At 38.5% G+C, this 57671-nt stretch carries 54 protein-coding genes and 1 pseudogene (2 of these 55 running past the window's edge); 11 read left to right on the top strand and 44 right to left on the bottom strand.

Annotated elements, in window-relative coordinates; all coding sequences use genetic code 11:
- The 4 genes from J7E67_RS04110 to J7E67_RS04095 all read right to left on the bottom strand — a co-directional run.
- Positions 1-1657, bottom strand: partial view of a sigma-54 interaction domain-containing protein gene (locus J7E67_RS04110; RefSeq protein WP_214711530.1) — the 5' portion only. The gene continues 38 nt to the left of window position 1, outside the view; 1657 of the gene's 1695 nt are visible here — the first part of the coding sequence; it begins with the start codon at positions 1655-1657; the stop codon falls past the left edge of the window.
- A gap of 262 nt (positions 1658-1919) precedes the next feature.
- The gene (putP, locus tag J7E67_RS04105; RefSeq protein ID WP_285291915.1) at positions 1920-3398 is read right to left on the bottom strand and encodes a sodium/proline symporter PutP; all 1479 of its coding nucleotides are present in this window, start codon (positions 3396-3398) and stop codon (positions 1920-1922) included.
- A gap of 108 nt (positions 3399-3506) precedes the next feature.
- Positions 3507-5075: an L-glutamate gamma-semialdehyde dehydrogenase gene (gene pruA, locus J7E67_RS04100; protein WP_214711534.1), complete on the bottom strand. Its 1569-nt coding sequence runs from the start codon at positions 5073-5075 to the stop codon at positions 3507-3509.
- A gap of 30 nt (positions 5076-5105) precedes the next feature.
- Entirely contained in the window at positions 5106-6020 is a 915-nt protein-coding gene (locus J7E67_RS04095) for a proline dehydrogenase family protein (RefSeq protein ID WP_214711536.1), read from the bottom strand.
- Between the two features lie 531 nt (positions 6021-6551).
- Here J7E67_RS04095 and J7E67_RS04090 point away from each other — a divergent pair.
- A complete protein-coding gene (locus J7E67_RS04090; protein WP_214711538.1) occupies positions 6552-7622 on the top strand; it encodes an SDR family oxidoreductase in 1071 nt (356 codons plus the stop codon).
- 32 nt (positions 7623-7654) lie between these two features.
- Here the strand turns inward: J7E67_RS04090 and J7E67_RS04085 are convergent, their stop codons facing one another.
- The gene (locus J7E67_RS04085; protein ID WP_214711540.1) at positions 7655-8035 is read right to left on the bottom strand and encodes a winged helix-turn-helix transcriptional regulator; all 381 of its coding nucleotides are present in this window, start codon (positions 8033-8035) and stop codon (positions 7655-7657) included.
- Between the two features lie 260 nt (positions 8036-8295).
- Between J7E67_RS04085 and J7E67_RS04080 the strand changes: the two genes are divergently transcribed.
- Entirely contained in the window at positions 8296-8442 is a 147-nt protein-coding gene (locus tag J7E67_RS04080) for a BH0509 family protein (protein WP_214711542.1), read from the top strand.
- A 148-nt stretch (positions 8443-8590) separates the two neighbouring features.
- Entirely contained in the window at positions 8591-8806 is a 216-nt protein-coding gene (locus J7E67_RS32235; protein ID WP_214711544.1) for an IS3 family transposase, read from the top strand.
- A 99-nt stretch (positions 8807-8905) separates the two neighbouring features.
- Here J7E67_RS32235 and J7E67_RS04070 read toward each other — a convergent pair.
- Positions 8906-9121, bottom strand: a pseudogene (locus J7E67_RS04070) (fructose-bisphosphatase class III); the annotation flags it as partial.
- Positions 9122-9301: 180 nt separating this feature from the next.
- Between J7E67_RS04070 and J7E67_RS04065 the strand changes: the two are divergent.
- Positions 9302-9862, top strand: a complete 561-nt coding sequence (locus tag J7E67_RS04065; protein ID WP_214711546.1) for an HPP family protein — start codon at positions 9302-9304, stop codon at positions 9860-9862.
- A gap of 1001 nt (positions 9863-10863) precedes the next feature.
- A complete protein-coding gene (locus tag J7E67_RS32505) occupies positions 10864-11082 on the top strand; it encodes a YczF family membrane protein (RefSeq protein WP_483861466.1) in 219 nt (72 codons plus the stop codon).
- On the opposite strand, the gene J7E67_RS04060 is transcribed toward J7E67_RS32505, so the two are convergent.
- Genes J7E67_RS04060 through J7E67_RS04050 form a run of 3 tightly spaced genes read right to left on the bottom strand, consistent with a single transcriptional unit; the run spans position 11079 to position 15026 of the window.
- Positions 11079-12185 carry a GerAB/ArcD/ProY family transporter gene (locus J7E67_RS04060; RefSeq protein ID WP_214711548.1) on the bottom strand — a complete coding sequence of 369 codons (1107 nt, stop codon included), beginning with the start codon at positions 12183-12185 and terminating at the stop codon, positions 11079-11081. The genes J7E67_RS32505 and J7E67_RS04060 overlap by 4 nt on opposite strands.
- Before the next feature lie 28 nt (positions 12186-12213).
- Complete coding sequence (locus J7E67_RS04055) at positions 12214-13422, bottom strand: Ger(x)C family spore germination protein (protein ID WP_214731051.1); 1209 nt, start codon at positions 13420-13422, stop codon at positions 12214-12216.
- Between the two features lie 17 nt (positions 13423-13439).
- Positions 13440-15026 (bottom strand): spore germination protein, encoded by a 1587-nt coding sequence (locus J7E67_RS04050; protein ID WP_251026553.1) that lies wholly within the window; start codon positions 15024-15026, stop codon positions 13440-13442.
- A gap of 429 nt (positions 15027-15455) precedes the next feature.
- Between J7E67_RS04050 and J7E67_RS04045 the strand changes: the two genes are divergently transcribed.
- From J7E67_RS04045 to J7E67_RS04035, 3 genes are all read left to right on the top strand, one after another.
- Entirely contained in the window at positions 15456-15920 is a 465-nt protein-coding gene (locus J7E67_RS04045; RefSeq protein WP_214711553.1) for a low molecular weight protein-tyrosine-phosphatase, read from the top strand.
- Positions 15921-16080: 160 nt separating this feature from the next.
- A complete protein-coding gene (locus tag J7E67_RS04040; protein WP_214711556.1) occupies positions 16081-16509 on the top strand; it encodes a hypothetical protein in 429 nt (142 codons plus the stop codon).
- A gap of 29 nt (positions 16510-16538) precedes the next feature.
- Positions 16539-17414: a nuclease-related domain-containing protein gene (locus J7E67_RS04035; RefSeq protein WP_214711558.1), complete on the top strand. Its 876-nt coding sequence runs from the start codon at positions 16539-16541 to the stop codon at positions 17412-17414.
- Positions 17415-17560: 146 nt separating this feature from the next.
- On the opposite strand, the gene J7E67_RS04030 is transcribed toward J7E67_RS04035, so the two are convergent.
- Positions 17561-17740 carry a hypothetical protein gene (locus J7E67_RS04030; protein ID WP_214711560.1) on the bottom strand — a complete coding sequence of 60 codons (180 nt, stop codon included), beginning with the start codon at positions 17738-17740 and terminating at the stop codon, positions 17561-17563.
- A 324-nt stretch (positions 17741-18064) separates the two neighbouring features.
- On the bottom strand, positions 18065-18724 hold the full coding sequence (locus J7E67_RS04025) for a hypothetical protein (protein WP_214711562.1): 660 nt from the start codon (positions 18722-18724) through the stop codon (positions 18065-18067).
- 781 nt (positions 18725-19505) lie between these two features.
- On the opposite strand from J7E67_RS04025, the gene J7E67_RS04020 reads away from it, so the two are divergent.
- A complete protein-coding gene (locus J7E67_RS04020; protein WP_214711564.1) occupies positions 19506-19679 on the top strand; it encodes a hypothetical protein in 174 nt (57 codons plus the stop codon).
- Positions 19680-19806: 127 nt separating this feature from the next.
- Here the strand turns inward: J7E67_RS04020 and J7E67_RS04015 are convergent, their stop codons facing one another.
- Positions 19807-21093: a Bcr/CflA family multidrug efflux MFS transporter gene (locus J7E67_RS04015; RefSeq protein ID WP_214711567.1), complete on the bottom strand. Its 1287-nt coding sequence runs from the start codon at positions 21091-21093 to the stop codon at positions 19807-19809.
- Positions 21094-21271: 178 nt separating this feature from the next.
- Positions 21272-21646 carry a FixH family protein gene (locus J7E67_RS04010; protein ID WP_214731050.1) on the bottom strand — a complete coding sequence of 125 codons (375 nt, stop codon included), beginning with the start codon at positions 21644-21646 and terminating at the stop codon, positions 21272-21274.
- Between the two features lie 127 nt (positions 21647-21773).
- Between J7E67_RS04010 and J7E67_RS04005 the strand changes: the two genes are divergently transcribed.
- Positions 21774-21998: a hypothetical protein gene (locus tag J7E67_RS04005; protein ID WP_214711574.1), complete on the top strand. Its 225-nt coding sequence runs from the start codon at positions 21774-21776 to the stop codon at positions 21996-21998.
- A gap of 172 nt (positions 21999-22170) precedes the next feature.
- On the opposite strand, the gene J7E67_RS04000 is transcribed toward J7E67_RS04005, so the two are convergent.
- From J7E67_RS04000 to J7E67_RS03895, 22 genes are all read right to left on the bottom strand, one after another.
- The gene (locus tag J7E67_RS04000) at positions 22171-23187 is read right to left on the bottom strand and encodes an SDR family oxidoreductase (RefSeq protein ID WP_214711577.1); all 1017 of its coding nucleotides are present in this window, start codon (positions 23185-23187) and stop codon (positions 22171-22173) included.
- A 131-nt stretch (positions 23188-23318) separates the two neighbouring features.
- Positions 23319-23564, bottom strand: a complete 246-nt coding sequence (locus tag J7E67_RS03995; RefSeq protein ID WP_214711579.1) for a hypothetical protein — start codon at positions 23562-23564, stop codon at positions 23319-23321.
- Between the two features lie 206 nt (positions 23565-23770).
- The gene (locus tag J7E67_RS03990; RefSeq protein ID WP_214731049.1) at positions 23771-24346 is read right to left on the bottom strand and encodes a Gfo/Idh/MocA family protein; all 576 of its coding nucleotides are present in this window, start codon (positions 24344-24346) and stop codon (positions 23771-23773) included.
- A gap of 399 nt (positions 24347-24745) precedes the next feature.
- Positions 24746-25585, bottom strand: coding sequence for a formate/nitrite transporter family protein (locus J7E67_RS03985; RefSeq protein WP_214711583.1), 840 nt, complete (start codon positions 25583-25585; stop codon positions 24746-24748).
- 57 nt (positions 25586-25642) lie between these two features.
- The gene (nirD, locus tag J7E67_RS03980; protein WP_214711585.1) at positions 25643-25975 is read right to left on the bottom strand and encodes a nitrite reductase small subunit NirD; all 333 of its coding nucleotides are present in this window, start codon (positions 25973-25975) and stop codon (positions 25643-25645) included.
- A 36-nt stretch (positions 25976-26011) separates the two neighbouring features.
- A complete protein-coding gene (gene nirB, locus J7E67_RS03975) occupies positions 26012-28426 on the bottom strand; it encodes a nitrite reductase large subunit NirB (RefSeq protein WP_214711587.1) in 2415 nt (804 codons plus the stop codon).
- An 899-nt stretch (positions 28427-29325) separates the two neighbouring features.
- Positions 29326-30810, bottom strand: coding sequence for a glutamate synthase subunit beta (locus J7E67_RS03970; RefSeq protein ID WP_214711589.1), 1485 nt, complete (start codon positions 30808-30810; stop codon positions 29326-29328).
- 3 nt (positions 30811-30813) lie between these two features.
- The gene (gltB, locus tag J7E67_RS03965) at positions 30814-35403 is read right to left on the bottom strand and encodes a glutamate synthase large subunit (RefSeq protein ID WP_214711591.1); all 4590 of its coding nucleotides are present in this window, start codon (positions 35401-35403) and stop codon (positions 30814-30816) included.
- 467 nt (positions 35404-35870) lie between these two features.
- Positions 35871-36551, bottom strand: coding sequence for a FusB/FusC family EF-G-binding protein (locus tag J7E67_RS03960; protein ID WP_214731048.1), 681 nt, complete (start codon positions 36549-36551; stop codon positions 35871-35873).
- A 99-nt stretch (positions 36552-36650) separates the two neighbouring features.
- Positions 36651-36920 (bottom strand): CD3324 family protein, encoded by a 270-nt coding sequence (locus tag J7E67_RS03955; protein WP_214711595.1) that lies wholly within the window; start codon positions 36918-36920, stop codon positions 36651-36653.
- Between the two features lie 308 nt (positions 36921-37228).
- Positions 37229-38008, bottom strand: a complete 780-nt coding sequence (locus tag J7E67_RS03950; protein ID WP_214711597.1) for a fumarylacetoacetate hydrolase family protein — start codon at positions 38006-38008, stop codon at positions 37229-37231.
- A 236-nt stretch (positions 38009-38244) separates the two neighbouring features.
- On the bottom strand, positions 38245-38580 hold the full coding sequence (locus tag J7E67_RS03945; protein WP_214711600.1) for a DUF1904 family protein: 336 nt from the start codon (positions 38578-38580) through the stop codon (positions 38245-38247).
- Between the two features lie 57 nt (positions 38581-38637).
- Entirely contained in the window at positions 38638-39723 is a 1086-nt protein-coding gene (locus J7E67_RS03940; protein ID WP_214711602.1) for an NAD(P)/FAD-dependent oxidoreductase, read from the bottom strand.
- Positions 39724-40062, bottom strand: a complete 339-nt coding sequence (locus J7E67_RS03935) for a (2Fe-2S)-binding protein (protein WP_308161344.1) — start codon at positions 40060-40062, stop codon at positions 39724-39726.
- A gap of 25 nt (positions 40063-40087) precedes the next feature.
- The gene (locus J7E67_RS03930; protein WP_214711606.1) at positions 40088-41176 is read right to left on the bottom strand and encodes an NAD(P)/FAD-dependent oxidoreductase; all 1089 of its coding nucleotides are present in this window, start codon (positions 41174-41176) and stop codon (positions 40088-40090) included.
- Positions 41166-41489, bottom strand: a complete 324-nt coding sequence (locus J7E67_RS03925) for a (2Fe-2S)-binding protein (RefSeq protein ID WP_168243807.1) — start codon at positions 41487-41489, stop codon at positions 41166-41168. Before J7E67_RS03925 ends, J7E67_RS03930 begins: the two co-directional genes overlap by 11 nt.
- Positions 41490-41501: 12 nt before the next feature.
- The gene (locus tag J7E67_RS03920; RefSeq protein ID WP_214731047.1) at positions 41502-42305 is read right to left on the bottom strand and encodes an ABC transporter permease; all 804 of its coding nucleotides are present in this window, start codon (positions 42303-42305) and stop codon (positions 41502-41504) included.
- Positions 42302-43222, bottom strand: coding sequence for an ABC transporter permease (locus J7E67_RS03915; RefSeq protein ID WP_214731046.1), 921 nt, complete (start codon positions 43220-43222; stop codon positions 42302-42304). The genes J7E67_RS03920 and J7E67_RS03915 overlap by 4 nt, the downstream gene beginning before the upstream one ends.
- A 14-nt stretch (positions 43223-43236) precedes the next feature.
- A complete protein-coding gene (locus tag J7E67_RS03910) occupies positions 43237-44295 on the bottom strand; it encodes an ABC transporter ATP-binding protein (protein ID WP_214711610.1) in 1059 nt (352 codons plus the stop codon).
- A gap of 15 nt (positions 44296-44310) precedes the next feature.
- Entirely contained in the window at positions 44311-45396 is a 1086-nt protein-coding gene (locus J7E67_RS03905; protein ID WP_251026552.1) for an ABC transporter substrate-binding protein, read from the bottom strand.
- Between the two features lie 187 nt (positions 45397-45583).
- Positions 45584-46300, bottom strand: a complete 717-nt coding sequence (locus J7E67_RS03900) for a GntR family transcriptional regulator (protein ID WP_214711614.1) — start codon at positions 46298-46300, stop codon at positions 45584-45586.
- Between the two features lie 332 nt (positions 46301-46632).
- Positions 46633-46902 carry a hypothetical protein gene (locus tag J7E67_RS03895; protein WP_214711616.1) on the bottom strand — a complete coding sequence of 90 codons (270 nt, stop codon included), beginning with the start codon at positions 46900-46902 and terminating at the stop codon, positions 46633-46635.
- A 418-nt stretch (positions 46903-47320) separates the two neighbouring features.
- On the opposite strand from J7E67_RS03895, the gene J7E67_RS03890 reads away from it, so the two are divergent.
- Complete coding sequence (locus tag J7E67_RS03890; protein WP_214731045.1) at positions 47321-47962, top strand: TetR/AcrR family transcriptional regulator; 642 nt, start codon at positions 47321-47323, stop codon at positions 47960-47962.
- Positions 47963-48076: 114 nt separating this feature from the next.
- On the opposite strand, the gene solA (J7E67_RS03885) is transcribed toward J7E67_RS03890, so the two are convergent.
- The 9 genes from solA (J7E67_RS03885) to J7E67_RS03845 form a co-directional block, all read right to left on the bottom strand.
- Entirely contained in the window at positions 48077-49261 is a 1185-nt protein-coding gene (gene solA, locus J7E67_RS03885) for an N-methyl-L-tryptophan oxidase (protein WP_285291914.1), read from the bottom strand.
- A 1-nt stretch (position 49262) separates the two neighbouring features.
- Positions 49263-50399: an N-methyl-L-tryptophan oxidase gene (gene solA, locus J7E67_RS03880; protein WP_214711622.1), complete on the bottom strand. Its 1137-nt coding sequence runs from the start codon at positions 50397-50399 to the stop codon at positions 49263-49265.
- Positions 50396-51754, bottom strand: coding sequence for an MFS transporter (locus tag J7E67_RS03875; RefSeq protein WP_214731042.1), 1359 nt, complete (start codon positions 51752-51754; stop codon positions 50396-50398). Before J7E67_RS03875 ends, solA (J7E67_RS03880) begins: the two co-directional genes overlap by 4 nt.
- A 582-nt stretch (positions 51755-52336) precedes the next feature.
- On the bottom strand, positions 52337-52708 hold the full coding sequence (locus tag J7E67_RS03870) for a hydrolase (protein WP_214711626.1): 372 nt from the start codon (positions 52706-52708) through the stop codon (positions 52337-52339).
- Between the two features lie 279 nt (positions 52709-52987).
- Positions 52988-53779 (bottom strand): hypothetical protein, encoded by a 792-nt coding sequence (locus J7E67_RS03865; protein ID WP_214711627.1) that lies wholly within the window; start codon positions 53777-53779, stop codon positions 52988-52990.
- 93 nt (positions 53780-53872) lie between these two features.
- Positions 53873-54652: a hypothetical protein gene (locus J7E67_RS03860; RefSeq protein ID WP_214711628.1), complete on the bottom strand. Its 780-nt coding sequence runs from the start codon at positions 54650-54652 to the stop codon at positions 53873-53875.
- A 229-nt stretch (positions 54653-54881) separates the two neighbouring features.
- The gene (locus tag J7E67_RS03855; RefSeq protein WP_214731040.1) at positions 54882-55424 is read right to left on the bottom strand and encodes a DUF6241 domain-containing protein; all 543 of its coding nucleotides are present in this window, start codon (positions 55422-55424) and stop codon (positions 54882-54884) included.
- A 289-nt stretch (positions 55425-55713) separates the two neighbouring features.
- Entirely contained in the window at positions 55714-56136 is a 423-nt protein-coding gene (locus J7E67_RS03850; RefSeq protein ID WP_214711630.1) for a DUF6884 domain-containing protein, read from the bottom strand.
- A gap of 70 nt (positions 56137-56206) precedes the next feature.
- On the bottom strand, positions 56207-57671 hold the 3' portion of the coding sequence (locus J7E67_RS03845; RefSeq protein ID WP_214731038.1) for a restriction endonuclease-like protein. Its footprint extends 1022 nt past the window's final position; 1465 of the gene's 2487 nt are visible here — the last part of the coding sequence; its start codon lies off the right edge, out of view; the stop codon is at positions 56207-56209.

Genomic DNA, 57671 nt, shown 5'->3' with positions numbered 1-57671 from the left:
TCCCTCTTGAAATCCCTAAAAGGTTGGCCGCTGCACTTTTATTTCCATACGTTTTTCGTAATGCTTCCTCAATCTCTAACACTTCAGAATTTATTACAACATCTTCCTGTTGATCGCTTTCCACTATTGGGCTGTTAGTTTGTTTCGCAATCAACTTAGTCTTAATATTTTCAGGCAAATGTTCATCTGTAATAACTGATTTATCATTAAGGAGAACCAACCGTTCAATCGTATTTCTAAGCTCACGGATGTTTCCTGGCCAATCATAGTTCACTAACTGGTTCATCGTTTCAGAAGAGATCTCCGGGACAGGCTTTTTATACTTAGAACTGAATTCTTGAATATAATTCTGGGCATGGGCAACGATATCCTCTTTTCTGGTTCTTAATGGCGGGATATCGATGGTAATAACGGATAAATGAAAATAAAGCTGCTCGTTAAAATTTCCTTGTTTCACGAGAACCTCAATCGATTCTGAAGTGGAAGAAATAATTCGTGTTGGTGAGGTAATTTTCTCTACCCCACCCACCCGGTAAAAACTATGATCGACCATATAATTTAATAGTTTCCCTTGGACCGAAAGCGGCATTTTATCAATATCTTCTATGAATAACGTACCTTCTAAAGCTTGCTCGATCCTGCCAATTTGTAAAGTTTGCTGTTCCGCGGTAAAGGTTTCCTTTTGAAATCCGAAAAGTTCCATTTCCAACAGTGCAGGAGGGATGACCGAACAGTTTAAGGTGATAAAAGGACCTTCAGCTTTTGTGCCTCCATAATGAATCGCTTGTGCCAGCATTTCCTTTCCAGACCCAGGCTCTCCTGTTAAATGGATGGGAATATCCGCATGGGCGACCTTTTGCGCAATCTTTAAGACTTCCTGAAATTTAGGACTCCCGCTCACCAGAGTTGAAAAAGGATTGGACTTTTGAACAAGCAAGGTTGAGTTTGAATCCAATTCTTCGTTAAGCCGGATTATATTCGTGATATTATGTTCGGTCGCGACGCCGCCAATAATCTTATTTTCGATCATGATGGGTGAAGCGTTAATTAGAACATGTGTATCCTTATCAGGCCGATGATATTGTCCTCTTACCGGGCGTCCTTCATTTAAAATCCGGTGAAGGATTATCGATTCATCACGAAAGTGTTCCCCTATTTTTTTTCCGAGGATGTACTCTTTTTTAATCTTGTAGGTTTCTTCCGCTGTTGTATTCCAATAGACAACATTTCCAGCTTGATCGACCGCTGTAACCGAGTCATTAATCGTCTCTGCTAATGTCTGAAAATAAGCAGAAATTTGGCGGTTTTCATCTTCTAGCATTTCCATACGCTTTTCAACTGGAAGAACACCGATAATTCCTTTTTCGTTTTTAACAAGAACTGGTCTGCGCCAATCAACAGCGGAATCGACTCCATTGACATCAGAAATGACGGTTGATTTCAGCCAATTGAGCTGTTCGAGCCAATCAATAATCGGTATGGAATCGTCGCCTAAGGCCATCAGGCTGTTTTCATAATTAGTAATGATAAAGTATGTTCCACCTGACACAATAACAAAATGGTACTCGTTAAGTTTCTTTTTTATTTCTAGTAATGGTATATGATTATTTACAATTGTAAAGGAGTAATCCAGTATAAATGGTGCACTTTTGAACATACTAAAATCCTTTCTTGCTTTTTTATCACTGTAACATAAATTGAACGGCTATTCTAGCAAACCAGCCCTTTTAGGTGCGATATAGTAGGAATATTCCTGTAATAGGATTCTCCCTATAGGAATAAACATGAATGAAAAAAGCTGAACCCGTAAGTTTATACGAGTATCAGCTTTTTCACAAACATATTCTATAAACCTATCCCCATCTTTTTAATGTAGAGAATTCAACCACCTGTTTTTTAGGGTCACCGGGACTAACTGGTTAAGCCGAGTGTTTATACTGGTCAAATTCTCTTTGTAATTGCTCACTTGGTTCTGGAGTCATCAAGCTGACAATCCAGATGGCAGCCATGCCTACCAAGAATCCTGGGATGATTTCGTATAAGCTATTTTTCAATACAGGTATACTGGCCCAAATGATGACCGTTACGGCACCGCCAATCATTCCGGCAAGAGCGCCCCATCTGTTCATCCGTTTCCAGTAAAGGCTCATCAGAATGACTGGACCAAAAGCGGCTCCAAAGCCAGCCCAAGCGTATCCGACCAGCGATAAAATGGTTCCATTTTTATCAAAGGCAATCACAACGGAAATAATGGCAACGACTAACACCGATAGTCTGCTGATAAACAGTAGTTCTTTATCTGTTGCTGACCGGCGGAAGAACGTCTTATACACATCTTCGGTCAGCGAGCTTGCTGTCACAAGAAGCTGGGAAGAAATAGTACTCATCACCGCCGCTAATAAGGCTGCCAGTAAAAATCCAGTAATCAATGGATGAAATAAAATTCTACTTAGTTCAATAAAGACGGTCTCAGGATCCGATAGTGTGAGTCCCTGTTTAGAGTAAAAGGCCAAGCCGATGAAACCAGTAAACATCGCACCACAAACAGAAAATATCATCCAACCCATACCAATTTGCCTTGCTTTTTTAATTTCTTTAACCGACGAAATAGCCATAAAGCGGACAATGATATGCGGCTGGCCAAAGTAACCTAAGCCCCATGCCATTAAGGAAACAATTCCTAACACAGTGGTTCCTTTAAAAATATCAAATAACTTGGGATCGATACCCTTTATTTCATGAAATGCGGGACCAATTCCGCCTACTTCCATGATTGTCACAACTGGGACTAAAATAAGAGCAGATACCATAATTAAACCTTGTACAAAATCGGTCCAGCTCACCGCTAAAAATCCGCCAAATAAAGTATAGGCAATCACAACAGCAGCGATAATCCAAAGTCCTGCCTGGTAATGCAGATTAAAGGTGGTTTCAAAAAGAACCCCGCCTGAAACCATTCCCGACGATACATAGAAAGTAAAAAAGACAATAATAATGAGTCCAGAGGTCAAGCGCAGCATAGACGAACGATCACCAAAACGGTTCTCTAGGAAAGCAGGAATGGTCATCGAATTGTTGGCGTTTTCTGTATAAGTTCTTAACTGTGGTGCTACATAAAGCCAGTTTAAATAGGCCCCTATGGTTAATCCAATAGCAATCCATGATGCACTTATACCTTGAGAAAACATCGCCCCGGGAAGACCCATGAGCAGCCAGCCGCTCATATCAGATGCCCCAGCACTTAGTGCTGTGACAGCAGGCCCCAGCCCTCTTCCGCCTAACATATAATCTTCTAGATTAGACGTTCGCTTGTAAGCAAAATAACCAATGATCAGCATACCCACCATATAAATACCGATAGAAATAAGAATCTGTGTATTCAAAAGCCCATCCCCCATTCTATTTTTGACTCCAAAAATCACATGAAGCGCTTACAATTAAAGTTTAAACACGGTTGTTTTTTGGGGAATCCCCCCTGTAGAGGGGGTTCCCCGATTAGGATGTGATTAAAGTTTTCTAGATTTCAGTTTCGCTTGCGTAAACAACAGCAGGTAATCGTATCCGCCAGCTTTTGAATCGGTGCCTGACATATTGAATCCGCCAAATGGATGGGCACCCACTAATGCACCCGTACACTTTTTATTAATATAAAGATTTCCGCAAAACATGTTTTCAAGGGCATACTGAATGCGTTCTTCATCCTGGGAATGATAAGCGCCCGTCAATCCATAGTCCGTATCATTATAGATTTCAATCGCTTCCTGCCAGTCAGCTGCTTTCGCTAGGGCAAGGACAGGACCAAAGATTTCCTCCTGCATGATCCGGGCTTTTGGTTGAACATCCGCAATCACGGTTGGTTCAATGTAGAAGCCGTTCCCATCTGCTCTTGAGCCGCCTGTAAGCAATCGGCCTTCTGTTTTGCCAATTTCGATATAGCCGATGATTTTATCCACTGATTTTTGGTCGATTACCGGTCCAATCGCATAGTTCTCTTCAGGAAGACCCACGGTTAAATTTTTCGTTAACTCCGTTACTTTCTCAACCACTTCATCATAAACCGATTCCACAATAATCGCTCTCGAGCCCGCGGAACATTTTTGTCCTTGGAAGCCAAAAGCCGAAGCGACAATCGCCGCTGCTGCTGCATCTAAGTCGGCTGTTTCATCGACAACAACCCCGTCCTTGCCGCCCATCTCAGCAATGACACGCTTTAACCACAATTGGCCTGGCTGAACCTTTGATGCTCTTTCATAAATACGGCATCCTACCGCACGTGAGCCTGTAAAAGAGATAAACCGAGTGCTTGGATGCTCGACCAAATACTCACCCACATCGATTCCATCCCCTGGCATATAGTTGAGGACGCCTGAAGGAAGACCGACCTCTTCCATTAATTCCACAAATTTGGCTGCAACCACAGGAGTAGCATCCGCTGGTTTCAAAATAACCGTATTCCCTGAGACAATCGCTGCGACCGTTGTTCCAGCCATGATCGCTAGTGGGAAGTTAAACGGAGAAATGATAATCCCTACACCAAGAGGAATATAAGAAATTTGATTTTCTTCCCCTTCAATTTTTACAAGCGGCTGATGTATGCTTGTCTCACTAAGGCGAATCATTTCTCTCGCATAGAATTCCATAAAATCGATGGCTTCTGCTGTATCAGCGTCAGCTTCAGCCCAGTTTTTCCCTGATTCATAGACAAGGTAAGAAGAAAACTCGTGCTTGCGCTGTCTCATTAAATCTGCTGCTTTGAATAGATATTCCGCACGCTCAGCTGGAGCAACCTTTTTCCAGGTCTCAAAGGTTTTCAACGCTTCCTGCATCGCTTGTTCAGCGAATTCCTTGTTCCCTTTACTAACAGACCCAATGACTTCATCTACATTTCCAGGATTAATAGAAATGGTTTGTTCCTCGGTGAATAGCTTTTCATTGCCGATCACGAGCGGGTACTTCCTGCCTAGCTCCGTTTTCACTTTTGCAAGAGCCGCAGTCATCGATTGCTTATTTTCTTCCAGAGAAAAATTGGTAAAAGGCTCATTTTTGTAAGGTGCTTGTTGTGTTGTAGTTGTCATAATTTTCCGACTCCTTTTTATATAAAATTGCTATTTTAATAGATTTTTAAGAACAAACCATACATTGGCGGGTCTCTCAGCCAACCGTCTCATAAAATAACCAAACCAGTCTACCCCGTAAGGCACATACACACGGACATTAAACCCTTCTTTTACTAGTTTTGCTTGAATATCCTCACAAATTCCATAGAGCATTTGAAACTCAAATTGTTCTTTTGCTATTCGGTGTTCACTGACTATCGTTTTTGTATATTCAATCATCGCTTCATCATGAGTGGCTACCGCTGTATAGTTGCCGTTTAATAGATGCTGCTTAATAATCTTTTTAAAATTTTCATCGACATCTTTTTTCTCCGGAAAAGCAACGGTTGGAGACTCTTTGTATGCCCCTTTTACGAGACGCAGGTTTGCATTCAGTTGATTTAAGTCGGCAATATCCTGTTCTGTTCTAAAAAGGTAGGCTTGAATAACGAGTCCTACATTGTCATATTCCTTCCGAAGCTCTTTATAAATATCCAACGATACTTGACAGTGGTCATAATCTTCCATATCGATTCTGACAAAATTCTGATGGAGTTTAGCCCGGTTAAGAATCTTACGCATATTCTTCATACATAACTCTCTGCTAATATCTAGGCCAAGCGATGTCATTTTAAGAGAAAGATTGGAGTTGACCCCTGCTTCGGCAATAGCATCGAGGGTTTGAACGCACATGGCCGTTGATTCCTGTGCTTCTTCTTCTGTATAAACAAACTCCCCCAGGTGGTCTAAGGTGACCATTTTCCCATCACGATTCAACTTTTTCACGGAATCAATCGCTGTTTGGATGGATTCCCCCGCCACAAATCGCCCTGCGCCAAAACGCAAGCCGTATTTTTTTGCTAGTTTGTTAGCTGAGGTATTCTTCCCAAGCGATTGAAACATATTTCTCATTAATAATTCCATTGCCTTCAAACCTCCTTCATAGAATGAACATTATTGTTTATTATGTAATGCCTTTACCCAATCTTATAACAGATTATACATAAGTGTCTATATATTTTTAAAATTTAAACACATTTGTTAACTTGTTAATCTGAATATACTCCTTGTTCAGTGAATTTTGAACAATATTGTAAGGAAATCGTACATAGTTTTTTATTAATTGTTTAAACTTCAAAACACCTTAAAGACAAACTAAGGGTACAAAAAAAGGCCCTGCGAGAGGACCTTTACTTAAAGAAAATTATTTTCTTTCTTTACAAGTAAATAGTCTAATTCCTTCAACTAAACCCATGATCTATTTTAACCTCACCCTTTTTATTTCCAATCCTTTGTAAAACACCCATTATGTTTTTAACACCAAATATTTAGCTTAAGAGCACTGCTGAATTACAAAAAAGTGCTTATGGCACTTCAAAGTGCGTACTTCTCAAGTGTGGTTACTTGATGCAAAATAACAGTGAACGAAGCACAGTACAGAAGGAGCTGCACACTATGAATAATGAATCTAAAACAATACGCAAAGTCGCCTTGGTCGTAGGTGCAAATGGTGTCATCGGTCGCAACCTCATTGATCACCTCATTACCCTCCCTGATTGGGAGGTGATCGGCGTATCGCGTCGAGGCGGAGAGTCTGTCGGTCGCGTCCGGTATGTGGCTGTGGATCTGCTCAATATAGACGACACCCGCAAGAAGCTAAAGAGTTTAACTGAGGTAACACACATCTTCTATGCCGCCTATCAGGACCGTCCGACTTGGGCCGAACTTGTTCCGCCTAACCTTGCCATGCTAGTGAACACCGTAGAGGCGATCGAACCCATCGCATTGGGCTTAAAACATGTCAGTTTGATGCAGGGATACAAGGTATACGGCGCACATCTCGGCCCGTTCAAAACGCCTGCTCGTGAGACAGACGCGAACCATATGCCGCCCGAGTTCAATGTTGATCAGCAAGATTTCTTAGAACAAAGGCAAAAAGGTAAGGCTTGGACTTGGTCGGCGCTCCGCCCTTCTGTAGTCTGCGGCTTCTCACTTGGAAATCCGATGAACCTCGCCATGGTTATTGCGATCTACGCCTCAATTTCGAAGGAGCTTGGACTTCCGCTTCGGTTTCCGGGCAAGCCGGGTGCTTACGACAGCCTCTTGGAGATGACAGATGCCGGGCTTCTCGCGAAGGCAACAGTATGGGCGGCGACTGAAGAGCGTTGTGCCAATCAGGCATTCAACATCACGAACGGCGATCTGTTCCGCTGGAATGAATTATGGCCGAAGATCGCTCACTACTTCGGCTTGGAGACGGCTCCTCCGCTGCAGATGTCACTGGACGTTGTCATGGCGGACAAGGAGCAGCTTTGGAACAAAATGGTCGAGAATCATGGGCTTGCTCGGCATTCCTATAAAGACGTATCCTCCTGGCGATTCGGTGATTTCGTGTTCTCTTGGGATTACGATTTCTTCGCCGACGGAACTAAGGCCCGTCGCTTAGGTTTTCACGAATACATCGATACCGAAGCGATGTTTATGAACATCTTCGACGACTTTCGCAAACGCAAAGTTATCCCATAAACGAAAAGCCGACCTTGTATTAGGCCGGCTTCTTATTTATTATGTACTTCATCAAGCTGTGGGTTTGCTAGAACGGTAGCCCTTCCCCCGAACTTTTTCTCTATATGCGAATCCCCCCACCTACACATCAGATGCAGGATCTCCTTTAGACTCCAGCCGTAGTCTGTCAATTCATACTCCACCTTCGGTGGAACCTGGTTGTAAGAAATGCGTAAGATCACGCCTTCCTCTTCAAGCTCCCGAAGATGCTGTGTTAACATTTTTTGAGTAATTGCGGGTATCAAGCTTTTCAATTCATTGTTACGTTTCTTGCCAAAGGTTAGATGAAAAAGAATTACGGGTTTCCATTTCCCTCCAATTACTTCCAAAGTTGCCTCCACCGCTGTGTTGTAAATCTTATCAGGATCCTTCATTACATACCTCGCCTCCCTTTTTTTTGAATATTCCGACACAGATACACTCTAAACAAACACAGGTTTTTGCAAAACGAATTTTCCTCTTTTTAACTGCTTCAAGACTCAAGTAGTAATAAACAACCTTTTTATATTAATTCCTGAAAAATTATCTATAATTGATATTGGTTTAATCTCACTTTGAGATATATAATAAAAACAAGAAAACGCTTACACAACGTATCCACTTCGCTACTTCTCATATATAAGGAGGATTTAAGATGAGCCAAATAGAAAAAGATTCCAAAGTAAAGCAATTACTAGAAAAACAAAAATTCAATGAGAAAGAAATTGCCAAGATGACAGATCCACAGATTGAATATTATCACTGGCTCTATTTTGAAGATTCTATTTATGATTATATGTAAGTTCAAAAATAAATGATAATAAATGAGCTTTTGTACCCCGTACAAAAGCTTTTTTGTCTGACAAGACAATCCTAAATTTCAAAAGATTTTTAGTTATTTTAATCGGGAAAAACTTAATTAAAAAGACCTCTACATACTCGTTGAAATCTTGATATTACTGTCAAGAAAAGCAAATGCCTTTGATAATGCATGTATAGAAAGCTTTTTCTCCTTTCTAAAAGCAGAACGTAAAGAGCTAAAAATAGTAAAGGTTATAGACGAAGCTAAGAGGATTATTCATGAGTATATAGTCTATTATAATCATCAACGAATTCAAGGTGTTTTAGATTACAAAACACCTAAACAATATGCAGCGGCCTGTTAGGAGACAGACCACAAGGCTAGTGTTTTTCCTTCGCATCTTACCTCGCCCACAGAGAAATGTGGATCAATTTGTGTGCCTTCATCAAAGCCATTTCCTAGATTAATGCTTTAGTTCGACGACAATAAACATTATTATATAAAATATTTCCTCTCCAACATTCGTTTCTAGAACCTTTTTTCTCTCTAGTTCTTTATCCACCAATCTTTTTACTGATAAAACATCTGTTCCATTTAGTAGAACATCTTCTTTTGAATTAAAATGTTTATGGGCGACAAGTTTCATACCATAGGAATTATATAGTAAAGTGTATCCAGTCATGTTAACTGATGTTGTTAGAGTATGTAGAATGAGAAGCGGATAAAAAACGGTCGTAATCGGAAAATTCGAATATATTAATCTTTAAATATTCATAGTTTTCGTATAAAATAACTTTTATGGCAAACACTCTGACAAAACCCTTGCCAAATTTAGTTTGAAAGCCTGAGGAAAAAGGTTATGAATCCTGAAAAAAGTTTGGAGAAAAGCTGGAGTAATCAACTAATTATAGGTTTAACAGCATATTTAAAGAAAATGAAGGGAGAAGCTACAAAAGAAGACAGAATTGATTATATTGATTCCCTTATTTCAGCTACAGGTGGACTCATTGCTATAATCATCATTGGTTTAGTAGCGGTTAATTTAGGATATCCCATGGCCTTAGGTCCTCTTGGTGCAAGTTGTCTGCTTGTATTTTGTGCTCATAAAGGTCAACTGTCTCAACCTCGCCACGTTTTTGGAGGACATTTATTTTCTACCACTTTAGCACTTATCACTTGGAGTATATTAGGTAAGAGTCTATTCACTATTGGCCTAGTATTAGCTATCGTACTAATTTTAATGATCCTTACCAAAACGCTTCACCCTCCCGCAGCTGCTAGTGCTTTTGTTGCTGTTAACTCCCAAGCAGGATGGGGATTCCTTATTACGGTTGTAATGGGTACTTTCCTATTAATTATAATATCAATCATCTATAATAACTTGTTTCAAACAAGACAATACCCACAGCGCTGGTTGTAAAACTAAGAAACTATAGAAGCTAACAAAACTAATCAAACGCCTTATATCGCTTATAAGGCGTTTTTATATATTCATAAATCCACCCCTTATCCTCGCGTGAAAATACTTAAATTATACCTGAGTCCAATTATAACAGATATAGTTTGAGACCGTTGATATTCTAAATACCGAAGTATTGATCGAATTCCGAATAAAAAACTGGATCGCAATTTAATCGATCCAGCACGTATTATTTTTATGAAGTTTTTCTTATAATTCTCCTTCATCCTTGATTTTCCACATGATTTAACGAACTATGTTAAGTATCTTACTACAAGGACCATCTACATCTGTCCCTAGTATCGGCCCCACCTACGCCAGATACGCTGACGGCCACGCATGCCATCCAACCCATTATTCATTATAATAGAAAACGCTTACATTTCCAAATTTTAATTGAATTTTCAGAAAAAATTCTTATAGTTATATATTGCTGTTTCTTTATGGAAATAAACCCTTAATCGATCTGGTAAAACCATTATTGGTCAAAAACTCAGTTCATTTTAAATAGGGTATATATGACGTTTACTTTCACGTCATGCACAATCAAAATTTTGGTAGAGAAGGAAAAAGTAATTCAAATTTATCAAGATTTATTTGGGGAAAAAAGCATTCCTTCTTTGGCGGAAATCACAATCCTGAAATCAAGTTTCTAAAGAATACACTCAGCCTTAGGGCTTCCTTGGCTGACAATAACAGAATAAGGATTAGAAGAATACCTAAAAACCAATATTTTATAACCACTAGTTTCAAAAACAAAACAGAAGAAAATTTTTTAAGTGTATCTTTATAATTTAATAACAGGGGAAATTCCTTCAATACAAAAAAATCCTTCTTATTTGGAGAACCGTTTTTTGCATGGTTAGGTTTTAACATATTGTTCCTGCCAACAGCAATAATGAAAACACCATCAATAAGTCATACTATGGGAAAGTTTGTAACACACAGGAGGTTTCATTTTCATGAGATCATTCATTATATTTGTTTTTCTTCTTATACTGAGTATAGGTTTTGCTGTTGCAATGGACTTGTTTTTAGGTCAGACAATTTCTCAATGTTGGCAGAACTTAAATAACCCGTTTTGGTTGATGGATTCAACGGAAATATCCTCCTCTTTAATTTTAATCTCAATATGGTTTTTAAAGCCTATGATTATGTTTGTGAAAAAGAAAATTCATTAAATATCTCGTAATCGTTGACTAAATTTTTTTCGAATCACAGCTATAAGAAGAAGGAATGCGGGTATGATTTCTCCAAAAAGAGGAAATATGGTTTTGAGTGAGAAATTTCCCTCCTCCAGATGTCCTGAAAAATCAAATGCGATCATACTAGAAGAATAGAGAATGATGATTCCGATAGGAGCTACCATTTTCCTATAATCTTGAAGGTTAAATAAAGCTGTTGCCCCCATAACAGCTGCATAATAAAAAACAGCAATCTTGAAAAAGTTGCAAATAATTAACGTTAAAATAACAATTAAATCTAGATGTTGTATAAATTCCCCAATGTTTATTTTACTAATCATTGTTAACAATGGAAATGATGAGCGACCTGCAATGTCAGAACCGAGTACAGCTGTATCAAGTGCGATTGTATAGCTTAATGTCAAACCACTAAAAACCACTGCCCAAAATCCCATTTTTACCCCTTGTTTGTCGCTTTGCAGCAATGGAAATAGCATCGCAAAGCAAATCATTTCTCCAAAGGGGAAAGATAATGTTTGACTATAAAATGTTGTGAAAACAGGCTTCCATCCGTCACGAAGTATGGGTAATAAGTTATTTATATCTATAACTCCAGAATATATGAGAAGAAGGTTGCTTATTAGCCCTAAACATATAACCAGTACCAAATAGAATTGAGCTGTTCTGACTAATACTTCAATTCCCTTATAAAGAACATACGCGATTGTTATAATGATCGAGAGGTTAATAATCAGCAATGGTGTTTGATCTAATATGGCGCTCGTGAGAATTTCCCCCCCATCTCTCACATCTCTAGCTGCACCATAGATAAAAAAAAGGATATACAGTAAACTTAACGGCCATCCTATATATTTCCCTAAAATAGTTTGAATATAGCTGATAAGCGGTTGCTGCGGATATATTCGAAAGAGAGAACGGTATATAAAAAAAAGGATGATCCCACCTGCTGCTCCAAAAAAAATGGCCAGCCAAGCATCCTTCTTAGCCTGTAGTCCTAAACTAACGACAAGAGCCGTACCAAAGTTAAACAAAACAATGAGAGAAAAAAACTCCCCGGCACTAATTTTTGCTTTTTCCATCGTTTACATTTCTCCATTCCGCTTTTATCTATTCCGTTTCACTGAAAAGATATGGGATTGATCTCATCCCAGGACGTCTGATTCTCGTTTCGACATGAACTTCTACTTTGGATTTTGCAAAGATGTTACTCCAGTTCTTTTCTATTTTTTTCCATTCTTGTTTATTTGTTCGTTCTAATGCTTCTCCAAAACCAAAAATATCCGTGTGATTTCTTTGTGCTTGGGATATTGCGTTCTCTACTTCTTTTTTCGTTTCTTTCGCCCATTTTTTTTCTAACTTTCTAATTTCTTTAGACTTTTTTAAGTCAATGGCACACAATATATGTCCAATACTGCCCTCTTGTTTAACAAATAGCTGAATGGTAGGAATACGATCTCGACTGCTGGCTTTAATTTTAGTTTTGGAACCTCGAACTTCAATACTAAGCCCCCTTTTTTTCTGTTTACAGCCGATACTGACAGCAGATCCTCTCAGCTTATTATTAATCACTGCAGCGCCTCGTGCTGTTTCACCATTCAACCATCCAACTAGCTTACCGTGTTTAAACATAGCTAGACCGCTAATTTTTATAATTGTGGCTGGTGTGGTTCTTTTTATATCGGATTCCTTTAATCCTGATTCGGCATGTTTAATCAGTTGAACTCCACTAATAGCAGGCCCGCCACCTTTTCTTAATGCTCCCCGTATCACCTCATCCACTTCAATATCGTAGCCTTTAGACAATTTTTTGACCATTGTGTCGAGCTTCCCTTTTATTGCAAATGCTGGGACTTTTTCTATAGGTGTAAGTGTTTTAAGGACTTCTTCCGCTTTAGCATCTTTAGCTATGAGTAAATTTGACGTTAAACGACCTTCATCATCTCTTTCAAAAAAATCTAATATACCGTGTATACCTTCTTTTGCTAAGTCTTCTCCGATTACAATAATGTTTATATGGGAAATCATTAGCTGTCGAGGTGTTTCTTCTGCCGCATTGCGAAGTGCTTCGAATACCGTAGAACCAGAACTACTGTAAACTGTAACAGGTGTAGTTCTTCCTGTCCCTGTTTTTCCCGAAATTTCTGTTGGATTCACAACTTCATACGAGACGCGATATTCCTCTTTTCCTTTTGTTTTATCTAACCCTATGGCCATTACAAGAGCTATTTTATTTAACTCACGCTCATCCCAACAACCCGTAAGGAATATTGTACATACAAATAATAAGCAAAAAAGACTGAAAACCGTACGCTTCATCTGCATTCCCCTTTGCTTTATTTCCTCGATTCACTAGCCGACGATTTGAGTTTATCAGTTTTTGTATTCACTGCATTTGTTTGATTAATCAAACGAGAGTGCGCTACGTAAGACTTGAAAGGAGCACGAATCACGGTATCCTTTTGACCTTTCCAAGAAAAAGGCGTGAAAGGGGCCAGATATGGAATACCAAACGAACGTAAACTATTCATATGAGCGACTAATAAAATCATCGTTAACGTCAGTCCGTAAAAACCAAGCAGCGCTGCTATGATCATTAAAGGAAAACGAATCATTCTCGCGGCAATGGTCAAATTGTATGCGGGTATCGCGAAACTCGAAATCCCTGTTATAGCTACGACGATTACCATTAGTCCTGTGACAATTCCTGCTTCCACAGCGGCTTGTCCTAATACAATCGCTCCTACAATCGAAACAGCTTGTCCGACTGCCCGAGGCATACGAATGCCAGCCTCACGTAATATTTCAAATGTAGCTTCCATAATCACAGCCTCGATCAAGGCAGGGAAAGGAACTCCTTCTCGTTGAGCCATAATATTAATGAGAAGAGAGGTTGGAAGCATTTCCGGATGATAGGTAGTAACTGCAATGTAAAAGGATGGTCCCAGTAATAAAATAAAAAAGCTTGTATATCTAATTAATCTCATTACTAAGGCAATATCATATCGCTGATAATAATCTTCCGATGATTGAAAGAACTGCGAAAAAACAGTTGGTAAGATGAGAATAAACGGAGTACCATCTACGAATACGGCTATTCTTCCTTCCAATAAGTTACCAGAAACTACATCCGGCCGTTCTGTATTATATATAGTTGGAAAGGGAGTAAAGGTTCGATCTTGAATAAGTTCTTCAAGGTATCCTGATTCAAGAACAGCATCAATCTGGATATCTGTCAGCCTCTGTCGAACCTCCTGTACAAGCTCATCACTAACAATTCCCTTCATATACATAATTACTACATTAGTCTGTGAAACCTTTCCGATTCTCATCGTTTCTAATCGTAGCTGTGGACTTTTAAGATGTCTCCGGATAAGAGCAATATTAGTTGTAATGGATTCGTTAAAACTGTCCTTAGGTCCTCGGATATTAACTTGCGAAGTCGATTCTGTAATTGCCCTCCACTGACCACCTTTTGTACTGCCCGATATAGCTTCAGCATAGCCATCTATTAAAATGATTGTATCGCCTGACAAAATGGAAAAAATGAGTTCATTCCAATCTTTTAGAATATTTACATTCCCAATTGTTAAAGCATTATTTAAGATAAGATCGAATACATGATTAGAATCTATTTCTAATTTACTGTCTGCCGTATCTACCATTAACGATCGTATAACATATTCGTTAACAGATTGCTCATCCGTTAACCCGCTTATATAAACAACCCCAACTGGAATGCTTGGAATGTTCCCAATCTGAAACGAGCGAATAACGAGATCAGGGCTATCACCAATTTCTTGTTTAATTTTATGCAGCATAGTTTCTAAATTAGGCTCGAGTGAGTATCCTTCTGTATCAGATTTCAGTTTATTTCTTTGCTCTGCCTTAGAATGTTTATTTTTATTTCGCAGGAATTTCATACCATTTGAATACTCCTATTCATCATATTCATATAACCTATTATCAGTTTTACATATTTAGGTTATTCATTAAATATTTTCTATATATTTTCATACTGGTATGAGTAAATTGGAAACACACAAGAGATACAGTTATTGGCTTTTACATAAAACTATCATGACCCAACCCACGCATAGCAAGGAAGGATAGATTACCTTGATTCAAATTAAGCTGATCTGTCATGAACTTAAACGATTGACAGACGATTATTACAAATGCGAAAATCCTGAAATCAAAGAACTAATACATGACGATTTGAAACTTTTGAGTGAAGCCCTGTTTCTTAGTGATCTTCCAGATGAAATAGTCACTAGCTTAGGTTTCCACTTTACTTAAAGTAATCAAATTAAGTAAACTATTTGTTAGATAAGGAAAAAGGAGTTATTAACATGATCAATGTCTTATTTGTCTGCTTAGGAAACATTTGCCGTTCTCCGATGGCTGAAGCTTTGTTTCGCGACTTACTAAAAAAAGAAAATTTGACCAATAAAGTAGCCTGCGATTCCGCTGCTACAAGTGCATGGCATATTGGATCTCCTCCACATAAAGGAACCCTAGCCATTTTAAAAACTTACAACATCTCATCAGATGGTCTGGTCGGACGCCAATTAACAAGGGAAGACTTTGAAAAATTCGATTACATCATCGGCATGGATGAAAGTAACACAAAGAATATTTCTGAGATAACCGGCAAGCCTAATCATCCAAAAATCATTCGTCTGCTTGATTTATCTGAACAGAATAAAGATGTCCCCGATCCTTATTACACAGGTGATTTTCAGGAAACCTATGATCTTATTTCACAGGGTTGCCAAGCATTACTCGAGAAAATACGCATCGAACAGACCTTATAATACGATATCCCGCTAATATTTTGATTGGCGGGTTTTCTTTTAATGTTAATCAACTCAAATGTGATAGGAATAAAGTCTAAAGGAAAATAGATGGATTTACTTTCTACTATCATTTCTTAAAAATAAGAGTAGTAGATTTTGAAAGGTAGCGATCGATAAAATGCTTTATATAAGAGATATTGAGGAAATAATTGAAAATACTTTGCAAGAACACCAATTAACTATTGATTATGAAATGAACAATAAACTACTTGCACCTATGAGCTTTAATGTAACGACGAATACGATTAAGTTTAACTATTTACAAATTAATGGATATATTGCAAATATTAACTTTAAAATTAAAGAGACAGATGTAGATTGTGTTAAAATTATTCTATATCGTCAACTCGGTTATTATTTAGAATTTAAGAATAACAAACATGATTTAAGGGTTTTAAAATATTTCGAGGATGAAGAAAAAGCACAGCTTCTAGCTAAAATAGAAACGAATGCTTGGGATTCTGGCAGAACATTGGTACCTGAAAAATTAGTAAATTCCTATGATAAAGTCCGTGAATTAGATAAAATGCTATTAAAAAACTATTAAATATGATCTGGTAGACAAGGAGAAATGAAATGACCTGGTTAATTATTTCCACAGTACTAGCTGCATCTGTCGCTTGGCTTATTTTTATCGTAAAAAAGGAAAAGGCGAAACAAAAAGAAATGAGAAGCAACCATTTCCAAGAGGTAACAGCCATTAAAGAATGGCAAAAGGCTTCGATGGAAACGGCAGCAACTAAATTCGATGAGAAGGTCATGCTTTTGAACGAATCATTCCAACGTGAAATAGAAAAACTGTTGATCGAAAATGAAGTGATTCGGAAAAATTATCGAAATGGTGAGGAAATCATTACCCATCAATTACTAGAAAATTTTAAATCAGATTTAGTGAGAAAAACACTTATTTCACCAGATGAAATGATTATTATGCCGAACATTTTTATTCCAGAGAAAAACGGTACTACGCGGCAGATCGATCACATCGTCCTTTTATCAACCGGTATTTATGTAATAGAAACAAAACACTGGAAAGGCCACATCGTTTTGGGATTAAAAAGAATGGGCAGCCACAAGTTTTCGTTCTTAACAGAGATAATAGACAGTGAAAAAGAGGAAACGCTCGTATTTGATAAGGATGAGTCGGGAGCATTAACTGTGAAGACTTATGAAAATCCAATTAGTCAGGTTCAGGAGACAGCCGTCATCCTGTCCAATTATTTACAAGATCAAGATATTACAACATGGATCAACACATTGGTATTCTTTAATTACGATGAAAATGAAAAAGAGGTTCACGATTGGTCGGATAACAGCATCGTAAAACGGATTACGAATAAAGAGCAGTTACAACAATTTTTTATCCATGAGCTTACCTCCAAAGATAGAATATATGGAGCTTTTCAGCTTAATAATATAAAGCATCTGATCGAACACGCGAATTATATTTGAGTTTGCAAGAATCTTAGTTTTAACAGGCTAATAAACACCACTTTTGGTACAGTAACACGCCCAGGGCATATAAAGCTCTGAGCGTGTTGATATATTTCTGCTTATCTAATTTCTAATCTTTTTGCCAACCTAAATATATTAAATAATCATTTATAAATGACTAAGTAACAATCTCTAATAACAATCTCATCAATAATAACCATGGATTTAAATTTAATATCAAGTATCTTCACAACCTTAGATTCTATTAACCAATTATTTAATTCTTCTGAATCCTCAAATACTTCCACATGAATTCCTGAAGCAATCTCATTACATAAACTCATCAAAATCCTCCAAATAGTTATTTAACAAAACTTCCAAATCCATTGCTTATGGAAAGTGGAAGAATCTTGGTAATCAGCATTATTGTTAGTGATTATCTTCGAAACTCAATGAGTCAATATATGTTAGGTGGTTACACCAGGCAAATTCCATACATTTTCTTATTAAAGGTTAAACCACCCAAAAAGCCCTCATTTAACTTTACCTTTCCAAGCAGTAATAAGTATGGAAGTTAGCTAAAAAAACCCCTGATGAAATATTTTCATCTTGGGGTGTGAGTCAGCGAATTATGTGAGTTTCTTATTATAGTGAAAAATGAAAATGCTTTAAATTCTATTTGCACTAACGAGCACTTTTACGGGTTCTTCAAGGTGATTAACCAGAATTTTATGGTTGTCTTTTGCGATCTTCACAAATTCATTAGTAACTTTTTGCAAGCCTCTGCGGCTTTCGCGTGAGTAGTGAATATTGGTTTCACAACTTTCTTCGACGTTCTTTTCTAAACGTTCGATTACGTCAACCGCTAATTTGATCGGCGTTACAGCCAATTCCTCTAATCGTTCAGAAAATTCTTCCACTCGCTTTACAGGCTGATCCGATTCTTGTTTCAATACGTCATTTTTTTCAAATTTGCTGGATACACCTTTGAAGATTTCCCTGTTGAACTTCCATGATTCTTTATAAAAATTAGCGATTGATTTTCTATATTCTTTATTGAACATAATCACTTCTTTTACATTCTTAAGATAAGCTTCTTCACTACTATCGTGGAACTTTCTTGCTTGATCCACTATTTGCTCGTATTGGTTCCAAAGCGTTTCTACATATGTATTTGACAGAACTACTTCTTCTTGAGCTTCAGCTTTCATTTCTGTGTTTGTATCTACTAATGGATTAGATACAATTACTTCTCCTTGATGTTCAGCTATCATTTGAGTTTTTACTACCTGACCTTTTTTACTTTTCTTTGTCGTGGATGAATTCATTTTCGTTCCTCCTCATAATTTACATTCGTTTCTCTATGGAATCCTTCTTTTGAAATGAAGGGATTAAGAGCTCAAATATGCTAGAACTTCTTCTTTTGAATATATATGTATTTTACATCTATAGGTCGAATATTGTCAATTATCGAATCCTTTTGACTAATTGAAATTTTTTTGGGTGCTACAGAATTTAAGAATTATCGACATTATGTGTGCGAGATTTTTCATTACCCAAATAATATAGTATGGAATAGATCAACAGAATTCGTAGGTCATATTCTTTATTTTGGGGCTGATGATGATATTCAAGATAAGGAATGTGGGCTCGGAAATAACTTTCCCAATCTGTTTCCTCGGTTTTATCAAACAGCCGCTCTAGGATAGCAATTTGACTTAATCAGCACTTGTCCCATTCAGTTTTTATTCTAAGTACTATTACTACCACCAAACAAAATGATTTACCTCCTCCAAGCGTTTGCATGTATTGCAGACGCTTTATTATTTTTAAAAATTGTTTAAGCAAATCGCTCATTTTGTCTTAGCACTTTGACAATTTCACCCTAATTTCTGTAAGCAATTATAGATTGTGAAATTTTGTACTTAAAGTAACAACTGTTTAGTTGAAGAAAAATTCATATTAATTTCATTCTTTCTGTGAGTTTTGGTTGCTACCTTTATAAAAAACTATGTCGAAATAAGTGAAAGCGTTCACAAATAAATGTGGTAATCGCTTTCAAAATCGTGTATAATTATATTAAAATTATAACTTGAGAGGTGAAACAGCATGAAAGAATATATTTTTCTTCTAGAAGAACCGGTAGGTACTAGAGAAATTAAGATTTTAGCATCAGGAATGATGGATGCCTTCAAAAAGGCAAAGGAATTTCGAAAAAATATTGTCCAAGGTACTAAATTAAAGGTCAATATGATCTTAAAAGGTGTTAGATATACGGATTAACCTTTGATAAAAATATATTGAAAGGAAAAATCCTAAACTATATGTTCTTATTAAGATTAATAGTAGATCAATAAAGGAGAACACATTCGCTGGTTAACGAAATGTGTTCTCCTTTCATTTTATATTTTTAGATACTGGGTTTCTTTACTGAGCACTGGTCATTGGATAGTTGTATCCCAAGCGTTGCTTTTCGTACCAATACAAAATAGGATAGGAAAGCCAGTAAACTTGAGCAAAAGATGATGACGCCCATAGGAACGCCTGAATACGCCCCTGCTACTCCCACAAGCGGAGCCGTTAATGACCCAAGTACAAATGGCAATAAACCTAATAATGCAGAGGCACTACCCGCAATATGTCCTTGGTTTTCAATCGCTAAAGTAAAAGACGTGGTTCCAATAATACTGATGGAAGATACAAAAAAGAAAATCGGAATCGCAACTGCGAGAAGTGGTGCGTTTAATAGTAGTGCGATGAGTAAACCGGCACCCGCTATATTAGCGATGGCTAAACCTATTTTTAAGAAAGTCCGCTCCGAAATAGTGTCTGCAAAGCGGCCGACCAACTGACTTCCAATAATTAAAGCTAATCCATTGGTCCCAAATAATAAACTAAATTGCTGCGGTGTGACTTCGTAAATATTCTGATAGACAAATGGAATCCCAGATACATAGGCAAAGATTCCTGCAACAGTAAATCCTTGAGTCAGTGCGTACCCCATGAACGTTCGATCTCTGAATAAAGAACCAAAGTTGTTCATGATTTGTGGTAAATTGCTTGGAACACGGTTTTCTGTTGGCAGCGTTTCTTCTAATTTTAAAGCAACCGTGAAGAGCAAGACGGCACCTACACAAGCCAATGCAATAAAAACCCCATGCCAATTGGTAAAAGCAAGAATCCCCCCTCCAGCAATCGGTGCAACGATCGGCCCGAGGTTCCCCACTAACACCATCATCGTAAAGAACTTGGTCAGTTCCCTCCCACTAAAGAGGTCTCGAACAATCGCTCTAGAGATCACAAGTCCGCCGGCAGCAGCAAAGCCCTGGACTAATCGAGCGATGATAAGGAAATAGATATTGGGCGCCAACGCACATGTTATAGAAGCAAGTAAGTACAAGGTGATAAAGATTAACAAGGGTTGTCGGCGGCCTTTCACATCACTTAAAGGACCAATAACCAATTGTCCTAATCCCAGGCCTAATAAACAGGAGGTTAAACTAATTTGTACAAGTGAAGCCGTTGTATGAAAATCTTTTACAATCGTTGGAAAAGACGGTAAATACGTATCGATTGTAAAGGGTCCTAACAATCCAAGTGATCCAAGAAGTATTGCAAGCTGTATTCGTTTTTTTCCACTAGGTTTATTCAATGTCCATCGCCTTTCTATAAAAGAAGTATTTTTTGCTCGTTGCATTTATTTCGAAATCCAAAATAATAAATTTTATTATAACCTGAGCCCTGCTCAGGGGTAAACAATTAAATTATATGGAAACGATTTCAATTTTCGAGCATAGGTGAAAAAGAAACAGAGGGATGGTTTTTCTGCTCCGTCCCCCCTTTTTTGTATAAAATAAAAAATCCTGTTTCCAACACTATTGTGCATGATTATAAACAATCGAGAATCTTTTTTCACCCATCCATTTTTCTCCGTTGTCATCTATTTTAATGGTAGCCGTATAATCCCCTTCCATTTCAAATGTAGCTTGTCCAACATATACACCATTTTCTGTTTCCTGCATTTTCATAGAAATATCTCCATGACTCATCCCTTGCATATCCAAATCTGCGCTAACCTTCGCACCTTTTACTGGTTTACCTTCTCGATCTAATATCTTAATTTGTATGGGAGTAGATTGATCTGGTGTAAATGATTTGGGAGTAATTAGCTTGATCTCAAAATTATTTGAACTGCAGCCTGTTATCAAAATTAAAATGAGGCTAATAATTAAACTCGTACATTTGTTCATTACACCCCATCCTTTCTTTAGTTAAATATTGATAAAATAAAATGAGGCACTCACCCTTTAAGATTATCATCCAAAACCATGACAGATACAAATATTTCATTTGGACGGAAGGGGTATATTTTTTATTGTGGAAAAGAAAAAACCAGATATGCTTCGGCATATCTGGCTTTTTGTTGCCCTTCTCGCCCGTATCCTCTTAGATTGGCATCTCCTTGCCGATATGCGGCTCCTCAAAGCCAAAAAATTCCGTGTACGCCTGGCTCAACTTCTCGATATCGTGGACCAGAATTCCGATATGCGTAATGACATTATTGCTCAGCAGTTCTGCCATCTTTATCATCCTTTCGACTAAAAGAATTTTCTTTGAATATCGAGGGGTGAGCGTGTTAAAGCCTGCATAGCCGCAGGGGTACTGCCTGTCGTGGACGCGTACCAATCTGCTTTCGTTGAGCAAACGTTATGGGACAACAAAGCTCTTGGACTTGGAAAAATGCAAATCGAAACGACTGACTTTACGGCACCGGCTATTCCCTAACGGATGCTGCTGCTCTTTCAAGCGCTAGAATCACCTTATCGCACCACATATCGAATTCCTTGTCTTCTTTCTGAAACTCGGGATGCTCCAATACGTACTTCAACGTTTGCTTAATCCCTTGGTCAAAGCGGGTCGTTGCGACAAAATTGGGAACCAGCCTCTTCAGCTTGGAGTTATCGAATACAATGGAATTCGCCTTATCCCCTATCAAGGCGCCTCTATAATCCTCTGTACTGCACGCAGCCAAAAACTCCGATGAAACATGAACCGCACGGAGTTCGACCCCGAGCGCATCGGCTATCGCCGCGTAGATTTGATTCCAGGTCAAAGTTTCGTCGGATGTAATATTGACGGATTCCCCGATGGCATGAATATTGCCCATTAACCCGATGAAACCCTTGGCAAAATCGCTGTTGTGCGTCATCGTCCAAAGGGATGTTCCGTCTCCGTGAATGATGACGGGTTTGTTGTCCAACATGCGTCTGACAACCTGCCAAGTTCCATTCTTTCCGTGAACACCCAGCGGTATGGAACGATCGTCATAAGTGTGGCTTGGTCTCACGATCGTAATGGGAAAGCCGTTGTTCCGGTATTGCTTCATCAAATATTCTTCACAAGCGATCTTGTTTCTCGAATATTCCCAATAGGGATTGGATAACGGCGTGCTTTCGGTAATCTGATAGTCAGCTAGAGGCTTCTGGTAGGCGGAAGCGGAGCTGATAAACATAAACTGCTTTGTTTTTCCTTGAAACAAGCGGTAGTCTCTTTCCAGCTGTGCAGGATGAAAAGCAATGAAATCCGCAACGACATCGAAGTTCAGATTTTGGATCAGTTGCGATACATGCTCCTCATCGTTAATATCCGCTTGAAGAATGTTTACGTATGCCGGCAAGCCCTCATTACGGGTGCCCCTATTCAGGAGATACAGCTCGCAACCTTGTTCCAACAACAACCTCGTGATAGCAGAGCTAATCGTTCCAGTTCCTCCAATAAATAACGCCTTCATATTTCGTCCGCCTCCTCAAAAATTTTACGGTTTGATCTCTGACATTCATGAGACCCAGCCCTTAAACATTTTCAAAAATAACTTCCTTGTCTTTTTCTCTCCTTCCATTTATGTAAGAATCACTTCGTTCATTAGTCTTCAAAAGGATATTTAAGCCCCCATTGACGTCGTAATTCATCACACTGCCTAATAATGGATAAGCTTTGTTTCCATGTCATGATTGGCGATTCTTTCAGATTCTTCCTTATACATTCATTCACATGTGCAATCTCATACTGAAATCCATCATCATTAATGCCTTCGACCCTTTGAGGTATATTTTCTTCATAGGTAGTGATCTTACCTTCCTTCATCACATTAATTAAGTAGGTTTCCAAAAGGATGGTACTTCAATATAGCCTTGAGTACCATAGATCATGGCAACATCAAGCATATCCGTTCTCACACCGCTACTCATGACGACAAGCTCACCTTTGTCATACTTGGCAATGTAACTTGCTTGCTCATCGACTTGAATATGGTATTCATCAGAATCAATAGTTGCGTATCCTGTAAATGCAACTGGATATTTCCCTAATATTTCTTAGGCAAAATGAAGATTATATACACCTGCATCGAGAAGACCGCCACCAGCAAGCTCCGGATTCATCCATCGTTGATCACGGAGTTCAACCGGTAATCTGAAAGAAAATGCCATATTCATGGCTCTTACTTCACCGATGCCCTCATCATTTAAGAATGACTTTATCTTATTCATAATCGGAAAAAATCTTGTCCACATGCCCTCCATGAAGAATACATTGTTCTTCTTAGCACATTCCAACACTTCAATCAGTTCGTTTTCATTGACACATGCCGGTTTTTCTACCAATACTGATTTTCCATGCTCCATTGCCATGATTGCCAATTCTTTGTGTGCTGTATGTGGTACTGGAATGTAGACGACATCAATATCCGTTCTCTTTACCAAAGCTTCATACTCTAATGCCACGGAAATATTGTGCTTTTGGGCCATCTTCTGCGCACTTTCTATTGTTCTAGAGGATATAGCCACAATTTCCATATCATTCAACTGTTTTGCACCACAAATCCATTTGTCTACAATGCTCCCTGACCCCATTATTCCCCACTTTATTTTACTTTCCATTGTTATATCCATTCCTTTCGCTTCGCTCAAGACATAAAATGGAATGAAATCCGTAAGCCTTGAGCTGTTTTTTGTATTCTGAATATACGACCCAAATTGGCCTACAGACAGGGAAATCGATCAGCGACATTCATACGGGCTTTCGTGTTTTTTTGTTTTGTTTGCGCTTTCATCCTATCAAAATCCCAGAATCAGAGAATTAGAGAATATTAAACGATTTAATTGGACATTATTGAATCGATTGTTCGGCCGAATTGCGCTTAACACCCTCCAAACCTTTCTTTATGGGGTCCTGATGCATGTCCATCTACCTGCCTCGTTAGCGATTTTCTTGTTTCACAAAAAGAAAGTGCCTAAAATAACTTTTAGGGCACCCTCTTATAAACGGTTGTTTTTATTTTAAACCTACAGTTAGGAAGAAACTCTCTTTAAATTACTAGAAAATGTAGATACTTTTTCTTTTGTAATATCTTTTTTATAACTCAAATACATTGCTAGTCCAGTAAAGATAAATCCACTTGCTAAGTTGCCAACTAATACAGGAATTTGGTTCCAAAACCACCAATCTGCTAAACTAACATCCGCACCAAACATCATACCAGCTGGGATGACAAACATATTAACAACAGCATGCTCAAACCCTTGACCAAAGAAGGTTGTAATCGGTAACCACATGGCGATAATTTTTCCAAGCGTACTTGTCGTAGTCATAGCCATAATTGCCCCCATTGTTACCATCCAGTTACAAAGCATCGCCTTTACAAAGACAACCAGTATTCCATTAGATCCCATAGCTTCATATGCTATTGTTTTAGCTTCAGCTACTTTGATAATCTTTTGCACTAACGGATGTTCAAACGTTTGACCATCATTTGTGAACGCAACATAACACAAGGCTGCATAGACAATTCCTCCAATTAGATGCCCAACAATTACCCAAAACCAGTTATAAAGCATTTCTCGGACGGTAGCTTTTTTCACTAAGACTGCTACAGGTATAAGGGCAAAATTCCCAGTGACCAGCTCAAAACCTAACAGAATGATCATAACAAAGCCGACAGGAAATATAATAGCTCCCAACATCCCAATGTTTGTTTGAAGTTCGAATAAAAAGGCTAAAGTTGTAGCAAAACCTAACAATGCTGCTCCTAAAAATCCACGCATTAGTAATTGTGAAATAGATAACTTTGCTTTCTTTGCACCCGCATCAATCATACTTTCTAAAACTTTACTTGGAATAACATAATCCATTACTACCACTTCCTTCAGTAGGATTCAGCTTTCATAGCTTTTTGAATAGACAACAAGTTATTCCGCTACTATTAAATAGACCATTTCATTTTCCACTAATGTTTGATAGGTTTTGACACATCCATGGTCTGGTGCTTGCACCTGACCGTCCTCCAAACAAATTTTCCAATCATGCATGGGGCAAAAAACATGCTCCCCACTTACAATCCCTTCACTTAAGACCCCAGCTTTATGAGGGCATTTATTTTCAACAGCCTTTATCTTTCCGCTCGATAGCTTAAATACCGCAACTTCTGTACCCTCATCCAACCGAACCGTTTTTCCCACGCGCTCCGGTAATTCTGAGATTAGACCAACACATACCTTTATTTTTGTCTTCTGCATATCCATTTCCTCCTCAACGAAATATTTTGGCATTTAAAAAAATTAAGACATTCCCACGGTTTCAAACAGTTCCTTCGTTGTCTTTTCATTCTCAATAATCTCTTTCCAAGGATCTCTATATACAGACAATGTTTCATCCATACGTGAGTTTAACTCCTTGCGCTTGTTTTCATCATCAAGTACTTCTTTGACATGTTTTAAGTCAACTCGTTCAATCCAAGCGGATGTACGTTCTAAATAATTTGCCGTTTCACGATAATATTGAAGATAAGCACCTGTAATTTCCATTGCTTCATCATCTGTTTTTACTTTGTAAAGTAAATCTCCTCCACGTACGTGAGTACCGCCGTTTCCGCCAACATAGATTTCCCAGCCGCCATCAATACCGATAAAACCAATATCTTTAAAACCAGATTCAGCACAGCTTCTAGGGCATGCTGAGACAGCCATTTTTACTTTATGAGGAGTTTGCAATCCTTCAAATTTCTTTTCAAGGCGAATGCCTAATCCCATGGAATCCTGTGTTCCAAAGCGGCAGAATTGCTCACCAACACATGTTTTAACGGTACGAAGTGATTTACCATAGGCATATCCTGAATTCATATCTAAATCTTCCCATACCTTCGGCAAATCATCTTTTTTCACACCAAAAAGGTCGATACGCTGTCCGCCTGTTACTTTTACTAATGGAATCTCATATTTATCAACGACATCAGCAATCCGGCGCAGATCGTTTGCATTTGTCACTCCACCATACATTCTAGGTACAACGGAATACGTTCCATCCTTTTGAATATTGGCATGCATACGCTCATTGACAAAACGTGATTCTCTTTCATCTTGATATTCTGTTGGATGGACCATCCCTAAATAGTAGTTAAGGGCAGGGCGGCATTTTGAACAGCCTTCTTCCGTTTCCCATTCAAGAACATTCATCACTTCTTTAACATGTGTTAAGCCTTTTACTTTAATGGCTTCGACTACTTCGTCTCTTGATAAGGTTGTACAGCCACAAATCGCTTCTTTTTGTGCAGATGCATTAAATTCGGATCCCAGAGTAAGCTGAAGGACATCCGCAACCAATGGTTTACATCCTCCACAAGAGCGAGATGCACTTGTACAAGCCTTTATCCCATCTACGGTCGTACAGCCTTGTTCTAAAATGGCCTGAACAATGGTCCCTTTTGAGACGCCATTACATCCACAAATGATTTCATCTGCAGACATACTGGCGACTAAACTTTCTCCAGCCTGTTGACCCACAGGCTGCAGAATCGATATTTTAGCTGTATCCGAAATGTCTGCCTGTTTATTAATCATCGAAAACAGCCGGTTCCCTTCGCTGCTGTCACCGAATAATACAGCTCCAACAATTTGATTGCCGCGAAGGACGATTTTCTTATAGATCCCATCCTGTTCATCAAAGACCTTTAATGCTTTTTTATCTTCGCCTTCTATAAAATCGCCTGCTGAAAATACTTCGACACCTGACACCTTCAATTGAGTGGACAAAATCGAACCTTTATAAGGCTCTGTATCTACACCGCAAATATGTTTAGCCAACACTTTTCCTTGTTCATACAATGGGGCGACAAGCCCGTATGGAATACCGTTATGTTCAGCACACTCCCCCACTGCATAAATATGAGGAATATCCGTTTGTAAATAATCATTGACTACAATTCCTCTATTAACGGTAACACCCATTTCTTTTGCAAGAGCAATGTTTGGCTTAATTCCTACTGACATGACGACTAAATCTGCCTCAATTTGTGTACCATCTTTAAAGGTAACACCCTCTACGCGCTCTCCACCAATGATCGCTTCCGTATTCTTATCTAATAAAAATTTCATCCCTTGATTCTCTAATTCCTCTTTCAATAGATTAGCGGCGGTTGGATCCAGCTGACGCTCCATTAAGTAGGATGGGAGATGAATAACAGACACATCCATCCCTAAATTCAATAATCCTCTTGCTGCTTCTAATCCTAGCAATCCTCCGCCAATGACGGCAGCCTTTTTGTATTTTTTTGAAGCTTCAACCATTTCGTCCGTATCTTTAATATCCCGGAAAGTTGTCACTCCTTTTTTATCTGCTCCTGGTATAGGAAGGATAAATGGCAAGGACCCGGTAGCTAATATTATTTCATCATATGGCTCGGTTCGGCCTGAATCAGTGGTTACTATTTTTTGAAGGGGATCTACCTTTATAACTGTTTCTCCCGTATATAAAGTAATCGAATTTTCTTTATACCAATCCCAATCATTTAAGGTAATGTCCCTTACCTCCGTGTCTCCTTGCAATACCTTTGATAAAAGAATTCGATTGTAGTTCGGATAAGGTTCTTTTCCGATAATAGTAATTTCAAAATGCTCTTTTGAGATTTTCAAGATCTCCTCAATTGTTTTTACACCTGCCATTCCATTACCAACGAGCACCAACTTCTTTTTCTTCATGTAAAATCCCCCTCAAAGTTTCGGTAAAATGAAAAATCAGTGAACTTCATTGAAAGTTACTGAAATAATCAATTTTTGAATTGCGCAAAAATAATAAAAAATTCTATTTTTTCAACCTGTGTCAGATTTTATCACATGAAAATGTTAAATAAAATACTTAATTTCTAAATTTTTTTACTGCTCTCACATTACAAACATGTTGCAACCGCTTTATCAATTGATTTAAAAAGGTTTTAAAAAAATAAAAAAATTTTAAAAAATAAATTGATTTATCTCTTCCTGATCCAAGAAAAGAAACCTTTAGCCAAGTTCCCTTAAAGTCTTGCAGGAGGGTCTACTGCCCGTGAATACGGGATAAATTAAGAAATTATCACTCAAAAAGCCTAAATCATAAGAATTTAGGCTTCCGCTTTATTAATTTTCAAATAATAGAATTTAAAACTTTAGAAGGTCTTTGTTTATCTCAGATTACTCGGAACATTAATAATGTCATATTATATAACATGTAAAATACCATGTTAGAATTCCTTACATAAAACACGAAATAATGTTTGTGTAGTGTTATTATCAAAATAGAAAAACAAACGGGCGTTGCAAAATAAGGAGGAAGCATTATGAAAAAGCATAAAAATATGAATCTATTTTCTTTCTTAATTCTGATTGGGAGAGTAATGTTTTCGAAAAAATTCAATATCGGTTGGTCGTAGTTTAACCTTTAAGTAAAAAGAACAATGATTAAACTGTAAACATACATAGATGTTTACTTTAGAACGAAAAGGATTGAGCCCTGTACAATACAGAGTTCAATCCTCAGTAGTTGCTTAAAATAAATGTTATTGTTTATTACCCTTCCGTGGCTACTGTTATCAGACATTTTATTCCTAATTTGATGGATTGTTCTAAGGTAAATTAGTTTCACCCATTAAATATCTGTCACATTCCCTTGCAGCCTCTCTACCTTCATTTATGGCCCAGACAATTAGACTTTGGCCTCGACGCATATCACCCGCTGCATAAACTCCTTCGATATTTGTTTTATATTTTCCATACTCAGCCTTTACATTGGTTCGTTCATCTGTTTCGACATGCATTTTTTGAAGGAAGCTTGGCTCTGGACCACTAAATCCGATCGCCAGTAAGACTAACTGAGCAGGCCAGATTTTTTCTGAACCTGGAATTTCTTTTCGAATTCGCTGACCATTTTCATCGGTTGTCGTTTCAACGTTAATGGTGTGAACCTCTTTGACATGACCGTTTTCATCGCCTACAAACTTTTTCGTCATCACGGCATAGGCGCGGGGATCCTCTCCAAAGACAGCTGCTGCTTCTTTTTGACCATATTCAACCCGATGAATGACCGGCCATTGCGGCCATGGATTATCATCAACCCGAACTTCACCCTTTTTCTGATAAATATCAAACTGTGTTAAGCTTTTGCATTTATGTCTGAGAGCAGTAGCCAAACAATCTACACCTGTATCCCCGCCGCCAATGACAACCACATCTTTATCTTTTGCGGATATATAATGACCGTTCTCAAGGTTAGAATCTAATAAACTTTTTGTATTTGCATGAAGAAAATCCATAGCGTAATGGATTCCTTTTAACTCTCTCCCTTCTACGTTTATATCTCGTTGCTTTGTTGCACCACCACAAAGAACGATCGCATCAAATTCTGATTGTAAAGCAGCGATTGAGTAATCCCTGCCCACTTCTGTATTTGTCATAAACGTAATACCCTCTGCTTTAAGCAGATTGACTCTTCTCTCCACAACAGAATAAGGAAGCTTCATTTCAGGTATCCCATACGTTAAAAGGCCCCCAATACGATCATGACGTTCAAAAATAGTAACATGGTGCCCTGCTTTATTAAGTTGGGCAGCACAAGCCAAACCTGCTGGACCAGAGCCAACAACTGCCACCTTTTTATCCGTTCGGGTTTCTGGTGGCTCCGGTTTCACCCACCCTTCCTTAAAGCCTTTACTAACAATTTCTAACTCGATTGACCGGATGGCAACCGGTGGTTCATTAATTCCAAGTACGCAAGCTCCTTCGCACGGAGCCGGGCAAGCCAATCCTGTAAATTCAGGAAAGTTATTCATTTTATGTTCTCGTTTTAGGGCTTCTTCCCATTGGCCTTGAAGAACTAAATCATTCCACTCCGGGATTAAGTGATGGACGGGACAACCAGAAGTCATCCCGTTTATGATCGTGCCTGTATGACAAGTGGGAATCCCACAATCCATGCAACGAGCACCTTGTTGTTTTAATTCATTTTCTTCAAGAGGTAACGTATAAATGTCCCAATCATCCGTTCGTGTTACAGGGTCACGTTCGGGCCTTGATTGACGTTCGTAATCCATAAAACCAGTTGGTTTTCCCATCGTTCACCCTCCATCTTTCATCGAATTCACAGCTTTTTTGCTTTCTTCAAATGCCAGGAGTGCTGCTTGAGGTTCACTCAACCCGCCTTCTCGCAAGGTTCTAATTCGCTCTTGCATCTCTAAATAATCTTTCGGAATAACTCGTACAAATTTCTTACTCATATCTTCCCAGCTATTTAACACTCTCTTACCATATGGACTATGTGTATAATGAACATGGTTTTCGATTAATTGATAGACTGTTTGGAGTTCTGTCTCATCTTGGATCGAATCAAGATACACTTGTTCTTGATTACATTTCACTCGGAAATCCTTTGTTACATCTAATACATAGGCAACTCCACCTGACATACCAGCTGCGAAGTTTTTTCCGGTGGTTCCTAATACAATGACTTTTCCACCTGTCATGTATTCACAACCATGGTCACCAACACCTTCTACAACCACATTTGCACCACTGTTCCTCACACAAAAGCGCTCTCCAGCAATTCCACTAATATAGGCTTCGCCTGCAGTTGCCCCGTAAAATGAAACGTTTCCGACGATGATATTGTTTTCCCAGATAAAAGTAGCCTTTCGTGAAGGGCGAACAATAATTTTTCCCCCTGATAATCCCTTTCCGATAAAATCATTGGCATCTCCAACTAGTCTCATGGTTAATCCAGGTGGAATAAATGCACCAAAGCTTTGACCGGCAGAGCCTGTAAAAGTTAGGCGAATGGTATCCTCAGGCAACCCCTTGGCACCATACCGTTTCGTAATTTCACTGCCTAACATGGTTCCTGCAACTCGGTTAATGTTCCGAATCGATAAAGTCGCCTCTATTGGTTCTTGTTTTTCAAGCGCTTCTTTACATAACGGGATTAATTCTTGCTTATCTAATGTTTTATCGAGTCCGTGAACCTGTTCAACCGTTGCATAACGACTAACATGTTTAGGTACTTCAGGCTGATAGAGAAGGGCCGATAAGTCAATCCCTTTGGTTTTCCAATGGGTAATGGCTTTATTCGTCTCTAAAACATCTGTCCTTCCGATCATTTCATTTATGGTCCGGAACCCAAGTTCTGCCATGAGTTCCCTCACTTCCATAGCAATGAATCTCATAAAATTAGCAACATGCTCAGGTTCACCAGTAAACTTTTTTCGTAACTCCGGGTTTTGAGTGGCAACCCCTACTGGACATGTATCAAGATGACAAACACGCATTAAAATACATCCAAGTACGACTAACGGTGCGGTTGAAAATCCATATTCCTCCGCACCAAGTAAGGAAGCAATCACAACATCCCGGCCTGTCATCATTTTCCCATCTGTTTCCACAACGATCCGGTCACGCAAACGATTTAAGAGCAATGTTTGATGTGTCTCTGCCAGCCCAATTTCCCATGGTAACCCAGCATGTTTCAAGCTTGTCCTTGGTGCCGCTCCAGTTCCGCCGTCATATCCGCTAATAAGAACAAGATCTGCTCTCCCTTTAGCAACACCAGCAGCAATGGTTCCTACACCAACTTCTGATACAAGCTTGACACTCACTCTTGCAGAAGGATTTGCATTTTTTAAGTTATGGATTAATTCAGCTAAATCTTCTATGGAATAAATATCATGGTGCGGCGGTGGTGAAATCAAATCTACACCTGGTGTAGAACCTCTAACCTCTGCAATCCATGGATAAACTTTTTTCCCCGGAAGATGCCCCCCTTCTCCTGGTTTAGCACCTTGGGCCACTTTAATTTGGATCTCATCGGCGTTTACTAGATAATGACTATTCACTCCGAAGCGACCAGAAGCAACTTGTTTAATCGCACTACGACGCAAATCGCCATTTGGATCAGGTGTAAATCTGTTAGGGTCTTCTCCCCCTTCTCCAGAGTTACTTTTGGCACCAATTTTGTTCATTGCAATGGCAAGCGCTTCGTGGGCTTCACTACTTATCGAGCCGTATGACATCGCTCCCGTTTTAAACCGTTTACAAATTTCTTCAATGGACTCCACTTCTTCAATCGGTATCGCTTCTCGTTTTTTAAACGATAGCATGCCTCGAATCGATTGAAGATTATGCTTCGGATCTGTCAGTAAGGATGAATATTCTTTAAATAGCTTGTAATTATTTGTTCGGCAAGCTTGTTGTAACAGGTGAATCGTCCGAGGATTGTATTGATGATCTTCCCCGTCGTGGCGCCACTGAAAATCATCACCTGTTTCCAATGTCCTCTCCTCACCTCTTGACTCATCAAAGGCTCTTTTATGCCTCATCATCACTTCTTCGGCAATAATATCTAACCCTATACCGCCTATTCGCGTGGCAGTTCGAGTAAAGTATTTATCAATAACGTCCTTGTCAATTCCGATTGCCTCAAAGATTTGTGCACCACGATAACTTTGAATGGTCGAAATCCCCATTTTCGATAGCACTTTAACGATTCCATCTGTCGATGCCTTTATGTAAACATCAATAGCATCCTCAACCTGCATTTCACGTATATCATCCATTTCAATCAAACCTCGCAGTGACTCAAATGCTAAATACGGATTAATGGCTTCTGCCCCAAAGCCAAGTAATGCTGCGAAATGATGGACCTCTCTAGGTTCTGCTGATTCAATGATGATACTTACCTTAGAACGTGTCCCTTTTCGGATCAGGTGATGATGCAAGCCAGAAACGGCGAGTAAGGCCGGTAAAGCTGCATATTCGGCATTGACTCCGCGATCAGATAAAACGAGTAAGGAAGCCCCATTGTCAATAGCATTGTCAGCCTTTGAAAATAAATCGTCTAAAATCTGTTCAAAATTAGGAGCTTTAACAGAAAAATTTATAGATAGCGTTTCGCACTTAAAACTAGATTTATACAGCTTGCCTAGCTGACTATTCGTCAAAATCGGGGTTTGAATTTGAATTTGTTTACAGCTCTCAGGCTCAGGTTTGATAAGGTTTCTTTCTGGTCCAATTGTTGTGACAACTGAAGTAATAATTTCCTCTCGAATCGCATCAATTGGTGGATTTGTTACTTGCGCAAACAGCTGTTTGAAATAGTTATAAAGCAGCTGTGGTTTTTTAGATAAGACCGCAAGCGGCGAATCATACCCCATAGAACCAACAGGATCTTTCCCGTCCGTTACCATAGGCTTCAATACTTTATTTAACTCTTCGTTTGTATACCCAAAGGCAAGTTGTTGTTTCATTCGGTCATCCATAGTAAAAACTTTTTTATGATTGCTCGTTTCAGGCAGGTCATCTATACGAACTAGATGCTTAGCTAACCAATCTTTATATGGTTGTTCAGACGTGATTTCCGCTTTTATTTCTTCATCTGGAATAATTTTGCCCTTTTCTAAATCAACAAGAAGCATTTTTCCAGGGTGAAGTCTGCCTTTATATTCAATATCATCAACAAAAATATCTAAGGCACCTACTTCAGACCCCAAAACAATCATCCCGTCTTTTGTTACATAATACCGGGCAGGCCGCAGCCCATTTCGGTCAAGACATGCTCCTATTTGTTTCCCATCTGTAAATACAATGGCCGCAGGCCCATCCCATGGTTCCATTAAACAGCTATGAAATTCATAGAATGCTTTCTTTTCATCATCCATGGTGACGTCATTTGCCCATGGCTCAGGAATCATCATCATGGCCGTATGAGCTAGTGAACGTCCAGAAAGATGGAGAAATTCAAAACAATTATCAAACATCGATGAATCGCTGCCATCTGTATCAATGACCGGAAATAGCTTTTGATAATCGTTATCACGAAACAATTCAGATTCACAGAGGGCTTCTCTAGCCTGCATCCATTTAACGTTTCCTTTAATGGTATTAAATTCTCCATTATGGATGGTAAATCGATTTGGATGGGACCTTTCCCAACTTGGAAATGTATTGGTACTAAATCGCGAATGAACAAGGGCTAATGCCGACTTAAAGTCTCGGTGATTCAAATCAATATAAAAGGAATCGAGTTGTTCTGGAATTAGCATGCCTTTATACACAATGGTTCTTGATGATAAACTACAAACGTATAAACCTTCTTGATGTTCAAGATCAGAAGGGGAAACTTCGTTTTCTAATCGTTTTCGGATCACATATAATTTTCTTTCGAAATCACTTCTATCTTTAAGGTCGCCAGAAGGAGCTATAAACATTTGACGAATAAACGGTTTTGATTTTTTGGCAAGGTCACCGACATAAGAATCATTAACTGGTACGGTCCTCCAGCCTAGAAAAGTCTGTCCTTCCTCTTCAATGACTTTTTTAACTAATTTTTGGACCCTTTTTCTAATCTCTGGGTCTTGCGGTAAAAAGACCATACCAATCCCATACCTCCCTGCTTCAGGGAGTTCAATATTTTCTTTTTCACATTGTTTCTCAAAAAAAGAATGTGGAATTTGGGTCAGAATACCAGCGCCATCTCCAGTGCTAATGTCTGCAGATTGTCCGCCCCTGTGTTCTAAATTACATAAAATCGTTATCGCATGTTCCACGATGTCGTGTGACTTTTTTCCATTTATATTAGCGACCATTCCGATTCCACAAGCTTCATGTTCATATTCAGGCAGATATAAACCTTGTGCACTCGGATACCCAAGCTTTTTCATGACAACATCCCTTCTAAAAAAAATAGACCTATGATATCTTCTGAAGCCAGTGCAACTACTTCCATTCAAATAATGTACTTAGATATCCCCATCAATATTGAAATAATGATGGTAACGTTAATACCTTTCACATAAAAATAGTGTATACTTTTCATTTCCATTTAATTCTATCTCCAATAAAATTCGTGCCTGTCAAAACCCAAGTTATTCGTAATTCGTATTCAATGTGCTCTTTAGGATTCAAAAAAAAACCCTCGCAGATTAAATTTACGAAGGTTTTGAGATACACCGTAATATTCTGATAGACAAAAGAATACCGGATACGTAAGCAATGATTCTAGCAATGATAAAATATATATTGGGTGCAAACGCGCATTTTACAGAAGCTATTAAGTACAAGCTAAGAAAGATAATAGTTCCGCTGCACAATGAAATCTTTATGTTCACATAGTACATATAAATTAGTATTAATAAGTAGGTTCGACAAAATCCCTTGTTTTTTCTCCCAACGATTCTTGAAGGAAAGTTGTTAAGTAATCGACATTGGTAATTTTCTTGTTACATTCTGTGCTATCAAAGCAAATATAGTTTCCTATCGCTTTATAGTAATCAGGATTTTTAGGCTTTTTTGCTTTAGTAACAGTGGAGATATAGGCAACCTGGCCAAATCGATTACAGAAGGAACAGATATTATGCTTACTAAGCAATGTATATTTGCATTCAATCCCAACCATCTTCTCATCTAATTCAAACACAATTAACTTCTTATTTGTGCTGATATCCACCCAGCTTAAATACGTAAGTTGATGTAGATTCATTTTGTCTAAATCAGGAAGCTTAAATTTTTTATTTTTGGGAAACATCTTTTTCATTTGTGCTTCAGAGATTTTTGGAAATGGTAACAGATACTCCTGAAGCTGCTTAATGTATTTGTCATATTCTTGGTCGGTTTTAAGTGCAGAAAGATCTAACATTTCCTTTTGCTCATTCGTTGCATTAGGAAATAGTTCTATTATTTTCATGTTCGCTAGATCCTTTACGGCCTGGATTACATTTGGGGCAGCATTCTTTTTGTAGCTATCTTTAATCAGTGCTACCTGTTTAAGAATAAAATTAAAGTCAGCGTTCTTTATGTACTTTTCGGTCATACGTTCACCCTCCTTACATTTATTTTAAATAATAACGCTGGATGGGAAAATGTAAAATTTAACTTAGAAATGTTCAATACATAAAAAAGCACGGACGAATCATCCGTGCTTTGAATACACTATTTTTTTGATTGTTTCTATTGAAAGGAAATATTCATCCGCTAAATCCTGAATACTTGTACCGCTAATAAAGGCGCTTTTTATATTGGAATTGCGCTGATCAAGGAGCTTTCTTCCACCGCTAAGGGTACCCCATTTTCGATAAGTCATTTCCGGCTTAGGGATATAAATAGTTTCCCCCTGTACATATTTTTGTATTTCTCTAATAAGATTCTCAGGTAAAATGTTGCTTGCATTTACATATTTCATGACTGCCAGCCCCTTATTATTAATTGATTAAATAAGGTGCAAAGCCAAGAGATGAAATAGGCGATAAGTATTTAATTTAGTTTTGCCCCATGCAAAGTATCGCCTTTTCCATATTAGGCTTTGCATGAGTGGCAGAAGTACCAGACAATCTCGAAGGATTCTCCAACGTTAAGCACCCCCTTCTTGACACCATTATAACAAATTCCATCTGGGTGATGAATATTACTTTTATTAATTAATTGTTAGACCTGCCTCGGATTGGAGTAACTTAATGCCCATAAATGAACATATTCACTTATTTAGTATGATTAAGATTTAACTTGCTCTTTTGCCAATACAAATGAATTGCTTAATGTCCCAATCTCTTTAATTTTACATTCAATTGTATCTCCAGCACCGACAAACTCTGCTCCAACCGGACTGCCAGTCAGGATGACATCCCCCGGCTGAAGTGTCATCACTTTTGTCAGATAGGATACCATTCTTCGGATAGGAATAATCATTAGCTCGGTTGCACTATTTTGCTTCTCCACACCATTCAGTCTTGCTTCCACCTTCACAGCAAATGGATTTAATTCTGTCTCAATAACTGGCCCTAGTGGTGTGAAGGTATCAAAGGACTTACCAATGGTCCAATGCCCGTCCTGATGAAAAAATTGAGGAGCTGTTACATCGTTTCCAACCGTGTATCCGAACACGTAATCCAACACTTCTGATTCAGGAACATTTTTAGCTTCCTTACCAATGACAATGGCTAACTCTGATTCGAACTTCACCTTTTCGATCCCTTCCGGAATGACGATATCTTCCTCAGGCCCAATAACGGAGGATATTGGTTTAAAGAAGAATACCGGAATTTTTGGAAGCTCTGAAGGTCGGTCTTCAAATTTAGAAACATAGTTTGCTCCAATTCCAATAATTTGGTTTGGCTTTATAGGCGCCAGCAGTGTCACATCAGTTACAGAAAATATTTGTCCTGTATACTCCCAATTATCGCCAAAAATATCTCCATTAATTTCTTGTATCGTGTTTTCAGACATCACACCTGTGTAAACGGACGAACCTTTAGTAAATCTAGTAAATTTCATTGCGATACTCCCTCTCAAACAGTGTATTCTAGTTCAATCTTCTTTCGAGCCACTTCCGTTTTGATGGCAGCTTCACCGGTTCCGTCAAGGAACCCGGTGTTAATGTTTTAAAAAAATAGCATGATTATTCAATTGATTTCATTAATTTTATAAAAATGGCGTGCCTAAACTGATATTAGTTTAGGAACGCCATTTTTTTACTAAAAGTTATTTCTAATAAATAAAAATCTTTTATGTCACGATGAGGCAAAACTCTTTCCGTTCAGATAATAAGCGGACTCCTGAAATGTGCTGAAAGCGACTTCTACTTCTGGAAATTCGAGTGCTTGAATATGTTTGGTTACAATGCTGGCAAATTGATCTTGAATTTCCTGACCGCGATTGAACCATTTTACTTCAATTAATGGGTAACCCGGCACTTCATTGCCATCAAATACATAGGTAGAATGGACAATTTCTAAGGTAAAATTGTCCGTTCCACATGCACATAAATCCGCCAAATCTTGTACTAATGAAGTACTAACCGTTTTTACCTGATCCACTGAAACTCCTCTAATGATTAAATGTGGCATACAAATCTCTCCTATAAGGGTTTGCTGAATTTTTATTATATAAATTATGACACTAATTTATCTAAGGGCCAAATCAAATCTGCTGATGGAATAGCGATCAATTGGGATTGAAGTTTCCCCATCCAGAATTAACTCTGTCATAAGAGTCCCTATTAGCGGCGATAGAGTTACCCCGCTATGCGTAGCTGCCACATAAAGGTTTTCAATACCCGGGATATTCCCCAGAATGGGAAAACCATCTTCCGGCATGGCTCGAATTCCTGAAAAAGCGCGAACAACCTTTGCTTTTTTTAATTGCGGAACATAGTGAACAGCCATATTAGCCGTTTCTTGAATGACATCCAATGTGGTTGCTCTGTTAAATCCTTCTTCTTCCATTGAATAACCGATTAATACCTCGCCATTAAAGGCCTGTCTTAACCCGCTGATGGTATAATGTAAAAATGGTTTTAGGGGTTCGGTAACAAGAATCTGTCCTCTTAACTGGTTGACCGGAATGTTGATATCTACTAATTTTCCTAATTCTCTTGACCAGGTGCCGCCAGCAAGAATAAGATTCTTACAAACGAACGTTCCCTTTTGTGAGACAACAATGAATTTCCCAGGAAGCTTTTGAATTTCCGTTACTTTATTATAAGTAGAGTATTGAACTCCATTTTTCTGGGCCGCCCTCATATACATATCGACTAACCGAAAAGGATTTACGTTGCCATCAATGGAACTATACGTAGCGCCTGCAACCTCCGGATTGAGCGATGGTTCCTTTTCTAAGGCCTCCTCACGGGATAAAACCTTAATTTTGATGCCAATTTTTTTGTAGGCCTCCGCAAGCCGTAACGCTTTTTTACGATCGTCTTCATTAAAAAATGGGGAAAGTCCGCCAGTCCGTTTATATTCTACATCCCCAATTTTTTTTGATAAATAAGGATAAAGTTCGGCACTGTACATATTAAACTCTGCATACCAAGACGGTGTTTTATTATGAACCCATACCCACGCTTGTGTGGAACCTGAAGTTCCCGACAAAGGGAATTTTTGATCCAGTACCAGAATTCCTTCCTTTTTTCGTTCCGAAAGGTGATAAGCGATGCTGCTTCCGACGACCCCTCCCCCGATAATGATCGTTTCATAACTAGTTTCCATTTATCTCACCTTCCCATCCTCTAGCTCCACCTCATCTAAAACAGATTTCACCGTAGAAAATGAGGTACTATTCGTTGCTAGGGTTTCAAGCTTAATTGGACTTAACGGCATCCTCATACGCGGCAGTGGAATCTCATGGATAGATATGCCTGTTTTCTCATGAATTATAGTGGCCACCAGGCTATTGCATATTTTTGACTGGCATGGTCCCATGCCGCAGCGTGTCATTCTTTTAATATCATCAAATCTCTTGGCGCCATTCGAAATGACTTCCTCGATTTCTTCGTAACTGATTTCTTCACATCGACAAATAATCGTGGTTTTATCCAATTTATTCACCTTCTAGTCTCTTAATCTCTTCGATCTAAGAGATAAATTGGTCCTTAAGGACGGGATGTTCAAAGTTTTCAACATGCTGCATTCTTGCTTTCCATGCATCTGGATGAAGCTTCGTCTCAAGAATTTCGAGTTCTCTCCATAGAGACATGGTCTCGATATCGGCCTCTTGCTTACTGATAGCTCCCAGGGATTCAGAAACATTAACCCCGGCGATCATACCTGTTGTTAGTAAAACTCCCTGAGAACTGACCCCGGCAGCGTTCCCCGCTAAAAAAACATCTTCCCGGTCTGTTTGTAAAGATTTGTTGTATTGCGGGATCCAGCCTCCTAGTTCTATTTGATAACTGAATGAACAGCCAAGCTGGTAAAAAACATCGAGAATAGGCGACCGGCCGCCATCTATACATACGACATCAACACTTACGGTAAGAATCTGTTCTCCGTGCTCGATATCAATTTCCTCTACCTTACCAATTCCCCTGGCTTCCTTGATGGAGGAATTTACATAAACTGGAATACCTTTTTTTCGAACCTCTTCCCCTTTTTCTGCATCCCGTGCCGTTAAGCTTGGAGTTTTTTCAATTATCCCCTTAATCTGTACACCTAGCTCAGAAAGCTGGAGCGCAACATCCATCGCAAAGTCACTGGATCCTAAAATAACGGCATGTTTACCAGGTATCACAAAATCCCGATTTATTAGGGTTTGGACTGCACCTATGGTCATGACTCCCGGAAGCGTCCATTTCGGAAAAGCAAGGGCATTTTCAGCCGCACCCGTAGCCACGATGATTTTTTTCGCTTTAAGAGGAAATACATTGACCTCATCCGAAAGACCAACACTTCCATCCTTGTAAAAGCCAATCACACGATGACCTAGCAAACAACGAATTGAGTTGTCTTCTAATTGTTTCGTTAAAAGTCCAGCCAGCTCAAACCCGCGCATAGGCTGATAGGAAGAAGGCAGCGAATGAAGGACCTGGGTCTGTTGAATCAATTGTCCGCCCATTGAAAGAGATTCTTCTACTATGGTTACATCTAAGCCTCTTGATGCTGTTTCCAAAGCAGCGGTAAGACCTGCGGGACCAGCACCAATAATTAGAACATCAGTCTCCACGGCATTCACTCCTTACTTCTGGATCTCCATCATTCGGATAAATCTTCATGCCTTCTTCGACCTTCGTCATGCAGGTTCGTACATGATCCTCTCCATTTACGGTCATATAGCAGCTGCAGCATCTGCCCCGCGAGCAAAACAAGCCTCTTGGCTGGATTAAATTCCTGCTCTGCCCTAATTTTTTTATATCATTGGCTAACAATGCTGCAGCGACGGATTGGTGTTCATAAGCTTTATACGGTTCATCATTAAAGTAGATTGTTACTTGTTTTTGAAGCTGTTCCCCTAATACGGGATGATGTTTAATGTGCATAAAAACACCTTCTTATGAATTTTTCGACTCAAATACTTTTCCTACGCCTAATACTCTTTCGATAACGACCATTAATACGACTGTTAAAAGAATCATGATACTAGAAACAGATGTGATGATAGGATCATACTGATATTGCATATAGGTATAAATTCGCACTGGCAGCGTAACCACATCGGTACTGACAATAAATAGGGCAACGGTTAAGTCGTCGAAAGAGGTAATGAAGGCAAAAATAGTTCCTGCTATTACACCCGATTTAATGATAGGAAGAGTAATTTGAAAAAATACCCTGAGGCTTCCCGCCCCTAGATTCATGGCCGCTTGTTCAATCGTGCGGTCGAAGCCTACTAAACTGGCAACAACCAGGCGCATGACAAAGGGGATGGTTAAGATTATATGACCAATAATTAAAGCTGCCGGGCTCGCGGCCAAACCAATCCAGGAATAAAACTGCAAAAGAGCCACCCCAAATACAACGGAAGGGATCAAGAGAGGTGAACCAACTAATTGCATGATGGCTGTTTTTCCTCTAAATTGGTATCTGACAACAGCAATAGAAGCCATCGTTCCGATAATCGTTGAAAGGATTGCCGTACCAAATGCTACGCTAATACTGAGCATGAAGGACTGCATAAATTCAGGATGATTGATTAATTCGACATACCACCTTAATGTGATCCCTTTGGGAGGAAACACGATAAACTCGGTAGTTGTCAAGGAAGACAATAAAACAACGACAATCGGGGCAGCCAAAAAGATGTAGACGAGCAGACAAAAGAAATTTAAGCCGAATTTTGGTAATGCCTTCCTCATTGAATGGCCACCCCTTTTTTGGAACTAGTTAGCAATTTGCTATAAATAATGATGGTAATAGTGGCAATAAAGATTAATAGGAACCCAATAGCCGACCCATAAGGCCAATTCAGCATGATACCAACCTGTTCATATGTAAGGAATGACATCACTTTTACCTGAGGCCCCCCTAGAATCGCAGGAGTAACAAAGGAACTCACGCCTAAACTAAAAACCATAACGGAACCAGCAAATATTCCAGGCAGCGTTAAAGGCAAGATGACGGAAAAGAAGGTTCGAATCGAGCTGGCACCTAAATTTTGTGAAGCTCGGATTACAGAAGGGTCGATTCTATCAAGCGAACCCATAATACTTAACACCATATAAGGAAATAACACGTGCACCATTCCTATGACCACGCTAAACTCCGTATAGAGCAAGGTTAATGGTTTATCAATCAACCCAAAATTCATTAACGTATGATTGACCACTCCATTATTGGACAACAAAATGACCCAGCCATAACAACGGATTACCATGCTGATTAACAGGGGTGACAGAACTAAAAGGGTTAAATAATTCTTAATCCTTCCCTTTGCTTTTGTAATTTGATAGGCTACTGGGAACGAAATAACAATCGCAGCCAGTGTAGTAATCAGCGCTATTTTGACCGTCCGCCATACAACCCCAAGATAGAATTTATCTGTAATAAATTTAATATAATTCTGTAGCGTCCAGTCATTGCCAATCCCGCTTGCTGCGTCAAAAGTCTTAAAGCTTGTGATAAAAAGGAAGAACAACGGAAGCAAAAAGAAGAAAATAAAAATACCGAGGGTCGGAAGTAATAAAAGCAAATAATCAAGCTTTTTTTTCGTTAAATGCTTTTTTTTCTCCCTGAATAGCAGTTCCTGTTCCTGATACGCTGTTTCAGCCTGCATTGGATAGAGTCACCTCACTTTTTGGTAGCTAATAAATCCTCTGGATTCCATTTAATACATACATGTTTCCCCTCTTGAACCAGATCAGGATTTAACGCAACATTGGAAATATCAGCAATGAATTGTTTCTCCTTGTTTACTAAAATGTACCGGGTTTTCGCACCCAAAAACATTTTCCTTTCCACGCTAACCTGAAGACCATCACTATTTTCTATCGAAATTTGTATTTTTTCAGGCCTAATATAAAAGTCAATCACAGAATCCTTCGGCTGGTGAACCGATAGAACCTGCTCATAGCCGTCCAAAGACACTACACATTGATTATCACTTAGTGCCTCGAGCACCTGACCTTGAATCTGGTTTACTTCGCCAATAAACCTAGAGACGAAATCAGTCTGAGGGTGGTTGTAAATGGCCACTGGAGTATCGACCTGTTCAATTCTGCCTTCATACATAACCGCTATTCTGTCTGAAATCGCAAGTGCCTCTTCCTGATCATGGGTTACAAAAATGGTGGTAATCCCAACCTTTTTTTGAATTTCCACGATTTCTTCACGCATTTCTTGACGGAGTTTGGCATCCAGATTGCTTAATGGTTCATCAAGAAGCAAAACTTTCGGCTTGATCACGAGTGCTCTTGCTAGTGAAACACGCTGCTGCTGACCACCGGACAGCTCCTTTGGATAGCGTTTTTCATAGCCTGCCAGCCGGACCATCTCAAGCGCTTCTGTAACACGGGTATGAATCTCGCTTTTACTAACCTTGCGAAGCTTTAAACCATAGGCAACATTATCAAATACGGTCATGTGGGGAAAGAGAGCATAGTTTTGAAAAACCATGCCCATTTCTCTTTTATTAGGAGGAAGCAGGTGAACAGGCTTCCCATCCACCACGATTCTTCCGCCGTCTACATCTAGAAACCCAGCAATCATATTTAAGGTAGTTGTTTTTCCGCAGCCTGATGGCCCAAGGAAAGAAACAAGCTCTCCCTGCTTGATTTCAAGGTTCATCTTTTTTACAACTTCTGTTTTATTAAAGGTTTTTACTACGTTTTCAAGGCATAAATAGCTCATCATTTCACCCCTTCATTAGTGGGTCACTTCAATTTCTTTATTTGCTCTCTCTGTCCATTCAGCTCTCTTTGTATTGACATACTCCCAATCTACTTTAACAAGCTTTGCAATTTCATCTTCACCGTAAACGATCTTCTTGGTAATATCCCCATCTAGTTTCACGTTTTTATTGACAGGACCGTCAAATAAAGCGTTTGCAAATTCCACTTGGGTATCTTCACTTAACATAAAATTAACAAACTTTTGGGCCAGCTCTTCATTTGGAGCGCCTTTTACCACACTAACCGTTGCCATAAGTGCAGGGGCACCCTCCTCTGGAATCACATACTCAATTGGGAATCCTGTATCTTGCAGAGTGTACACGCGGCTGCTTCCCCACGCACTTGCAACTGTTTGACCTTGTAAGAAGTAGTTAGAAACATCAGCGGTTTTATCAAATGTCACTGCGTTTTTAGCAATTTCCTTCATTTTTTCAAATCCAGGTTCAATATCCTGCGCGCTTCCGCCGTTTGCTATAGCTGACATGAGAAGCATATGCACTCCGTACGTATTGGCAATGGATGGCAGAACTAATTTTTCTTTAAACTTAGGATCTGCTAAGTCATTCCAGGATTTAACCGGCTCCCAGCCATTTTGTTTAAAGGTATCTTTGTTATAAGCTAATCCCGTCGTAATAATCCCAAAACCAACTCCGATCTTGTCCTTATCTTTGGCAATATCATAGACATCTTTCAGGTTTGTCACAATACTCTCATCTAATGGTGCTAGTAAACCAAAAGCTTTTGCCTGAGCCTGCGGTCCATCATCCATGAAAGCGACATCGATTTGCGGCTTATCCTTTTGTGCCTGAAGTTTTGACAGTGTATCAACAGAACTTCCGGTAATATACTTCACTTTCACACCGTATTCCCTTTCAAACTTTGGAATAAGTGTCTCTTTCATCTTTTTTTCATAGCTTCCACCGTAGGCAGCAAATACTAATGTTTTTCCGCCTTCACCTGCTGATTTTTCAGACGAATTGCCCGTTTGGCTGCTGCACGCAGAAATAATACCCAGAACAAGAATAATTAATAGAGCTAACGACACTTTTCTTTTTTTCATCATTACTCCTCCTCAAATATAGATATCTATCATATGCGGCAATACTTTAGCTACTCGACTTTCCTCCCTTTCCTTTTAAATTATTTTAGTAATCATTGATGTAATTTTTTAAATTTTCAGATAAGCGCTTTCAAAAAAATATAATATTATAATCTATTAAGTTATAATATTATACATTTATTCTTATCTAAAAATGAATCTCAGTATAATAGGTAACTTGATCATGGCGTACATAAAATTTCGAGTATTCAATTACCTTTTCCTGCTTGGTATACGTAAACCTCTCCCATTCAAACACAGGCGTACCTGGTTCAACCTGAAGCCATTCTGCCATTTCACCTAAAGCAATATACGGCTTAATTAATAGCCTAGCCCTTCCTAACAAAATATGAAACTTATTTCTCAGAATATTGTAGATAAGTTCATTATTTATATCATTTGGCGTCAGGCCAGGACATTGAACATAGGGCAGATACGAGTACTCAAGTGCAACTGGAACATCATTCTCAATTTTTAAACGCTTGATCTTAATGATTTTTGCTTCAGGCTGCAATTCTAGTTTTTCTGCCACCTCGTTTTCCGCATTTTCAATCGAAAAACCGAGTAATTCATGCGGATGTTCCTCTTCTTCTGTTGTTAAGGAGAAGAACGCATTAATATCTTGTTCATTAGTGGAACCCGCTACAAAAGTACCTTTCCCTCTTTGCCGGTAAAGATACCCTTTGTTTACCAATTCAATGACCGCCCGTTTGACCGTAATGGTACTCACATCAAACAGATCAGCTAATTCCTGTTCAGTTGGCAGCTGATAACCTATATCCCACTGCTTGGATTTAATTTTTTCCTCTAATACCAGTTCCACTTGACGATAGAGAGGAACATGATTATGTTTATCTATTTTCATAAAATCACACCTAATTTATAATATTATAACTTTATAACCTTACACTATATTTACTATTAATACATAATTTACCGTGATTTCCCTCCGTTGTCAATATTTTTTGAATATTTTGTACATTAAAATTTTAATTATGAATGGTTTCCCCGCTCATTATTTTACGAACTTCTGACATCGCGGTGTTTTATTTTTAGGAGATGACAAATGGCCTCCATCGTTTGATGATTAGCAGAGAGGTAAATCTCGTGTTTGCTTGATTGCGGCTTAATTTTGCGCATCTGATCTCCTCTTATAACAAACCCAAATATTTTAAGATGATTTTGAAAATACTTGGATCAGTTAAGTTTCCCCTGAAATTGGTCATATTTTTTCATCTCATCGATTGTCTCTTCTATTTCCCTGATAAAATGATCAAATAGTTGAGGATTCTCTGATTCATTAAAGTTTTGTTTATCGATGGAATTAAGTAAAGCAATTATCCCTTTAAACTTTAAATCATCAAAAAATGGGATTCGGCTTTCCCCGATAATTTCCCCTTTCACTTCAAGCTTCCCTTTGCCATTCTCCAACTTAAATGTGACTTTTTGCGTATTTTCAATATCCAATTATGGTCACTCCAATAAAATATAAGTTTATTTCCTATTTATAAATATTATAGTGCCATAAAGATATTAACTGGATTCAAAAATAGGAACAATAAAAATCTAGGATAGTCAAACTTTGTACTTTTTCTCTCTTCGAAGAAATTAGTTGCCTTCACGATGACCAGCTCTGGAACTTCTAACAATTTTCACACATCGACTTCCGTTTTTTCCTTGGATATGATTCAATTAAAATATATGCCATTATTTTCATCTCCTTGGTCGGAAATAGTATTTAGAGGTTTTGTGATAGTTACGATATTTTTACGATTTATGATGAAAAAGGTGGCCTTTTTTAAATTTGACCTTTTTGAGTGTACTAAAATACCCGTATTTTTGGAGCCTCACGGTTTAATGCTTTGATGAGGGGTTGGTGAGAACATTGAATACTTTCAAAAAATTACCCAGCGAAAAACAACTTCATATTTTAGACTCCGCGGCCGAATGCTTCGCCGAGAAAGGATATTATGGAGCCAGTATTAAAGATATTTGTCAAAAAGCCAATATTTCCAATGGCGCTTTATATAAATACTTTTCCAATAAAGAGGAAGTATTTTTAGCGGTATTGAATCAATGCCAAAATATTTTAGTTGAGCATTTATATCAGAAGTATACACATATTCATCACTCACTTCTTACTTCAGTTCGGGAGTATTTAGAGGAGATTGAAAACCTCCATTCCAAATACCCTAACTACATAAAAGTTTATGCGAATCTCGGCTCGAACAATATGGAAAATTTCTCTCAAGAGTTACATGATGCTTTTATGGAGTCAGGCGCTTATATACTTAACATGGTTTCAGAAGCAAAAGCTAGAGGAGAAATTCATTCTTCAGTTGATGAAAAAGTGTTATCTTTTTTATTGGATAATCAATTTATCCTTTTCCTTTATTCATTGGTTTCAGATTACCACGAAAAGAGATTCCGGTCTTTTCTAAGAAAAGAAAAAAATGAAACGCTAACTAATCAAGAGAAAATCGACTTTATTTTGAACTCAGTCCAACTTTTCTTTAAAAACTCCTAATAAAAGGAAATGTTTTTATGGGTCATAGATTCATTTTTTATAATAACGATTAAAAAGCTTGTCGATCTCTTATAATTGAGAGATCGACAAGCTTTTTTCAATTATCCAGCTTTTTTACAGACTGGATTTTTCTTTTAAAAATCTGGCTGGGTCCATAAAATCGATATCATAATGAGTTTCACCTGTCAGGACGAGTTCAGACGCAATCCTGCCCATTAGAGGCGCAAACTTAAACCCATGCCCTGAAAATCCGCCCATTACGATGATATTTTCATTTCCTGGCAGAAATCCAACCAGAGGAGCATGATCTGGTGTATAGCCATCCATATACGCGGCCACTCTTACCGGTTCAGGAATCAGGTCTGGCAAGCAGCTTTTGACACCTTGAATCAGTTTTTCGATATCTTGAAGCGGCACATTCCGGTCCATGGAATTTGGATTTATGACAGGCCCATCACCTCGATCACTAACAGGTGCAATCTTCACCATGCTGCAATCCAATGAAGGCACTCCAAATAAATTAATTTCCTCCGAAAAACGGACAAAGATAGGAAATCGCTCTGGCAGGAATTGATTTATCTTTTCTGATGTAAACCAAGTCAATAAAAGGCGGTTAACTTCAAAATTGTCTTTTAGGGCAGGCAGCAATTTATCTAACCAAGGTCCAGCTGTAACAATCACTTTTTCAAACTCATATGCCCTATCATCGACCATAACGGTTACACCGTTTGAATGAGGAATTATATTTTGGACGGTCGCTTTCCTTAATATAGTGGCCCCTAATTCCTCAGCCCTTCTTGCTGCCGTTAGGACAGAGCGTTCTGGCCGTATAAATCCGGCCTGCTTATCTAGAATCATCACCTCTCCATCGTTTAAAGGATGTTGAGGATAATACACTTTCGCTTGTGCCGGCCCAATGATTTCGTGATCTAAGTCATAGGTACGAACACACTCCAAAATAGTTTTTATCGACTCATGCTGTTCGTTGCCAATCATTAGACCTCCATTCAAGGTAAGGAGATCCGTATTGGTGTCTTGTTCCAATTCGCGCCATTGTTGGCGGGAATCCATGAGGAGCGGAACATACTTGCTTCCTTCCAAATAGGCCGTCCTAAATGCTCTTGATTCTCCTCCTGCTGCAGAGCGATCATGTCCAAGATAAAACTGTTCAAATCCAATGACAGATGTAATTCCTTTTCGTGCCAGTTGCCACATGGCCATACTGCCCATTGTACCAACCCCAATTACCGCTACCCTTGCATCCTTCAGTGGGATTCCTCCCTTCGAAAAGTTATTCAACTTACATTTTTACTTTTAAAAATCGCTCTGGACGTAAGTGTGAAATATTAAAATTTGTATTGCCTGTTTCGATGAGATCTAATCCGATTTTACCCATAACAGGCGCTAACTTAAATCCATGGCCAGAGTATCCTCCCATAATAAACGTCCGCTTAAACCCAGGAACCAATCCGACTACAGCGTGCTCATCCGTTGTATAGCCGTCCATGTGCACACTGATTCTGACTGGATCTGGTCTTAAGTCTGGCATATAGTTGCGGACTGCCTGATTAATGTTGTTCAACTCAGAAAGAGCAACATCACGGTGTAAGTTGTCTGGATCTTCTACATCTCCAAAAGTATCAATGCTCCCTATCTTGACCATGGTTCCCTCTAATGTCGGAATCCCAAAAAAACTAATCTCTTCTGCCCATCTTCCAAATACAGGGAAAGCATTCGGCACATACTGATTCATTTTATCTGTTGGATACCACGTCATGACAATCTTTCGAGGAGTTAAATTCTCTTTTAATTCAGGAAATAGTTTAGTTGTCCAAGGTCCAGCTGTAACAATGACTTGATCAAAATCATATGGCACTCCATTAGCAACAACCCTAACCTTGCCTTCCAACTCTTCAATCTGCTCTACAGCAGCATGGCGGTGAATGACGGCTCCAAGTGCTTCCGCTCTTTCTGCTGCTGCAAAGACAGCCAATTCGGGTCTCATAAAACCAGCTTCTTTATCAAGTACCATAATGTCATCTGGGTTAAGTTTGTGTTGGGGAAATCGCACGTTTGCACTAGCTGCATCTAACACCTCATGACTGATATCAAAATCATGGGTACTTTTGATGACGTTTTTCATTTTGTAGGAATCTTTCGGCCCGATCATAAGTCCGCCGTTTAGAGTCAATAGATTGTATCCAGTTTCAGCCTCTAAATCACCCCATAAAACCCGTGATTCTTTCAGCAATGGAACATATTCAGCCCCCTCCATATACGCTGTCCGGAACATACGAGACTCGCCTCCGGCAGCTGAACGATCATGGGCGATTCCGAATTGTTCAAATCCCACCGCCTCTATACCTTTCTTTGCTAATTGCCAGAGTGTCATACTGCCAATTGATCCTACCCCAATCACTGCTACTCTTTTTGTCATCTAGCCTTTTCCTCCCTCAAGTTCACGTTATACAGTGGTGTTGCCACGTTTGAAGCCTCCACAAGTGAAATATTCCTAGTTTCTGGAGCCCACTTAATTGAAATGAATGCAGCAAGCAATAAAATTCCAGCTAAAATTCCCATTGTTATATTAATACCAAGGACATCTAAACTGATCGGTAAAAGAAAAGTTCCTACAGCTGCCCCAATCCGACTGATCATGGTGGCAAATCCTACTCCCGTTGAACGAATGTGAGTAGGAAAAATCTCACTTGGATAGACGGTTTGCAAATTGCCAGATCCAGAAGCAGCGAATACGTAAATGGCAAAACATCCCACAACGATAAATGAGGATGGATTTGGAATAATGGCAAGCAATGCAATTGAAATAGCGAGGATAAAGAAAGAGTAAATGGCAAAGCTTCTGCGCGAGATTTTATCCATAATCACTACCCCTACCACTGCCCCGGCCAATTGAAAGAGATTGGATATAAGGGTACTGAAAAACCCGTCCTCCATATTAAGGCTCGTGAAAACAATGGGTGTAAAAGTCATCATTCCGAAATAAGGCAAGACATGCAGGCCCCAAAATAAACCAGCAAATGCCGTTCGTGTTCGATAGTTTCTATTAAATAACTCTTTGACATTTGTCTTCTTGTTTTCCTCAAGACGGAGGTCATCAATCCGGACATGTTTGCCAAAAAATTTGTCCACAACTGCTGTTGCTTCGTCAATTCTCCCTTTGCTCACGAGCCATCTAGGAGATTCTGGAGCTCCTAATCTCATGACAAATAAAAGGAAAGCTGGTACAGCACTACTTGCCAGCATCCAACGCCAAACCTCTTCTCCTCCAAACGATAGCATGGCATAACTGATAATGACAGAAAACACAAAGCCCACAGTCCACATAGCATTCAAACACGCTAGAACCGTGCCCCGCTGTTTTTTCGGAAGCAGCTCTGACAGCAGCGTCGCACCTGTCGCATATTCAGCGCTAATCATAATGCCCATCAATAACCGAAGAATGAACAATTGCTCTGGGGATGTAACGAAAAATTGTGGAATGGAAAGCACCACAAAGAAAGCAATCGTTACTAGATAGATAGGTTTCCTTCCAATTTTATCCGTCAGCCATCCAAAGAAGAAACTTCCCAAGAATAAACCAATCAGTGCAGAACTTCCGATTAACCCATACCATACAGAGCTTAACTCCATTTGGGGACCTAACAATGTAAGAGCAATACCTATAACACCTAAAATATATCCATCGCAAAATTTTCCACCTGTTGTAAAGATGGCTGTCCTAATATGGGTTTTGCTTAACGGTAGATCGTCCATAGAAATTGTTCTCTCCACAAGAGTTTCCCCCTTTATTCAATTTTTTGGCATCAGGTACTCAGCATGCTACGCTACAGAATATTAAATAAAACTAGAAAGAATTCCTTCCCATAGACCCCCTTCCATCAAATATGATTCAATCGACCTAAGGAATAAGAAACCTACTTTTTTCTTTCATTTTTAGAGAGTGAACGTTCACTCTTCTACATAATAATAGCAACATCGTAGTGTTTATTCAATAGTTAATTTTGAATAATCTGAAGATTCATAATAAAAAGTATTTTATTTCCAAAACTTTATTTAAATCTAATTGGGTGTAAGATCCAGTATCATCCTTTACATAATTAATAATATTGGTTTTTAATCGTGGCGTGGGATATAATAGGGATCACGTTTATTAATTTCAGCTTAAACCTTAAAAGGAAGGTATCCTATATCACGAATGATTAAATCGTGTTTTTTAATGGTATCAACATAATAAGACCTACCTTTCTATACGATTCAAGAAAGAGTAGGTCTTTTTTGTATAAATTGGAACTTATTATGGGCATTGGGGGCAGCCCCCCATCACTTTAAAATATTAAACTACTAAAATAACCTCTATTTTTGATTAATCAAAATTCTCGGTACCAGTATGGCCTGTTCGTTTACAAAGTCTTCACTTAATATTCCCATTTCGCGAATATGTGCACGAGTTTTTTCATCACCCAAATAATATAGTAAGGAATAGATCAGCAGAATTCGTAGAACATATTCTTTATTTTGGTGCTGATGATGATATTCAAGATAAGGAATGTGGGCTCGGAAATAACTTTCCCAATCTGTTTCATCGGTTTTATCAAACATCCGTACTAGGACAGCAACTTGACTTTCCGTTGCGTCAATCTTAAAATCCCATTCCACTCCATTAGGTTCACTAAAAATCTCGTGAGATTGAATGTTAATAAAATAGCTGTGTTTTGGTTCATCCATAAGATCATCTCCTATCCTTTTTGGATGTATACCACAAATCTGAAAGTCCAAAACGGTTATGAGTATCAGTATTTCAAATCAACAATTCCATTTGGACTTTTTCTACATGCATTTTTTATTTGACAGGTGAATGTCTTTTCTCAATTGAATGAGATAAAATTGGTACAACAAAGGGATATCCAAGTCTTCATCGACAGTTTAAAACACTTTCGTATGAAAAACCTCCAAAAATATTAATTTTGGAGGTTTTTTGTGTATGTTTAATTTGTTAAGCTTTGTTCAGAATAATTTAAACTGCATCAATTGTGATGGTAATCTCAGTATCAAATTACTGTTGCAGCGGATTTTCCCATCGATTTTCCCTTTTTTAATAATCTTAAAAACTTGTGTTTCCTCAGGAAGATACTCAACCAAATCTAGTGATTGTTCATTTTGGTAGAAATAGCCTTGTTCGGGATATTTATTGAAATCAGAACGGACAAATTGGACAACGGTTCCTACTGGCACAGTATAGTGATTGTTTGCCACATTAATATTGCCATTCGAAGAAATATAAAATTCAATTTGAAGGGCACTGGGAATCTTAGGAACTCTATAAGGAATTAAAACTAAGCGTCCATTCTTAACTGTCCACCTGGAATACCTGTTCGCACTTTTCTGTATAAGTTTACCATCCTCAAAAAATATGTCTCCATTATATACCGAATCATTGCACCTTACCAATTCAACTATTTTTCCTTTAAAGTTACCGATGATTGTATAATGTAAAAAGTCTCCGTTACCCGTCCAGGTGGAAAAAATCAAGACATTTTGTTTAACTAGGCTTAAAAAGCCATAAGTAATCCGATATTCTTTAGGGTGTATTTTCGTTTCCTTATATTTTGTAACCCATTCTCCTGTATTCTCATCCTTACTCTGTAAAAGGATCTCTTGAGGCGTTTGTACCACTCTTTCTGAACTGCTCTCTCCACCAAGGTTTATATAGGTAATACCATCTTCTTGTTTTTCGTCCTTTATAGACTTATTAAATAGGAAACTATCCCAAAATTTTGATTTTTTTTGTCTCTCCAATTCTACTATCCTCCTTAAAGCCAAAATATTGTGAAACAATATATCCTATTCGAGAAAGGGACAATGGGTATCTATAACGTATAAAAAAGTGTATTACTTTGCTACTATTGTAATTGTAATCCCCTTATCTCTATGTGAGTCGGGAATGATCTTCCCTTCAACCTTTCCTTTTTTAACAATCTTAAAGGCTTGTGCCAGGTCAGGAAAATCCTCAATCATCTCAATCGATTGTTCATCTTCGTGAAAGTAACCTTGCCAGGGACTTTCATTTAAATCGGCTCGGATAAATTGAACGATTGTTCCTACTGGAACAATATAATGGTTTTTTTCAACTTTTACACGTCCGTCTGGAAAAAGGTAATATTCAATCTGAAGCGCACCGGAAATCTTTGGAATTTTATAGGGAATCAACATTAATCTGCCATCTTTGATGACCCATTTGGAATACCTATTTGTACTTTTCTCTAGTAATTTGCCATCTTCAAAAAAGATGTCTCCCTTATAAACACCTTCAGTGTCAGCCAATTCAACAATTTTTCCTTTCCTTCTACCGATGATTGTATAATCTAAATACCCACCGCTTCCCATCCAGGTAGAAAGAATCACTACATTTTGCTTAACTAGCTTAAAATAGCCAGAAGAAATTCGATAATCTTTAGGGGCTATTTTCGTTTTCTTATATTCGGTTACCCATTCACCTGTTTGATCATCCTTACTTTGCAAAATGATTTCATGATCGGTTTGCACTACTCTAACTAACGTAGTCTCACTGCCGAGGTTAACATATTTTACTCCATCTTCTTGTTCTTCATTTTTGAGAGACTTGTTAAATAGGAAACTAGTCCAGAAACTTGGTTTTTTCTTATTATCCAAATCTATAAACCTCCTATATTTTATGAACAGTATATCCTATTCAGGTATGAAGAAAGGGGAGTCAGTTATATTATGGAAATTAAGAAAAAAGGATCTGCCACGTAGCCAGATCCTTCAATTATTATTTTGAGCTGATGAAACGCTGTTTACAAGCTTGCAGTTTTGAGACTTCATCAAAAAATAGATTAAAATGGAAACACAAAGGGACATCCAAGTCTAAATCGACATCTTAAAACTCGTTAAAGCGCTCTTTTCGATACTCTGTCTCCTCTTCTTTAGTAAGCAATCTGGTTGCTTCTCCAACTGAACCTCCTTGAAGCTCCCAAATTTTATTATGGTCTGAAACCGCTTTACTAAAATCACCCACTTGCCATTTCTCTAAGATGCCTATGTATAGATCACTGTGATCTAAACCGTTCTGATCTCGTTTAACCGCATCAAGTAATTGATCAATTCTTTCTTGAGTTGGTTCTAAATCACTCCATTTCTCCGAAGCATATACCTTAGAATGACTCATGGAATGGATCGCGTCTTGAATTTCAGCTTCAGTGATACCTTCTGGAAATTCTGTTTCCACTTGCGTTTCAATTACTTCATCCTCTTCCGAAGCTTCATCAGTAGGGGTCCATGTTTCAATGACGTCCTTTTCTTCGTTTTTTTCAACGTGTTTAACCGCTTCCTTTGATCCTAGCAAACTAGTAGATACATAGTACCCAATGCCCAAGACTAGAGTGGCAATAACGATAACGATGGCACTTCTATATTTCCCCATAATACCCTTCATACCCTTCAATGTAGGTTTGACCTGATAACTGCACCAAATCTTTCCTTAACTTTTGCGTATCCACCATAACGTACACTTGATATTTGGGATTGTTCTTGTTTCTCATGCTTTGGTGAAAATCATTGCCAAGTTTCACTAACATTATTAATCTTGTGAAAAAGGGTGTATTGAAGAAAAAATAGATATGCTTTAATAGTTCATAATGTATTACAAAAGAAAAATTCCCCGATCCACTAAAGGATTCGGGGTTTATTTAGTTCTTGTTATAAAGCTATTTTTATGAATCTAGTTGGTCTTTATAAAATTTCAGCTGCTCTCCTATCCCTTTTCCTTCAAGTGGTATCTCATATTGAATCCCACTATTTTCTAGAAGCGGAATAAGGTATTCTCTATATTTTTTTCCAGCATAAAAGTCTAATTGGAGTGGCTCCAATTTTATTAGTTGATCAAATACTTCTTTTGACCATTCTTTGCGTTGTGACGAATTCATTTTATTTAAAGTTACATCATATGGTTCAATTACTGTTTCTTTATTAAGCAATCCATATTTAGCGGATAAAATAAACCAATTATCGTAATTTTGTTTGCTGATATATGCGATTGCTTTTTTAAATAATTGAGATTCTATGTACATTTCTTGAGCAGAGCAAGGATAATCTCTTTTTAATTTTGTACAGCTAATTAAGGCATATTTAGACATAGAATTCACCTTTCATAAAGAGTGTTCTAATATCACAGTTCCAATAATGTCTTAGTTCACTTGAAAGAGCCTAAGACATGCCATCGGACATGATCCCCATCAACACTTTAAAAACCCCAGTAGGATTCTTCTCTAGATCTTCAAAGGGAACTTCCTTCTTTACATCATTCTTGACAAATACAATGTTTCTCTCTGACTTGTGCATGATTACCTTCATCCCTTTTATCCGGTATTCCATTACGCTAGAGGCATGATCAAGTTCCGAATCATCTAAATCTAGTTTAATCCGATCCGACACCCTTCTCAGTATTCTCCATATAATCATTTCTTCTTTAGATTTCATAAACAATTCAGGAAGCTCTGTTGCTTCCTTTAAGACGCTGAGTGTTGTAAGTACATATTTAGAAATTCCATAATGGACTGGCTTGATAATAGGATTAAGGTTCATCCAATAAGCCACTTTAAACCTTATTAATTCAATTTCACTAGCTCTTGCAGGCTGGACCTCTTGAATTTTCCCATATACCAGAACACCATTTTCTGCATTAACGCCACTTTTAACGTACAAAGCCACATATTTCGCATGCTGCCAACCTCTTTTAAGCTTCTCAACAGGAATTGAATAGTAGCCTTCTTTAATAAAAAGATCATAATCTTCCTTATTTGATACAAGCCCTACTAGAACCGTCTCATCTAGACTTGATTTCCATTCTGCTAGTGTCCCTCGAGGAAGTATTCCTTCCTTCTGAATTTCCTCTGGCCCCGTATCGATCAACCTCTCCACAAATTGTTCCACTAAGGTGGTGACATTCGGTAGAAATGGTAGTCCACCAATATTAACTTTATTAATACTTTGATAAAAATGATGTTCTTGATAAGATTGTTCATCAAACCACGGAAAGAGAACATACGCTCCAAATGCAGTTCTTTCATAAGGGCCATCAACTTCCGAAGCCACAATCGAATCTCGATAGCGATGCATCGTATTGATATCATCTTCCATCGGGCCAGGTGTTTTGTATCGTTTTTGATAGTAGCTATCAGCTTGGGCATAATCGATTCTGTATTTTGCATCAAATATATAGTTAAAGGTGTAGTCTTTCCCCTTTTTCCGAATGCTTAACATTGTATCAGGTTTCTGTGGAAGAGTCGGTAAGCCACCTTCGTATTTTTGATAGGTCAAGACAATTTCTTCATTCGTAATTGGATGCTTAAAAACACGCTTTGCTATACGGTTTGCTTCAAGATTAACAAATAACCCCTCACGATTTACTTGGACAATGTCTTGACTCACTAGTTTATACTTCCGACCGAGAATTTGCCCGAGCTTAAGGAAAGTCCAATATTCATAAAGTGTTGCTACATCCTTCACAGACATTTGATAAATTTTCCCTTCAAGCACCAACCCCTTTGAAACGGTTAAGTAAATTTGAAAGGCATCTCGATAGCCCGGGGCCATTTGCAACACCAAACTCATCACTGACCGATCTAAGCTTCCAATATTCGACCAAAAAGAATTTTTCACCCTTGCTTGA

Source organism: Bacillus sp. ISL-46 (assembly GCF_018613205.1).
This window is presented reverse-complemented; position numbering and strand designations above follow the sequence as displayed.

Excerpts from the sequence above, each read along its gene's own strand:
- gltB (WP_214711591.1), bottom strand. The coding sequence starts at position 35,403 with ATGAAAAAGCTTGGGTATCCGAGTGCACAAGGTTTATATCTGCCTGAA.
- J7E67_RS04025 (WP_214711562.1), bottom strand. The coding sequence starts at position 18,724 with ATGAATTCATCCACGACAAAGAAAAGTAAAAAAGGTCAGGTAGTAAAA.
- J7E67_RS04080 (WP_214711542.1), top strand. The coding sequence starts at position 8,296 with ATGAGCCAAATAGAAAAAGATTCCAAAGTAAAGCAATTACTAGAAAAA.
- J7E67_RS04040 (WP_214711556.1), top strand. The coding sequence starts at position 16,081 with ATGCTTTATATAAGAGATATTGAGGAAATAATTGAAAATACTTTGCAA.
- J7E67_RS03955 (WP_214711595.1), bottom strand. The coding sequence starts at position 36,920 with ATGAAATATGTAAATGCAAGCAACATTTTACCTGAGAATCTTATTAGA.
- J7E67_RS04010 (WP_214731050.1), bottom strand. The coding sequence starts at position 21,646 with ATGAACAAATGTACGAGTTTAATTATTAGCCTCATTTTAATTTTGATA.
- J7E67_RS04055 (WP_214731051.1), bottom strand. The coding sequence starts at position 13,422 with ATGAAGCGTACGGTTTTCAGTCTTTTTTGCTTATTATTTGTATGTACA.
- J7E67_RS04050 (WP_251026553.1), bottom strand. The coding sequence starts at position 15,026 with ATGAAATTCCTGCGAAATAAAAATAAACATTCTAAGGCAGAGCAAAGA.
- J7E67_RS04090 (WP_214711538.1), top strand. The coding sequence starts at position 6,552 with ATGAATAATGAATCTAAAACAATACGCAAAGTCGCCTTGGTCGTAGGT.
- J7E67_RS04035 (WP_214711558.1), top strand. The coding sequence starts at position 16,539 with ATGACCTGGTTAATTATTTCCACAGTACTAGCTGCATCTGTCGCTTGG.
- J7E67_RS03850 (WP_214711630.1), bottom strand. The coding sequence starts at position 56,136 with ATGTCTAAATATGCCTTAATTAGCTGTACAAAATTAAAAAGAGATTAT.
- J7E67_RS03915 (WP_214731046.1), bottom strand. The coding sequence starts at position 43,222 with ATGCAGGCTGAAACAGCGTATCAGGAACAGGAACTGCTATTCAGGGAG.
- J7E67_RS04095 (WP_214711536.1), bottom strand. The coding sequence starts at position 6,020 with ATGGAATTATTAATGAGAAATATGTTTCAATCGCTTGGGAAGAATACC.
- J7E67_RS03940 (WP_214711602.1), bottom strand. The coding sequence starts at position 39,723 with ATGGAAACTAGTTATGAAACGATCATTATCGGGGGAGGGGTCGTCGGA.
- J7E67_RS03950 (WP_214711597.1), bottom strand. The coding sequence starts at position 38,008 with ATGAAATTTACTAGATTTACTAAAGGTTCGTCCGTTTACACAGGTGTG.
- J7E67_RS03945 (WP_214711600.1), bottom strand. The coding sequence starts at position 38,580 with ATGCCACATTTAATCATTAGAGGAGTTTCAGTGGATCAGGTAAAAACG.
- J7E67_RS03910 (WP_214711610.1), bottom strand. The coding sequence starts at position 44,295 with ATGAGCTATTTATGCCTTGAAAACGTAGTAAAAACCTTTAATAAAACA.
- J7E67_RS04065 (WP_214711546.1), top strand. The coding sequence starts at position 9,302 with ATGAATCCTGAAAAAAGTTTGGAGAAAAGCTGGAGTAATCAACTAATT.
- J7E67_RS03870 (WP_214711626.1), bottom strand. The coding sequence starts at position 52,708 with ATGGATGAACCAAAACACAGCTATTTTATTAACATTCAATCTCACGAG.
- J7E67_RS03985 (WP_214711583.1), bottom strand. The coding sequence starts at position 25,585 with ATGGATTATGTTATTCCAAGTAAAGTTTTAGAAAGTATGATTGATGCG.
- J7E67_RS03925 (WP_168243807.1), bottom strand. The coding sequence starts at position 41,489 with ATGCACATTAAACATCATCCCGTATTAGGGGAACAGCTTCAAAAACAA.
- J7E67_RS03990 (WP_214731049.1), bottom strand. The coding sequence starts at position 24,346 with ATGGATATAACAATGGAAAGTAAAATAAAGTGGGGAATAATGGGGTCA.
- J7E67_RS04030 (WP_214711560.1), bottom strand. The coding sequence starts at position 17,740 with ATGAGTTTATGTAATGAGATTGCTTCAGGAATTCATGTGGAAGTATTT.
- solA (WP_214711622.1), bottom strand. The coding sequence starts at position 50,399 with ATGACAAAAAGAGTAGCAGTGATTGGGGTAGGATCAATTGGCAGTATG.
- pruA (WP_214711534.1), bottom strand. The coding sequence starts at position 5,075 with ATGACAACTACAACACAACAAGCACCTTACAAAAATGAGCCTTTTACC.
- J7E67_RS04060 (WP_214711548.1), bottom strand. The coding sequence starts at position 12,185 with ATGGAAAAAGCAAAAATTAGTGCCGGGGAGTTTTTTTCTCTCATTGTT.
- J7E67_RS04000 (WP_214711577.1), bottom strand. The coding sequence starts at position 23,187 with ATGAAGGCGTTATTTATTGGAGGAACTGGAACGATTAGCTCTGCTATC.
- J7E67_RS04020 (WP_214711564.1), top strand. The coding sequence starts at position 19,506 with ATGAAAGAATATATTTTTCTTCTAGAAGAACCGGTAGGTACTAGAGAA.
- J7E67_RS32505 (WP_483861466.1), top strand. The coding sequence starts at position 10,864 with ATGAGATCATTCATTATATTTGTTTTTCTTCTTATACTGAGTATAGGT.
- J7E67_RS03855 (WP_214731040.1), bottom strand. The coding sequence starts at position 55,424 with ATGGGGAAATATAGAAGTGCCATCGTTATCGTTATTGCCACTCTAGTC.
- putP (WP_285291915.1), bottom strand. The coding sequence starts at position 3,398 with ATGGGGGATGGGCTTTTGAATACACAGATTCTTATTTCTATCGGTATT.
- J7E67_RS03905 (WP_251026552.1), bottom strand. The coding sequence starts at position 45,396 with ATGAAAAAAAGAAAAGTGTCGTTAGCTCTATTAATTATTCTTGTTCTG.
- J7E67_RS04015 (WP_214711567.1), bottom strand. The coding sequence starts at position 21,093 with ATGCAACGAGCAAAAAATACTTCTTTTATAGAAAGGCGATGGACATTG.
- nirB (WP_214711587.1), bottom strand. The coding sequence starts at position 28,426 with ATGAAGAAAAAGAAGTTGGTGCTCGTTGGTAATGGAATGGCAGGTGTA.
- J7E67_RS03920 (WP_214731047.1), bottom strand. The coding sequence starts at position 42,305 with ATGAGGAAGGCATTACCAAAATTCGGCTTAAATTTCTTTTGTCTGCTC.
- J7E67_RS03960 (WP_214731048.1), bottom strand. The coding sequence starts at position 36,551 with ATGACCGAAAAGTACATAAAGAACGCTGACTTTAATTTTATTCTTAAA.
- J7E67_RS03970 (WP_214711589.1), bottom strand. The coding sequence starts at position 30,810 with ATGGGAAAACCAACTGGTTTTATGGATTACGAACGTCAATCAAGGCCC.
- J7E67_RS04045 (WP_214711553.1), top strand. The coding sequence starts at position 15,456 with ATGATCAATGTCTTATTTGTCTGCTTAGGAAACATTTGCCGTTCTCCG.
- J7E67_RS04085 (WP_214711540.1), bottom strand. The coding sequence starts at position 8,035 with ATGAAGGATCCTGATAAGATTTACAACACAGCGGTGGAGGCAACTTTG.
- nirD (WP_214711585.1), bottom strand. The coding sequence starts at position 25,975 with ATGGATATGCAGAAGACAAAAATAAAGGTATGTGTTGGTCTAATCTCA.
- J7E67_RS03900 (WP_214711614.1), bottom strand. The coding sequence starts at position 46,300 with ATGAAAATAGATAAACATAATCATGTTCCTCTCTATCGTCAAGTGGAA.